General features: G+C 63.1%; 50 protein-coding genes (1 of these 50 running past the window's edge). 18 read left to right on the top strand and 32 right to left on the bottom strand.

Features of this window, described 5'->3' with window-relative positions; all coding sequences use genetic code 11:
• The 3 genes in view from H281_RS0123930 to H281_RS0123920 are tightly spaced (at most 26 nt apart) and all read right to left on the bottom strand, a layout consistent with a single transcriptional unit that may run on beyond the window.
• Nucleotides 1–1334, bottom strand: partial view of an NAD(P)(+) transhydrogenase (Re/Si-specific) subunit beta gene (locus H281_RS0123930; RefSeq protein ID WP_020069665.1) — the 5' portion only. The gene continues 121 nt to the left of window position 1, outside the view; the window shows 1334 of its 1455 coding nt (coding positions 1–1334); it begins with the start codon at nt 1332–1334; the stop codon falls past the left edge of the window.
• Complete coding sequence (locus H281_RS0123925) at nt 1334–1663, bottom strand: NAD(P) transhydrogenase subunit alpha (RefSeq protein ID WP_006047931.1); 330 nt, start codon at nt 1661–1663, stop codon at nt 1334–1336. The genes H281_RS0123930 and H281_RS0123925 overlap by 1 nt, the downstream gene beginning before the upstream one ends.
• Nucleotides 1664–1689: 26 nt before the next feature.
• Nucleotides 1690–2832 (bottom strand): Re/Si-specific NAD(P)(+) transhydrogenase subunit alpha, encoded by a 1143-nt coding sequence (locus H281_RS0123920; RefSeq protein ID WP_020069664.1) that lies wholly within the window; start codon nt 2830–2832, stop codon nt 1690–1692.
• Between the two features lie 292 nt (nt 2833–3124).
• On the opposite strand from H281_RS0123920, the gene H281_RS0123915 reads away from it, so the two are divergent.
• From H281_RS0123915 to H281_RS0123880, 8 genes are all read left to right on the top strand, one after another.
• Complete coding sequence (locus tag H281_RS0123915) at nt 3125–3604, top strand: NUDIX hydrolase (RefSeq protein ID WP_020069663.1); 480 nt, start codon at nt 3125–3127, stop codon at nt 3602–3604.
• A 70-nt stretch (nt 3605–3674) separates the two neighbouring features.
• Nucleotides 3675–4820, top strand: a complete 1146-nt coding sequence (gene mnmA / locus H281_RS0123910; RefSeq protein ID WP_020069662.1) for a tRNA 2-thiouridine(34) synthase MnmA — start codon at nt 3675–3677, stop codon at nt 4818–4820.
• 146 nt (nt 4821–4966) lie between these two features.
• Nucleotides 4967–6577: an FMN-binding glutamate synthase family protein gene (locus tag H281_RS0123905; protein WP_020069661.1), complete on the top strand. Its 1611-nt coding sequence runs from the start codon at nt 4967–4969 to the stop codon at nt 6575–6577.
• A gap of 146 nt (nt 6578–6723) precedes the next feature.
• Nucleotides 6724–7731, top strand: coding sequence for a glycine--tRNA ligase subunit alpha (gene glyQ, locus H281_RS34815; RefSeq protein ID WP_084690169.1), 1008 nt, complete (start codon nt 6724–6726; stop codon nt 7729–7731).
• Between the two features lie 15 nt (nt 7732–7746).
• Nucleotides 7747–9849 (top strand): glycine--tRNA ligase subunit beta, encoded by a 2103-nt coding sequence (gene glyS / locus H281_RS0123895; protein WP_020069659.1) that lies wholly within the window; start codon nt 7747–7749, stop codon nt 9847–9849.
• Between the two features lie 10 nt (nt 9850–9859).
• Entirely contained in the window at nt 9860–10414 is a 555-nt protein-coding gene (gmhB, locus tag H281_RS0123890; protein WP_020069658.1) for a D-glycero-beta-D-manno-heptose 1,7-bisphosphate 7-phosphatase, read from the top strand.
• Nucleotides 10415–10454: 40 nt separating this feature from the next.
• Complete coding sequence (locus H281_RS0123885; RefSeq protein WP_020069657.1) at nt 10455–11213, top strand: lysophospholipid acyltransferase family protein; 759 nt, start codon at nt 10455–10457, stop codon at nt 11211–11213.
• Between the two features lie 44 nt (nt 11214–11257).
• Entirely contained in the window at nt 11258–12145 is an 888-nt protein-coding gene (locus H281_RS0123880) for a M48 family metallopeptidase (protein ID WP_020069656.1), read from the top strand.
• A gap of 76 nt (nt 12146–12221) precedes the next feature.
• On the opposite strand, the gene H281_RS0123875 is transcribed toward H281_RS0123880, so the two are convergent.
• From H281_RS0123875 to H281_RS0123865, 3 genes are all read right to left on the bottom strand, one after another.
• Complete coding sequence (locus H281_RS0123875) at nt 12222–12620, bottom strand: DUF4440 domain-containing protein (RefSeq protein ID WP_020069655.1); 399 nt, start codon at nt 12618–12620, stop codon at nt 12222–12224.
• 40 nt (nt 12621–12660) lie between these two features.
• A complete protein-coding gene (gene gloA / locus H281_RS0123870; protein ID WP_020069654.1) occupies nt 12661–13047 on the bottom strand; it encodes a lactoylglutathione lyase in 387 nt (128 codons plus the stop codon).
• Nucleotides 13048–13170: 123 nt separating this feature from the next.
• Nucleotides 13171–14283: a porin gene (locus H281_RS0123865; RefSeq protein ID WP_020069653.1), complete on the bottom strand. Its 1113-nt coding sequence runs from the start codon at nt 14281–14283 to the stop codon at nt 13171–13173.
• A gap of 370 nt (nt 14284–14653) precedes the next feature.
• Here H281_RS0123865 and H281_RS0123860 point away from each other — a divergent pair, with 370 nt between their 5' ends.
• Nucleotides 14654–15580, top strand: coding sequence for a DMT family transporter (locus H281_RS0123860; protein WP_020069652.1), 927 nt, complete (start codon nt 14654–14656; stop codon nt 15578–15580).
• A 122-nt stretch (nt 15581–15702) separates the two neighbouring features.
• Here the strand turns inward: H281_RS0123860 and rsmA are convergent, their stop codons facing one another.
• The 4 genes from rsmA to H281_RS0123840 form a co-directional block, all read right to left on the bottom strand.
• A complete protein-coding gene (gene rsmA, locus H281_RS0123855) occupies nt 15703–16533 on the bottom strand; it encodes a 16S rRNA (adenine(1518)-N(6)/adenine(1519)-N(6))-dimethyltransferase RsmA (protein WP_020069651.1) in 831 nt (276 codons plus the stop codon).
• A gap of 68 nt (nt 16534–16601) precedes the next feature.
• Nucleotides 16602–17612 carry a 4-hydroxythreonine-4-phosphate dehydrogenase PdxA gene (pdxA, locus tag H281_RS0123850; RefSeq protein WP_020069650.1) on the bottom strand — a complete coding sequence of 337 codons (1011 nt, stop codon included), beginning with the start codon at nt 17610–17612 and terminating at the stop codon, nt 16602–16604.
• Between the two features lie 5 nt (nt 17613–17617).
• Nucleotides 17618–18982: a peptidylprolyl isomerase gene (locus H281_RS0123845; protein ID WP_020069649.1), complete on the bottom strand. Its 1365-nt coding sequence runs from the start codon at nt 18980–18982 to the stop codon at nt 17618–17620.
• A gap of 67 nt (nt 18983–19049) precedes the next feature.
• Nucleotides 19050–21416 carry an LPS-assembly protein LptD gene (locus tag H281_RS0123840; RefSeq protein WP_027804892.1) on the bottom strand — a complete coding sequence of 789 codons (2367 nt, stop codon included), beginning with the start codon at nt 21414–21416 and terminating at the stop codon, nt 19050–19052.
• Between the two features lie 221 nt (nt 21417–21637).
• Here H281_RS0123840 and H281_RS0123835 point away from each other — a divergent pair, with 221 nt between their 5' ends.
• Nucleotides 21638–22750 carry an aminoglycoside phosphotransferase family protein gene (locus H281_RS0123835; RefSeq protein WP_020069647.1) on the top strand — a complete coding sequence of 371 codons (1113 nt, stop codon included), beginning with the start codon at nt 21638–21640 and terminating at the stop codon, nt 22748–22750.
• 9 nt (nt 22751–22759) lie between these two features.
• Nucleotides 22760–23467: an N-acetylmuramate alpha-1-phosphate uridylyltransferase MurU gene (gene murU, locus H281_RS0123830; RefSeq protein WP_020069646.1), complete on the top strand. Its 708-nt coding sequence runs from the start codon at nt 22760–22762 to the stop codon at nt 23465–23467.
• A 60-nt stretch (nt 23468–23527) separates the two neighbouring features.
• Here the strand turns inward: murU and H281_RS0123825 are convergent, their stop codons facing one another.
• Complete coding sequence (locus tag H281_RS0123825) at nt 23528–25417, bottom strand: ABCB family ABC transporter ATP-binding protein/permease (protein ID WP_020069645.1); 1890 nt, start codon at nt 25415–25417, stop codon at nt 23528–23530.
• A gap of 309 nt (nt 25418–25726) precedes the next feature.
• On the opposite strand from H281_RS0123825, the gene H281_RS0123820 reads away from it, so the two are divergent.
• On the top strand, nt 25727–26122 hold the full coding sequence (locus H281_RS0123820) for an acyl-CoA thioesterase (protein WP_020069644.1): 396 nt from the start codon (nt 25727–25729) through the stop codon (nt 26120–26122).
• Nucleotides 26123–26224: 102 nt separating this feature from the next.
• Here H281_RS0123820 and H281_RS0123815 read toward each other — a convergent pair whose 3' ends face one another.
• Complete coding sequence (locus H281_RS0123815; protein WP_020069643.1) at nt 26225–27145, bottom strand: LysR substrate-binding domain-containing protein; 921 nt, start codon at nt 27143–27145, stop codon at nt 26225–26227.
• Between the two features lie 158 nt (nt 27146–27303).
• Between H281_RS0123815 and H281_RS0123810 the strand changes: the two genes are divergently transcribed.
• A complete protein-coding gene (locus H281_RS0123810; RefSeq protein ID WP_020069642.1) occupies nt 27304–27918 on the top strand; it encodes a glutathione S-transferase in 615 nt (204 codons plus the stop codon).
• A 76-nt stretch (nt 27919–27994) separates the two neighbouring features.
• Here the strand turns inward: H281_RS0123810 and H281_RS0123805 are convergent, their stop codons facing one another.
• Both H281_RS0123805 and H281_RS0123800 read right to left on the bottom strand, forming a co-directional pair.
• A complete protein-coding gene (locus tag H281_RS0123805) occupies nt 27995–31105 on the bottom strand; it encodes a sensor domain-containing protein (protein ID WP_027804891.1) in 3111 nt (1036 codons plus the stop codon).
• 197 nt (nt 31106–31302) lie between these two features.
• A complete protein-coding gene (locus tag H281_RS0123800; RefSeq protein ID WP_020069640.1) occupies nt 31303–31779 on the bottom strand; it encodes a nitrate reductase associated protein in 477 nt (158 codons plus the stop codon).
• A gap of 124 nt (nt 31780–31903) precedes the next feature.
• Here H281_RS0123800 and fdhD point away from each other — a divergent pair, with 124 nt between their 5' ends.
• A complete protein-coding gene (gene fdhD, locus H281_RS0123795) occupies nt 31904–32743 on the top strand; it encodes a formate dehydrogenase accessory sulfurtransferase FdhD (RefSeq protein ID WP_020069639.1) in 840 nt (279 codons plus the stop codon).
• An 8-nt stretch (nt 32744–32751) separates the two neighbouring features.
• On the opposite strand, the gene H281_RS0123790 is transcribed toward fdhD, so the two are convergent.
• From H281_RS0123790 to H281_RS0123705, 18 genes are all read right to left on the bottom strand, one after another.
• Nucleotides 32752–33522 carry an enoyl-CoA hydratase gene (locus tag H281_RS0123790; RefSeq protein ID WP_020069638.1) on the bottom strand — a complete coding sequence of 257 codons (771 nt, stop codon included), beginning with the start codon at nt 33520–33522 and terminating at the stop codon, nt 32752–32754.
• A gap of 132 nt (nt 33523–33654) precedes the next feature.
• Nucleotides 33655–34854 (bottom strand): acetyl-CoA C-acyltransferase, encoded by a 1200-nt coding sequence (locus tag H281_RS0123785; protein ID WP_020069637.1) that lies wholly within the window; start codon nt 34852–34854, stop codon nt 33655–33657.
• Between the two features lie 76 nt (nt 34855–34930).
• Nucleotides 34931–37366 (bottom strand): 3-hydroxyacyl-CoA dehydrogenase/enoyl-CoA hydratase family protein, encoded by a 2436-nt coding sequence (locus H281_RS0123780; RefSeq protein ID WP_020069636.1) that lies wholly within the window; start codon nt 37364–37366, stop codon nt 34931–34933.
• A gap of 115 nt (nt 37367–37481) precedes the next feature.
• Nucleotides 37482–39269 (bottom strand): acyl-CoA dehydrogenase C-terminal domain-containing protein, encoded by a 1788-nt coding sequence (locus H281_RS0123775; protein WP_020069635.1) that lies wholly within the window; start codon nt 39267–39269, stop codon nt 37482–37484.
• A gap of 117 nt (nt 39270–39386) precedes the next feature.
• Nucleotides 39387–39986 (bottom strand): TetR/AcrR family transcriptional regulator, encoded by a 600-nt coding sequence (locus H281_RS0123770; protein ID WP_020069634.1) that lies wholly within the window; start codon nt 39984–39986, stop codon nt 39387–39389.
• A 356-nt stretch (nt 39987–40342) separates the two neighbouring features.
• Nucleotides 40343–41602 (bottom strand): cardiolipin synthase ClsB, encoded by a 1260-nt coding sequence (gene clsB, locus H281_RS0123765; RefSeq protein WP_020069633.1) that lies wholly within the window; start codon nt 41600–41602, stop codon nt 40343–40345.
• Entirely contained in the window at nt 41599–42084 is a 486-nt protein-coding gene (nudB, locus tag H281_RS0123760; RefSeq protein WP_027804890.1) for a dihydroneopterin triphosphate diphosphatase, read from the bottom strand. The genes clsB and nudB overlap by 4 nt, the downstream gene beginning before the upstream one ends.
• A 221-nt stretch (nt 42085–42305) precedes the next feature.
• On the bottom strand, nt 42306–44105 hold the full coding sequence (gene aspS, locus H281_RS0123755) for an aspartate--tRNA ligase (RefSeq protein WP_020069631.1): 1800 nt from the start codon (nt 44103–44105) through the stop codon (nt 42306–42308).
• Between the two features lie 76 nt (nt 44106–44181).
• Nucleotides 44182–44835: a DUF502 domain-containing protein gene (locus H281_RS0123750; RefSeq protein WP_020069630.1), complete on the bottom strand. Its 654-nt coding sequence runs from the start codon at nt 44833–44835 to the stop codon at nt 44182–44184.
• 72 nt (nt 44836–44907) lie between these two features.
• Nucleotides 44908–45288, bottom strand: coding sequence for an FmdB family zinc ribbon protein (locus tag H281_RS0123745; protein ID WP_020069629.1), 381 nt, complete (start codon nt 45286–45288; stop codon nt 44908–44910).
• A gap of 236 nt (nt 45289–45524) precedes the next feature.
• Complete coding sequence (locus H281_RS0123740; protein ID WP_020069628.1) at nt 45525–46148, bottom strand: methyltransferase domain-containing protein; 624 nt, start codon at nt 46146–46148, stop codon at nt 45525–45527.
• Nucleotides 46149–46167: 19 nt separating this feature from the next.
• Nucleotides 46168–47745, bottom strand: coding sequence for a ubiquinone biosynthesis regulatory protein kinase UbiB (gene ubiB / locus H281_RS0123735; protein WP_020069627.1), 1578 nt, complete (start codon nt 47743–47745; stop codon nt 46168–46170).
• A 15-nt stretch (nt 47746–47760) separates the two neighbouring features.
• Nucleotides 47761–48405 (bottom strand): ubiquinone biosynthesis accessory factor UbiJ, encoded by a 645-nt coding sequence (locus tag H281_RS0123730; protein ID WP_020069626.1) that lies wholly within the window; start codon nt 48403–48405, stop codon nt 47761–47763.
• 165 nt (nt 48406–48570) lie between these two features.
• Nucleotides 48571–49560: a Tim44 domain-containing protein gene (locus H281_RS0123725; RefSeq protein WP_020069625.1), complete on the bottom strand. Its 990-nt coding sequence runs from the start codon at nt 49558–49560 to the stop codon at nt 48571–48573.
• Nucleotides 49561–49597: 37 nt separating this feature from the next.
• The gene (ubiE, locus tag H281_RS0123720; RefSeq protein ID WP_020069624.1) at nt 49598–50329 is read right to left on the bottom strand and encodes a bifunctional demethylmenaquinone methyltransferase/2-methoxy-6-polyprenyl-1,4-benzoquinol methylase UbiE; all 732 of its coding nucleotides are present in this window, start codon (nt 50327–50329) and stop codon (nt 49598–49600) included.
• Between the two features lie 67 nt (nt 50330–50396).
• The gene (locus H281_RS0123715; protein ID WP_027804889.1) at nt 50397–50810 is read right to left on the bottom strand and encodes a gamma-butyrobetaine hydroxylase-like domain-containing protein; all 414 of its coding nucleotides are present in this window, start codon (nt 50808–50810) and stop codon (nt 50397–50399) included.
• Between the two features lie 78 nt (nt 50811–50888).
• Complete coding sequence (locus H281_RS0123710; protein WP_020069622.1) at nt 50889–51317, bottom strand: HIT family protein; 429 nt, start codon at nt 51315–51317, stop codon at nt 50889–50891.
• A 34-nt stretch (nt 51318–51351) separates the two neighbouring features.
• Nucleotides 51352–55446 (bottom strand): DUF3683 domain-containing protein, encoded by a 4095-nt coding sequence (locus H281_RS0123705; RefSeq protein ID WP_020069621.1) that lies wholly within the window; start codon nt 55444–55446, stop codon nt 51352–51354.
• Nucleotides 55447–55940: 494 nt separating this feature from the next.
• Here H281_RS0123705 and H281_RS0123700 point away from each other — a divergent pair, with 494 nt between their 5' ends.
• From H281_RS0123700 to ilvA, 4 genes are all read left to right on the top strand, one after another.
• Nucleotides 55941–56159 carry a hypothetical protein gene (locus H281_RS0123700; protein WP_027804888.1) on the top strand — a complete coding sequence of 73 codons (219 nt, stop codon included), beginning with the start codon at nt 55941–55943 and terminating at the stop codon, nt 56157–56159.
• A gap of 38 nt (nt 56160–56197) precedes the next feature.
• The gene (locus H281_RS36955) at nt 56198–56374 is read left to right on the top strand and encodes a hypothetical protein (protein WP_020069619.1); all 177 of its coding nucleotides are present in this window, start codon (nt 56198–56200) and stop codon (nt 56372–56374) included.
• Nucleotides 56375–56411: 37 nt separating this feature from the next.
• On the top strand, nt 56412–56783 hold the full coding sequence (locus tag H281_RS0123690) for a hypothetical protein (RefSeq protein WP_020069618.1): 372 nt from the start codon (nt 56412–56414) through the stop codon (nt 56781–56783).
• Nucleotides 56784–56889: 106 nt separating this feature from the next.
• On the top strand, nt 56890–57671 hold a 782-nt coding region (ilvA, locus tag H281_RS34810), incomplete at its 3' end, for a threonine ammonia-lyase, biosynthetic (protein ID WP_020069617.1).

Below are 57671 nucleotides of genomic sequence, written 5' to 3'. Positions count from 1 at the left end.
TTGTTCACAATGACAGTGCGTGCCTTGTAAGCCTCGATGATCGGCATGCCCGCAATCGGCGACTTGGGATCGTTCTTCGCGGCCGGGTTCACCACGTCGTTCGCGCCGAGCACGAGCACCACGTCGACCTGGCCGAACTCGCCGTTGATGTCGTCCATTTCGAACACCATGTCGTACGGCACTTCGGCTTCGGCGAGCAGCACGTTCATATGGCCAGGCATCCGTCCCGCCACCGGGTGAATCGCGTACTTCACTTCAATGCCCTTCTCGACGAGCTTGTCGGTCAGCTCCTTCAACGCATGCTGCGCGCGCGCCACCGCAAGGCCATAACCCGGCACGATCACGACCGTTTCGGCGTTGCCGAGCATGAACGACGCATCGTCGGCGGAACCGGATTTCACCGGACGCTGCTCGGCCGAGCCGCCCGCTGCCGCCGCGCCCGCCTCATTGCCGAAGCCGCCCAGAATCACGTTGAAGAACGAGCGGTTCATCGCGCGGCACATGATGTACGACAGAATCGCACCCGAGGACCCAACCAGCGAGCCCGCGATGATCAGCATCGGATTGTTGAGCGAGAAGCCGATCCCTGCCGCCGCCCAGCCCGAGTACGAGTTGAGCATGGACACGACGACCGGCATATCCGCGCCGCCGATCGGAATGATGATCAGCACGCCGAGCACGAACGCGATCACCGTCATGACGATGAACGGCAGCCACGACTGCGTAAAAAAGAAGATGATGCCGAAGCCGAGCATCGCGATGGCGAGCATCAGGTTGATCAGGTGCTGGCCTGCGTACACGACCGGTGCGCCCTGAAAGAGGCGAAACTTGTATTTGCCCGAGAGCTTGCCAAACGCGATCACCGAACCGCTAAAAGTAATTGCGCCGACGAACGTACCGATAAACAGCTCGACGCGATTGCCGTAAGGCAGAAAGCCCGGCACCGGATACTCGGGATCGACGAGACCGAATGCGGCCGGCTCCGACACCACCGCATACGCAATGCAGACCGCCGCGAGACCGATCAGCGAGTGCATGGCCGCGACGAGCTCCGGCATCTTGGTCATCTCGACGCGCGCGGCGACGAACGCGCCGATAGCGCCGCCAATGATCAAAGCGACCAGCAGCAGTCCAAGACCCAGGCCAAGATTCGATCCGAGCGCGGTGGCCTGCTTGGCGATCAAGGCAATGGTCGTGAGAATCGCAATCGCCATCCCGACCATGCCGAACGTATTGCCGATGCGCGCGGTCTTCGGATTCGACAGCCCCTTGAGCGCCTGAATGAAGCAGACGGACGCGACCAGATAAAGCAGCGTGACGACGTTCAGGCTCATTACGCGTTCTCCTTGCTCTTGTCGGCGATCAGCTTCTTCGGCTCTTTCTTGCGGAACATCTCCAGCATTCGCCGCGTGACGAGGAAGCCGCCGAACACATTGACCGCCGCGAGCGCGACGGCGAGCGTGCCAAAGAACTTGCCCGGCGTGCCGAGCGTGAGGCCGGTTGCCAGCATCGCGCCGACAATCACGATCGCCGAAATGGCATTCGTCACGGCCATGAGCGGCGTGTGCAGAGCCGGCGTGACGTTCCAGACCACGTGGTAGCCGACGTAAATCGCCAGCACGAAAATGATCAGGTTGATGACGGTGTGGTTGAGCACTTCCATCGCCGTTTCTCCTCGGTGGATTCGTTTTATGCCTTGCGCGCGACTTCGCCGTCGCGGGCAAGCAGCGTAGCGGCGACGATGTCGTCGGCGAGGTCGATATTCAGCGCGCCTTCCTTCGTCACGATCAGCTTGAGGAAGTCGAGCAGATTGCGCGCATAGAGCGACGAAGCGTCGGCGGGCACCATCGATGCCAGATTCGTGTAGCCGACAATCGTCACGCCATGCTTGACGACCACCTTGTCAGCTTCGGTCAGCGGACAGTTGCCGCCGCGCTGCCCTTCATAGTCCGCGCCGCGGCCCGCGGCAAGGTCGACCAGCACGGAGCCGGGTTTCATCGCCTGCACGGTTTCGACTGAGATCAGCGTCGGCGCCGCGCGGCCTGGAATCAATGCTGTGGAGATCACCACGTCGGCCTGCTTCGCGCGCTCGTGGACGAGCGCCGACTGTCGCTGCAGCCACGAGGGCGGCATGGGACGCGCATAGCCGCCGACGCCTTGGGCTGCTTCGCGCTCTTCATCGGTTTCATAAGGCACGTCGAGAAACTTCGCGCCAAGCGATTCGATCTGCTCTTTCACAGCCGGACGGACGTCGGACGCTTCGATCACGGCACCGAGGCGCTTGGCCGTCGCGATTGCCTGCAGGCCCGCCACGCCCGCGCCGAGAATCAGCACGCGCGCGGCTTTCACGGTGCCGGCCGCGGTCATCAGCATCGGCATGAAGCGCGGATACAGCGTCGCCGCGAGCAGCACGGCCTTGTATCCGGCGATGTTCGCCTGCGACGACAGCACGTCGAGGCTTTGCGCGCGAGTCGTTCTGGGCGCGGCTTCGAGCGCGAACGCGGTAACGCCGGCCGCAGCGAGTTTTAGCGCATTCTCTGCGTTGAACGGATCGAGCATGCCGACCAGCACTGCGCCGCGCTTGAGAAGCGGCAGTTCGGCTTCGGTTGGAGACTGCACTTTGAGGACGAGCTCGGCGCCAAACGCGCTGGCGGCGTCGACGATTTCCGCTCCGGCGGCTGTGAAGGCGTCGTCGGGAAAGCTGGCGCCAGCACCGGCGCCGCTCTGGATGGTGACCCGATGGCCCTGGCTCACGTACTTCTTGACCGTTTCGGGCGTCGCGGCGACGCGGGTTTCGTGCGCGCGCGTCTCGGCTGGCACTCCGATGTGCATCGTGCTTCCTCCTCGACTTACTGTTTGACGACAGATCGGCCGACGAGGCACGCCGGCTTGCAAGTGCAACGGCTAACGCCTCACTTTACCCGAAACATGGGGGGCGGCAGAAATCGGGGACAATCCGGGGGTGCCGGTGGGCTGGCGCGCCCGGGACCGTGCGTGTCGGGGTTCGGCGGCCGTTCTGGGTCGCGTCCGAGCCGCGCGCCCCGCAGCCTGCGATCCAACCGCCCGGCGTGCCGGCCGCCCGCTTCCCGGCAGCGAGTGCCTATAAACGGTAAAATGCGCACCCATGAAACCGGAAACCTGGCTACCGCACGTGACCGTCGCGGCCATCGTCGAGCGTGACGGGCGCTTTCTCGTGGTCGAGGAACACACGGCGGCCGGTCTGCGCCTGAATCAGCCGGCCGGTCATCTGGAAGCCGGCGAAACGCTGCTGGAAGCCGTGGTCCGCGAAACGCTCGAAGAAACCGCGCACCCGTTCACGCCCGAGGCGCTGGTCGGCATGTACATGACGCATTTCGAGCGGCCGGACAGCGAAGGCGTCACGTATTTGCGCTTCACTTATTGCGGCACCGGCGGCGAACGCGAGGCAACCCGCGCGCTCGATCCCGACATTGTGCGAACGTTGTGGATGAGCGCCGACGAACTGCGCGCCTGCCCCGAACGGCACCGCACGCCGCTCGTCATGCAATGCATCGACGATTACCTGGCAGGCCGGCGTTTCCCGCTCGACTTCGTGCATACGCATTCGGTCGGGCCGAAAAGGTAACCGCGGATAAAACCGCGCGTCAGCATCGACCCACGATCCATGAAGTTTCGCAGTACCCAGTGAGCATCTTATGAGCAAGCAGAAAGTCGTAGTAGGCATGTCGGGCGGCGTCGATTCGTCGGTTACCGCGTGGCTGCTCAAGGAACAGGGCTACGACGTGGTCGGCCTGTTCATGAAGAACTGGGAAGACGACGACGACAGCGAATACTGCTCGACGCGCCAGGACTGGATCGACGTGGTGTCGGTCGCGGACCTGATCGGCATCGACGTGGAAGCGGTCAACTTCGCGTCCGAATACAAAGACCGCGTGTTCGCCGAGTTCCTGCGCGAATATTCCGCGGGTCGCACGCCGAACCCGGACGTGCTGTGCAACGCCGAGATCAAATTCAAGGCCTTTCTCGACCACGCAATGTCGCTCGGCGCGGAAACCATCGCGACCGGCCACTACGCGCGCGTGCGTGAGAACAATGGCCGCTTCGAACTGCTGAAGGCGTTCGACCATACGAAAGATCAGTCGTACTTTCTTCATAGGTTGAACCAGGCGCAGTTGTCGAAGACGCTGTTTCCGCTCGGCGAAATTCCCAAAACGAAGGTGCGCGAAATCGCCGAACAGATCGCGCTGCCCAATGCGAAGAAGAAAGATTCCACCGGCATCTGCTTTATCGGCGAACGGCCGTTCCGCGACTTCCTGAACCGCTATCTGCCGACCAGGCCGGGCCCGATGAAAACTACCGACGGCAAAACGGTCGGCGAGCATATCGGACTTGCGTTTTACACGTTCGGACAGCGCAAGGGCATCGGTCTCGGCGGCAGCAAGGAAGGCAGCGGCGAGCCGTGGTTCGTGGCGGGCAAGGACATCGCGTCGAACACGCTGTATGTCGCGCAAGGTCACGATCATCCGTGGCTCCTGAGTCATACGCTCAGCGCGGGCAACACGAGCTGGGTCGCGGGCGAACCGCCGGCGGAAGGCTTCGCCTGCGGCGCGAAGACCCGCTACCGGCAGGCTGATGCACGCTGCACGTTCACGACGGCGAACTACGGCGAAAGCCTCTTCGAACTCAATTTCGACGATGCGCAATGGGCTGTCACACCGGGGCAATCGGCGGTGCTCTACGATGGCGACGTGTGCCTCGGCGGCGGCATCATCGAACATGCTGCGACTGCGCAGCCAACCGCGAGCGAGCCGCAACAAGCGGCGTTGCTGAGCGCGCGTTAAAGCCGCTCGCAGCTACCGGCAGTCCGCTTTTCCCGGCAGTCCGCTTTTCCCGACGGGCAGTCGCTCGTTCTCTTTCGCGGTAGATCCGTCCGCGCCGCCGGCGCCGGCAATCCCTCCGCGACGATCTTCACTGCACCGGAGTCCCCATGTTTGCTCGACGTTATCTGGCCATGTGGAGCGCAGTCGCGCTCCTCGCCGTTTGCGCGGCGCTCGCCGCGACGCATCATATGTCGTGGCTGTGGATCGCCGTGCCGCTCGCACTCGTCGCGCTCGGCCTCTTCGATCTGGGTCAGCAGCGGCACGCAATTCTTCGCAACTATCCACTGTGGGGCCATTTCCGTTTTCTGTTCGAGTTCATTCGCCCGGAAATCCGCCAATATTTCGTCGAAGGCGATACCGACGAAAAGCCGTTTTCGCGCGCTCAACGCAGCATCGTCTATCAGCGTGCAAAAAACGACGTCGATAGCCGCCCATATGGCACCGAGGTCGACGTCAAAGCCGTCGCGCACGAATGGATCAGCCACTCGCTTGCGCCCACCACGCTCGATAGTCACGACTTCCGCATCGTCGTCGGCGCCGAACGCGCGCAGCCCTACTCGATGTCGATCTTCAACGTCTCGGCAATGAGCTTCGGCTCGCTGTCCGCAAACGCAATCATGGCGCTGAACCTCGGCGCGAAGAAAGGCAACTTCGCGCACGACACCGGCGAAGGCTCGATGTCGAAGTATCACCGCGAGCACGGCGGCGACATCATCTGGGAAATCGCATCGGGCTATTTCGGCTGCCGTAACGACGACGGCACCTTCAGCGCGGAAAAATTCGCGAAGCAGGCGGCCGAACCGCAAGTGAAAATGATCGAGGTCAAGCTGTCGCAAGGCGCGAAGCCGGGTCATGGCGGCGTGTTGCCGGCCGCCAAAATCACACCTGAAATTGCGGAGACGCGCGGCGTGCCGATGGGCCGCGACTGCATTTCGCCGGCCACGCATTCGGAGTTTTCGACGCCGCGCGGGCTGCTCGAATTCGTCGACCGCTTGCGCACGTTATCGGGCGGCAAGCCGACCGGGTTCAAGCTATGTATCGGGCACCCGTGGGAATTTTTCGGCATTGCCAAGGCGATGCTGGAGACGGGCATTCTGCCGGACTTCATCGTAGTAGACGGCGCGGAAGGCGGCACGGGCGCAGCGCCGCTCGAGTTCACCGATCACGTCGGCGTGCCGTTGCAGGAAGGCCTGCTGCTCGTGCACAACACGCTGGTTGGCATCGGCTTGCGGCAACGGATTCGCATCGGCGCGAGCGGCAAGATGATCACCGCGTTCGACATCACGAAGACACTCGCGATTGGCGCGGACTGGGTCAACGCGGCCCGCGGCTTCATGTTCGCGGTGGGCTGCATTCAGGCGCAAACCTGCCACACGGGACGCTGCCCGACCGGCGTCGCGACGCAAGACCCGGTGCGCCAGCGTGCGCTCGTCGTACCGGACAAGGCCGACCGCGTGTTCAGCTTCCACCACAACACGCTGCATGCGCTGAAGGAAATCATTCAGGCCGCCGGGTTGAAACACCCCGCCGAGTTGCGCGCGCATCACATCGTGCGGCGAGTGTCGTCGCATGAGGTGCAGTTGATGTCCGAGTTGCTCAAGTATCTCGAACCGGACGATCTGCTCAACGGGAAATACCGCTACTCGTTGTATGAGAAGTGGTGGCCGGTCGCACAAAGCGATTCCTTTTCGCCGAAGGTGGAGTTGGCGGTGGCGTGAGGGAGCGCCGCTCGTCCTGCCAGTCCCTCCCCAAAACCGGACGCCCCCCCGCCTTTCCGTTAAAATCGCAGGTTTAGCACTTCGCTCCACGGCCGCCTCGCGCGCTCACGCGCTCGCGGCGCGGCCTCATGCCCGAAAGGCACTTCATGCTCACGTTTCAGCAAATCATTCTGACACTGCAATCCTATTGGGATAAGCAGGGTTGCGCGTTGCTCCAACCGATCGACATGGAAGTCGGCGCGGGCACCTCGCACGTCCACACTTTCCTGCGCGCGGTCGGCCCGGAACCGTGGCGCGCCGCCTACGTGCAGCCGTCGCGCCGCCCGAAAGACGGCCGCTATGGCGAGAACCCGAACCGCCTGCAGCATTACTACCAGTATCAGGTGGTGCTGAAGCCGGCGCCGGAGAACATCCTCGATCTGTATCTCGGCTCGCTGGAAGCACTCGGCTTCGACCTGAAGCAGAACGACGTGCGCTTCGTCGAAGACGACTGGGAAAATCCCACGCTCGGCGCGTGGGGGCTCGGCTGGGAAGTGTGGCTGAACGGCATGGAAGTGACCCAGTTCACTTATTTTCAGCAGGTCGGCGGCCTTGACTGCAAGCCGGTGCTCGGCGAAATCACGTACGGTCTCGAGCGCCTCGCGATGTATCTGCAAAAGGTCGAGAACGTCTACGACCTCGTCTGGACCGAGTGGGAGGAGCAAGGCCCGAACGGCCCGGAAACGCGCCGCCTCACTTATGGCGACGTGTACCACCAGAACGAAGTGGAACAGTCCACGTATAACTTCGAGCACGCGAACGTCGATCTTCTGTTCACGTTCTTCAACAGCTACGAAGCCGAAGCGAAGCGCATGATCGAAGCGCAGATCGCGCTGCCCGCCTATGAGCTCGTGCTGAAGGCCGGCCACACATTCAATCTGCTCGACGCGCGCGGCGCGATCTCGGTCACCGAGCGCGCGGCCTACATCGGCCGGATTCGCGCGCTGTCGCGCCTGGTCGCGCAGGCCTACTACGATTCACGCGAGAAGCTCGGCTTTCCGATGCTCGGCAATCCGGTGCACGCCGTGCCCGGCCTCACCACCGACGAGCAGGACGCCGCCATGCCCGCGTGGGCGCCGCCGCTGAAAGTCGAACGCAAGATCGACCCGGACTGACGAGAACATCAAGAAATGACTCAATCCCATCAAGCTACCCTGCTGGTCGAACTGCTGACCGAGGAACTGCCGCCGAAAGCGCTTGCCCGTCTCGGCGACGCCTTCGCGGAAGGTATTGCGGAGCGCCTCGCGGCGCGCGATCTGATCGAAGGCGAGCTGTCATTCGAGCGTTATGCGACGCCGCGCCGCCTCGCAGTCACAATCAAAAACGTGCGTACGGTTGCGCCGGAAAAGCATGTGCGCGAAAAGGTTCTACCGGTTTCCGTCGCGCTCGATAAAGACGGTCAGCCCACCGCGCCGCTCGCGAAAAAGCTCGCCGCGCTCGGCTTCCCCGACTTTTCAGTGAACGACCTGGAGCGCGCGCAGGACGGTAAGGCCGAAGCCTTCTTCCTGCGCTACGCCGCGCCGGGCGCCACGCTGGCAGAAGGCCTGCAGGCTGCTCTCGACGAAACGCTCGCCAAGCTGCCTATTCCCAAGGTGATGACCTACCAGCGCCCCGACGGCACGAACGTGCAGTTCGTGCGGCCGGCGCATCGCCTGACCGCGCTGCATGGCGAGCAGATCGTTCCGGTCAGTGCGCTCGGCATCGACGCAGACGACACCACGCTGGGTCATCGCTTCTTGTCCGAAGGCTTCGTGCAGATCCAGCACGCGGATTCGTATGCCGACACGCTGATGCACAAAGGCCGTGTGGTGCCGAACTTCGCCGACCGCAAGGAAACCATCCGCACGCATCTGCTTGCGCACGCTGACGGCGATCAGGTCGTGATGCCTGAATCGCTGCTGGACGAAGTGACGTCGCTGGTCGAATGGCCGGTCGTCTACGCATGCCGTTTCGAGGACGAATTCCTGCAAGTGCCGCAGGAATGTCTGATCCTCACCATGCAGACGAACCAGAAATACTTCGCGTTGACGGACGAGAACGGCAAGCTGCGCTCGCGCTTCCTGATCGTGTCGAACATCGAAACGTCCACGCCTGGCGATATCGTCGAAGGCAATGAGCGTGTGGTGCGCCCGCGTTTGGCCGATGCGAAATTCTTCTTCGAGCAGGACAAGAAGAAGCCGCTCGCCGACCGCGTGCCGTTGCTTGCGAACGTCGTGTATCACAACAAGCTCGGCTCGGCGCTGCAACGCGTGGAGCGCGTCGAAGCGCTGGCCGGCGCGATCGCCGGACTGATCGGCGCGGACGTGGCGCTCGCGAAGCGCGCCGCGCGTCTGGCCAAGGCCGATCTGATCACCGACATGGTCGGCGAGTTCCCCGAGCTGCAAGGCACGATGGGCACCTACTACGCGCGCCACGACGGCGAGCCGGAAGAAGTCGCGCTCGCATGCTCGGAACATTATCAGCCGCGTTTTTCCGGCGACGCGTTGCCGGGCACGGCAACCGGCACGGTCGTCGCGCTGGCCGACAAGCTCGAAACGCTGGTCGGCATCTGGGGCATCGGTCTGCAACCCACCGGCGAGAAAGACCCGTTCGCGTTGCGCCGTCACGCGCTCGGCGTGCTGCGCATTCTGGTCGAGAAGCAACTGGCCGTGGACTTCGTCGAACTGCTGCGCACCGCTTACGCGCAATTTGCCGCAGTGCCGAACGTCGTCGATTCGACGCAAGCCATCTACGACTTCAGCATGGATCGTCTGCGTGGTTTGTTGCGCGAACGCGGTCACGCGCCGGGCGAAATCGACGCGGTGCTCGCGCTCAACCCGACGCGTCTCGACGATATCGTCGCGCGCCTCGATGCAGTACGCGAGTTCGCGGCGTTGCCGGAAGCGGCATCGCTCGCGGCAGCCAACAAGCGCATCTCGAACATCCTGAAGAAGTCAGAAGGCGCGACCGCCACCGGCGGCGTGCAGGTCACGCTGCTCTTCGAACCGGCGGAAAAGGCCTTGCATGCGCAGCTGGAGCAGGTCGCGCCGCGTGTGCAGTCGCAACTCGCCGCACGCGATTACACGGGCGCGCTTACCGCGCTTGCCGCGTTGCGCGAACCGGTCGACACGTTCTTCAACGACGTGATGGTCAACGCTGAAGATCCGGCGCTGCGCGCGAATCGTCTGGCGCTGCTCGGCGCGCTGCATCAGCAGATGAATTGCGTCGCCGACATTTCCCGACTCGCCGCCTGAGCCGCACGCCATGCCGACCAAAAAAGTGGTGATCCTCGACCGCGACGGCGTGATCAACGCCGATTCCGACGCGTTCATCAAGTCGCCGGACGAGTGGGTCGCGTTGCCGGGTTCGCTCGAAGCGATTGCGCGTCTCAGCCAGGCGGGCTATCGCGTGGCGATCGCAACGAACCAGTCGGGCATCGGCCGGGGCCTGTTCGACATGAACGCACTCAATGCAATGCACCTCAAGATGCATCGCATGGCGGCGTCCGTAGGCGGGCGCATCGACGCGGTGTTCTTCTGCCCGCACACGGCGGAAGACCACTGCGAATGTCGCAAGCCGAAGCCCGGCATGCTGAAGATGATCAACGAGCGTTTCGAGGTCGACCCTGAGAACACGCCGGTGGTCGGCGACGCGATGCGCGACCTGCAAGCGGGCGCGGCGCTCGGCCACCCGGTTCATCTGGTGCTCACGGGCAAGGGCCGCAAGACGCTCACGGCCGGCGGCCTGCCGGATGGCACCGTCGTCCACGACGACCTGAGAGCGTTCGTGCTCGACTTCCTCGCCGACGCTCAAGAGTGATGCGTACCACGCGCGTCCCCACCCCTTACTGACCACGCCGATGCGCTTCATTCGTTCTATGCTGCTGCTGATTTACTTCATCGTGTTCACGGTGCCGTACGCGACCGCATGCTTCATTGCGTTCCCGTTCATGCGCGCCGATAGCCGCTACTGGATGGCGGCCGGCTGGTGCCGCGCAACGCTCAACGCGGTGCGCTGGCTCAACGGTATCCGCTACAAGATCGAGGGCATGGAGAACCTGCCCAACGGTCCGGCGGTGTTGTTGTCGAAGCATCAATCGGCATGGGAAACGCTGGCGTTTCCTGCCTTGATGCCTCGGCCGCTGTGCTACGTGTTCAAGCGCGAGTTGCTGTATGTGCCGTTTTTCGGCTGGGCGCTCGGCCTCCTGAAGATGGTTCATATCGACCGTAAAGAAGGCAAGTACGCGTTCGAATCGGTGATCAGGCAGGGCAAGGCACGCATGGCGGAAGGCGCGTGGGTGATCATGTTTCCGGAAGGCACACGCACGCCGACTGGCAAGCAGGGCAAGTACAAAACCGGCGGTGCGCGTTTTGCGATTGCAACCGGCGCGCCGGTCGTGCCGATCGCGCACAACGCCGGACGCGTGTGGCCTCGCAACTCGTTTATCAAATATGCGGGTATAGTCACAGTGTCGATCGGCAAGCCGATCGAGACCACGGGGCTCACGCCCGACGAAGTGAACACGCGCGTCGAACAGTGGATCGAAGCTGAAATGCGTCGCATCGATCCTACTGCGTATCGCGCGGCGGGAAGCAGTTCCGCCGCCGCACCTATCTGACGCGCCCACGCCCTCGAAGGCGTACTTGCGCGAAGCCGAATCCGATGCAGAAGTCTCCTACGCCGCAGCCCGCTGCGGCGCTCGATAACCGGCAACTCGATCTCCCGCTCTTCGCAGAGCCGGGGTCGACTTCGTCGTCCCCTTCACCGTCCGCGCCTTCGGCAACGCCTCAGGGTCAGCAGTCCGCGGTGCCGCTTGCACCAGACGGCAGCAAGCTGCGCAGTCTCGTCATCGGGTCGCGCACGCTGCATTACGCGCTCAAGCGTTCGGCGCGCCGCTCGATCGGCTTCGCAATCGACAGCACCGGTCTCACGATCACGGCGCCGCGCTGGGTCACGCTCGCCGATATCGAAACCGCGATCACCGAAAAACAGCGCTGGATTTTCACGAAGCTGATCGAATGGCAAACGCGCGTCGAACAGCGCGCGTTGCCGAAGGTCGACTGGAAAGACGGCGCCGAGGTGCCCTATCTCGGGCAGCCGGTGCGCGTAACGCTCGGCTCGCCGCAAGGCACGCTCGCATTTAGCGCGACCGACTCCGCCCTGCAAGTGCCGCTGCCTCTGCAAGCGGACCCGCAGCAGATCAAGGACCACGTGCAAGGCTGGTTGCAGAACGAAGCGAAGCGTGTGTTCGGCGAGCGCCTCGCTATTTATGCGGAGAAGCTGGGCGTCAACTATCGCGCGTATGCGCTTTCTTCAGCGGCCACGCGCTGGGGTAGTTGTTCGAGTGACGGCAAGATTCGCCTGAATTGGCGGCTGATTCACTTTCCGCTTTCCATCATCGATTACGTCGTCGCGCATGAGTTGGCGCATCTGCGGGAAATGAATCACAGCCCGCGCTTCTGGCAAACGGTCGAATCGATTTTTCCGGAATTCCGCGAAGCGCGGCAGACGCTGAAGTCGCATCCGCCGGAACTGCTGCCGACGCTCTAGAGCCGGCGTTTTGTCCCGCTTGCCGCAGTGCCGTGAGAGGCCGACGCGGCGTGGACAGTGATCAACGCCGCGCGACCTACTCCGCGCAAAACGTCTCATGCAAATGACGCCACGTCACCTTGCCTTGCGCGTCGACGTCCATCACTGCGGTTGAGCGCCGCACGTTCGCATTGCCCGCATTGTCCCGCTGATACTCGCGATATTTCACCACCGCGCCAGACGGATATTCGACGACGATCTCCCTGTCGCGAATGTCGATCTGCGAGCCTGGCCGCGCGCCGCGCAGCCTCGCGAACGTCTCGCGTAGCGCGGCGCGATCGAGCGCGGCGCCGGACGGCATGATCAACGTGAACTGCGGCGCGAAGCGCGCCATGATCCGTTCGAGCGCGAGGTCGTCCGCGGAACCGTCGAACAAGGCCTCGATTTCGACGTGGATAGCATCGAGTTCGTTGAAGTAGGGATTGTTGTTGTTCATGACGTGAGCGAATGAGACCCCGGCTCGCCGGCGCTGGCGTTTATTTTTTCTTCTGGATGAACTCGATCTTGTAGCCGTCCGGATCGGTGACGAACGCAATCACGGTGGTGCCGTGTTTCATCGGCCCCGCTTCGCGCACAACCGTGCCGCCTTGCGCCTTGATTTTGTCGCATGCTGCATAGGCGTCTTCCACCTCGACGGCGAGATGCCCGAAGCCGTTGCCGAGATCATAGGCCGGCGTGTCCCAGTTGTGCGTCAGTTCGATGACAGTGCCGTCGCGCTCGTCCGTGTAGCCGACGAACGCCAGTGTGAATTTGCCGTCCGGATAATCTTCGCGGCGCAGTAACTTCATGCCGAGCAGTTCGGTGTAGAACGCGATCGAACGGTCCAGGTCGCCGACCCTGAGCATGGTGTGAAGCAGGCGCATCGTGTACTCCCTGTTGCTTGATGTCGAGACCGTAAATGTACCCGGAATCGACCGTCGTTGCAGGGACGCCGGCGCTCAGCGGGCGACGTGGAGCGCGCGCCGCGCGGCCTTGTACCCGATATGTCAGAACTGATGCCGCAGCCCCGCCATCAAGCCGATTTGCGAGCCTTTCTGCGCGAGCCCGACGCCATTCACGCCTTGCAGTTGCGCGCCGATCAGATCGCCGCGATACAGCGAATAATCGCCTTCCACATAGACGTCCGTACGCTTTGACAGGTTGTAGTCCGCGACGAGCTGGTATTGCCATGCCGAACCGTCTTTGGCCGCGGTCTTGCCGTCCTGCAGCGTGCGCCAGACGTTTGCCGCGAGGTGCCAGGCGTCGCCCACCTGCTGCGTGATGCCGCCCATGAACATGCGTCGCCGCGAAAAGTCCGTGTATTTCAGCGCGGTCAGCGCGGCAGCCGTAAACGGTCCGTTCGCGAAAGTGGAGAAACCGGCGTCGGCCCGATTGACGATGTAACCCAGCGCAAAGCGCGTTTTGTTCCACGTGTACGAGCCGCCGAATGTCCACGCTTTGGCCGACGCTCCGTTGACCGAGTCTTTCGACTCCTCGTATGCGCCGCCGACGGTGAATGGTCCTCCCGGGGGCGCATAAGCGGCCGCCGCGCCGATCTGGCTGCCGTACGAATTGCCGGCGTTGCCGCCGAACGCGTAGCCCGCCGCGAAGCTCAAGCCGTTGTACTTTGCCTGGTACTGCACCTGATTACTGGTCCAGATGCCGCCCGTCATCGTCACCTCGGGCTGGAAGCTGAAGTCGTAAGGAATCCACGGATTGCTGCCGTAACCGCCTACCGTGATGCCCTCGATCATCACGTTGTACTGACGGCCCAAAATGACCTGCCCGTAGGAAGTGGAGCGCACACCGACCTGCGCTTCGTTGAAGAACGGCAAGGTCGGATCGCTCTGTCCACTGTTGATGTACAGGCGATTTTCGAGTTTGAAAAAGGTGGACCACCCGCCGCCAAGGTCCTCGACGCCTTTCAGCCCCCAGCGGCTTTGCGTCATGCCGCCCGTGCCCAGCCCGAGAGAAGAGTCGCCCGCTTTGTTGGCAAGCGTCAGGTAGCGCACGCTCTCGTCGACCACGCCGTAAAGCGTCACGCTCGATTGAGCCTGCGCAACTGGACAACCGAACGATACCAACGCCACGACCGCCGCGCCTCTGCTGAGGGTCTTCATGCCGTTTCCTCGTACAGGCTCCGCTTTGCGCGGATGGAGTTTGTCTGCTCACGCGACGCATCGCCCGGTGGCCCGCCTCTTACTGAAGCGACTGAAGCTACTGAAGCCCGATTCCGCGACGCAGCGCGTACGAAAGTACCGACAGAAATCATGTCGTCGAACCTTAGCGCGAAATCAGGATGGTAAGAAATAGATGTTGCGCGAGGTGTTGCGCGGGAGTTGCGCAGGCCTCCCGGAATTCGCAAATGACTTGCGACTTGTCGGAAGCACGCGTAGGCGGTGGGGTCATCGAATGGACGCGTGGGCGGGTTTGGTATCGTACGCGCTGCGCCGGACAACCCCGTCCTGCCCTTTTCGTCACCACAACGCCATGAGCACCACTGCCCTTCCCACGCGCCGCGCCCCCGATGGCTTCGCCATCCTGCTGATGGTCGGCTTGTGCGCGATCTGGGGATTCCAGCAAGTGGCGATCAAAAGCGCCAACGCCGCGTTGCCACCGTTTTTCCAGGCGGGCTTGCGTTCGGCGATCGCCACGCTGCTGGTGTGGGGCTGGGCGCGCTCGCGCGGCACGCCGCTTTTCCGCGACGACGGCACGCTGAGCGCCGGTCTGCTGGCGGGCGTCCTGTTCGCTGCCGAGTTCGTGTGCATCTTCCTCGGACTCACACTCACGAGTGCGTCGCGCATGGCGGTTTTTCTCTACACCGCGCCCTGCTTTACGGCGTTGGGCTTGCACTGGTTCGTCGATGGCGAGCGGATGCGGCGCATTCAATGGCTCGGCATTCTCGTGGCTTTTGCCGGCATCACGCTGGCTTTCGCGGATGGCTTCCTGCATGGCGCAACGGCGCGCAGCGCGTCGCTGGCCGCTGTAGCCGGCGACGCACTCGGCGTGCTCGCAGGCATTGCCTGGGCGGCGACGACCGTCGTGGTGCGCGCGACGCGGCTTGCGCACTCCAGCGCAAGCAAGACGCTCTTCTATCAACTGGCGGTATCCGCCGTGGTGCTGCTTGCGCTGGCGCTTGCGTTCGGCGAGGCGCACGTGGACACGGTCACGCCGTTGGCGATCGCGAGCCTCGCGTATCAGGCGGTGGTGGTCGCGTTCGTCAGCTATCTGGTGTGGTTCTGGCTGCTCACGCGCTATGTCGCCTCGCGCCTGTCGGTGTTCTCGTTTCTCACACCGATGTTCGGGGTCACCTTCGGCGTGCTGCTGCTCGGCGAGTCATTCAGCTTGCGGTTTCTGATGGCCGCAGCACTCGTGCTGACCGGCATCGCGCTGGTCAATGCGCCGGGAAAGCGGTGAGCGGCTCGAGCTTTCGTCCGGAACCATTGCGCCTGGACTCCCGGCTTAACGGCTCGGAACTCCTACCGACGCTTCAGCCCACGAACCTCAGCGCCCCGCCCCCCGCGCCCACCGCTTAACGCTTAACGCTTACCCGCCACGATCTGCGCGACGCGCACGTATTCGGCCACCGGCACGTCTTCGGCGCGGCGCTGGAGGTCGAAGCCAATGGCGTCGAAATCGACGGTATCGCGCAACGCAGCCAACGTATTGCGCAACATCTTGCGACGCTGGGAGAAAGCCGCCGTCACCACTTCGCCGAGTACGCGCTGGTCCACGGGCGTGAGTTCGTGCGGCGCATACGGGATCATTCGCACAATTGCCGAATCGACTTTGGGCGGCGGCTGGAATGCCTCGGGCGGCACGTCCAGCTGCTTGTCGATGACGTAGCGGTATTGCAGCATCACCGAGAGACGGCTGAAGGCCTTGGTGCCTGGCTCGGCCACCATCCGCTCGACCACTTCGTTCTGCAGCATGAAGTGCTGGTCGATCACACGGTGCGCGAACGCAGTGAGATGAAACAGCAGCGGGCTCGAAATGTTGTACGGCAAGTTGCCGACAATGCGTAGCGACGGCTCGTCGCCCGGCGCGGCGAGCGAGCCGAAGTCGAACGCGAGTGCGTCGCCGGCGTGCAGCTGGAGCAGCTCGCCGAACTTGTTCTTCAGACGCCCGATCAGATCGCGGTCCAGTTCGACCGCGTGCAAGGGCGCCTCGGGCGTCGCGAGACGCTCGATCAACGGTTCGGTCAATGCGCCGAGCCCCGGCCCGATTTCGACCATGCGCTGGCCGCGCTGCGGCCCGATCACATCGACGATCGAATCGATCACGCCCATGTCGACCAGGAAGTTCTGCCCGAAACGCTTGCGCGCGATATGGCCTTGGTGCCGGCCCTGCTGCTGTCTGCTGGTGGACATCGAAGAAACGCTAAAGAAAGAAAACTGCCTGGAAATGATTACGCGCGAGGCGCCGATGCGACGTTGAATCAGCCCGCGCGGCGATGTTGCGCCATGAGAACGGCCGTGTCGATGGCGGCGATCAGGCTGCCCGCGTCGGCGCGGCCCGTGCCCGCGAGATCGAGCGCAGTACCGTGATCGACCGACGTGCGGATGATCGGCAAGCCCAGCGTGACGTTAATGCCTTCGCCGAACGTCGCGTATTTGAGCACCGGTAAGCCCTGATCGTGGAACATCGCGAGCACGCAGTCGGCCTCGTCCAGATAACGCGGCTGAAACAGCGTGTCCGCCGGATACGGACCGCGCGCGTCGATGCCTTCACCGTTCGCGAGCTTGAGCGCCGGTGAGATCACGTCGATTTCCTCGCGACCAAGATAACCGTTCTCGCCAGCATGCGGGTTCAAACCTGTGACGAGAATGCGCGGCGCGGGCAACCCGAAATGATGCCGCAAATCGTGATCGATAATACGCAGCGTTTCGACGATGCCCTCCACCGAAAGCGCGGAAGAAACGTCCTTCAGCGGCAGATGCGTGGTGGCGAGCGCAACCCGCAACGGACGCTCGCCGGTGCCCGCCAGCATCATCACCACGCGCGGCGTGCGCGTGCGCTCGGCGAGATACTCGGTGTGGCCGGTGAACGGCACGCCTGCGTCGTTGATCGTGCTTTTTTGCAGCGGCGCGGTAACGATGGCGTCGAATGTGCCGGCCATCGCGCCGTCGATCGCGCTGTCCAGCAGATCCAGCACGTAGCGTCCATTGGCCGCGTTGAGCTTGCCCGCCACAGCCGGCGCACCGAGCGGCCGGTGCTGCACCTGAATGTGCGACGCGTCGGCCACGAGCGCCGGCCAGTCTACGCCGACTGAGCGCGCCCGTTCGGCGACAAGAGCCGCATCGCCCAGCACGGTGAACCGCGCGCCGGGCCAGTGTGCCGCCGCGCCCGCAAGCGCCTGCACGGTCAGCTCGGGACCGACGCCGGCGGGTTCGCCCGTCGTGATCGCGATCTGCAACGGCAAGCTGGCTGACGGGGCGGCGGAATTCATGAGGCTTATTGAACGCGAGACAGATCGGGCTTGACTTCGACGTAGGCGGTGTCGCGCAGTTCGCGCAGCCAGTCGGCGTAAGCCTGCTCCGCCTTGCGCTGACCGATGGCCTGGCGCGCAAGATCCATTTGCTGCGCGATGGAGCCTTCAGACTCGCGGCGTTCCAGCACCTGAATCAGGTGATAGCCGTATTCGCTGCGCACCGGGTCGCTGATCTGTCCGTCCTGCAACGTGTTCATCGCGCGTTCGAATTCGGGCACAGTCTCGCCGGGGCTGATCCAGCCCAGGTCGCCGCCTTGCGACGAAGAACCGTCTTGCGAATACGTGTGGGCAAACTTCGCGAAGTCGCCGCCCGCAGCGATTTCCTTCTTGATTTCGAGCAGCTTCTGGCGCGCTTGCGGCTCGGACATGCCGTCGCCCACGCGCAGCAGGATGTGCCGCACGTGCGTTTGCACGAGCTTCGGCGCGTCCGAACTCGTGCCCTGACCGCTGCGACGGTCGACGAGGCGCACGACTTCAAAGCCGTCGTTGGTGCGGATCACTTCCGGATTGACCTGCCCCGGACGCAACGCCGAGGCGGCCTTGACGAATTCCGGCGGCAGCTTCGACGGCGCAGCAAAACCCATGTCGCCGCCCTTCGACGCGTCCGGCGCCTGCGAATTCGATTTCGCGAGCTTCTCGAAGTTGGCGCCGCCCTTGGCTTCGGCGAGCAATGCCTCGGCCTTCTTCTGGGCCGCTTCGATATCCGTTTGCGGCGCGTTCAGCGGCGCCTTCAGCAGGATATGCTGCATGTGCAGGTCGCTCGTCGCGCCGGCATTCGGGCCGCGCTGACTGGCGATGTAGTTCGCGACTTCAGCGTCCGACACCGTGACCTTGCTGTCCACTTCCTTTTCACGCAGACGCGAAAGCGTGAGCTCGGTGCGCGCGTCGCTCGTGAACGTGGCCCAAGGCACGCCTTGCGCCTCGATCCGCGAGCGGTACACGTCGAGCGACAGGTTGTTCGCCTGCGCGAGCCGCTCAAGCGTTTTCTGCACCGCTGCGTCGTCGATATTGATGCCGTCTTCTTTCGCCTTCTGCAACTGGATGCGCTCCAGCACCATCTGGTTGAGCACCTGCTGACGCAACTGATCGGCCGGCGGAATCGGGGCGTTCTGCTGGCTCAGACGCCGGGTAATCAGGCCCACGCGCTCTTCGAGCTCGCGCCGTGTGATGACACCGTTGTTGACCACTGCGGCGATCGTGTCGACGGTCTGGCCGCCGCGGTTGCCGCCCAGCGCCTGCGCCTGTACCGGCGCAACCGACAGGAAAGACGCCGCGGCGGCAAGACCTGCCGCGAGCGTTGCCAAGCGAAGCTTTTTCATGATTGCCACAGATACTCCAATGATGTCGGGCACGCCTGGCCCGTCTTTTCGCATTCGATGAACGACCGGGCGAGCGTCATTCGTAATTGATGAACCGCGACTCGGGCGGCGGCGGAGGCGGCAGCGGCGTGTAGCCCGCCACGCTGCCGCGGAACGCGGAAATCAGCCCGTTGTCGACGCTCGACAAGCCCTTGAACGTCAACTGCGCGAGAAAACGCGTGCTCGACTGATGCTGCCCCGACGTATTCAGGCCGTTTGCGTAGCGCTGGATACCGGCGCCGAGCGTCCAGCAGTCCGCGTCGTATTGCAAGCCCACGAGCCCGTCGACGATCCGATGCCCGCCCAGATCGTAATTGAACCGCCCGACCCCGAATACCCGATGCGTGAGCGGCCATTGCCCCGACACCAGCACCTGATTGATAGGCTGGTTTTCCAGCGTGGTGTTCGCACGCGTGTAGCGATACCCGACGTTCAGCACCTTGCCGGTCGCCGGACTGAACCCGAAACCGACGCTCGTCTTGACCAGCTGATTGTTGTCGGCATTATATTGGAACGCGGTTTCCGACGCGAAACCAGCCCCGAGCTTGAGCGACGCGCCCACGATCAGGTCGGAATGCGTGGCTTGGGTGCTCGTCTGATTCGGGAGCAGCGTGACACGCTGATCCTGGAAGTAGTACTGCTGCGCGATCACGAAACGCGCGCGTTCGTCGCCCGTTGCCGGGTTGATGAAGCGCGTGGTGATGGCCGCGGTCAGACGGTTCGCGTCCGCAATGCGGTCGTTGCCGACGAACGTGTTCGGCGTGAAGATTTCCGCGAGCCCGAAGTCCGATTCGGCGGTGTCGAAGAGCGGCGCCGACTCCTGATTGCGATACGGCGTGTACACGTAGTACAGACGCGGCTCGAGCGTCTGGATGTAATCCTCGCCGAAGAGCCGGACCGAACGGTCGAAAATGAGCCCCGTGTCGAAGCTCAGCGTCGGGATTGATTCGGTGAAATTCTTCGGCGTCCCGACCGGCACGTCGCCGCTGATGTTGCGCAGGTTATACGACGCGAAATGCCATTGCACCTTCGGCGTGACGAAGTAGCCGGGCCCGACGACCGAGTACGAAATGTACGGGTTGAACAGCACCCGCTGACCTTCGGTCATGTCCGCGGTCGTAATGTGGAAGTTCGTGTAGTCCGCTTCGGCGCCGAAGTCGAAGCCACCCACGTTGTACTTCGAGTACTTCACGTTCAACTGCGGCTCGCGGCCATACGGCGCGACCGACGGCGTCAGCGTCTGCCAGTGCTGCTCGCGCGCGAGCACCGACCACGGGCCGTTGTTATACGTCAACCCGGCTTCCTGTTGATACAGGAGCTGGGTGCCGTTCATGAACTGATTGACCGACGACGACAGGTCTTCCGGATACGTGTTGTCCGAAACCTTGTTGTAGTAGATGTAGCCGCCGAACCCGTTGCCGAAGTTCTGGTTGTGCTGGATGTACAGCGCGTACCGGTTCGTCTTGGTCAGCCGGTCGTCCGGCAGGAACTCGCCGGAGATCGACCCGGAATACGTAGGCGAAAGATAGCGGAACGTGCTCTGCAACTGCACACCGCGCTTCGAAATGATGCGCGGCGTGACCGTCAGATCGCGATTTGGCGCGATGTTGAAGTAATACGGCACCGACAGTTCGAAGCCGTTCGTCGAACTGAGCGAAAACGTGGGCGGCAGAATACCGCTGCGCCGCTCGCCGGACAGCGGAAACGACAGCCACGGCGACGCGAAAACCGGCACGCCCTGGAAGAACAGCACGCCGTTGTGGGCCACACCCTCGTCGGCGCCGGTGTCGAAGTCGAATTCGCTGCCCTTGATGTACCACGCCGGATCGTCCGCGCACGCGCAGGCGGTGTAAGTACCCTTGGTGAACACCGAGCGCTCGTTATCGAGCAGGTCGACGCGCTCCGCACTGCCCGAGCCGCCCGTTACGTTGAAGTGGTACTTCGGCGCGGTCATGAAGCCTTCGCTCGAATCCACGCGCATGTGCGCTTCCGGTCCGGCGAACGTGGTGCCGTTGTTGTTCATGCGGACCTGGCCGTATGCGTCGGCCATGTCCGTGTCCTGATCGTAATGCAGCGCGTCGGCCTTGATCACGACAGTATTGCGGCGCACTTCAGCCGAGCCCTTGACGGCCATGTCCTGATCGGTCGTGCCGTTGGTCGAATCGCCGAGGACGAACGTGGCCGGCTTCTGCCCCGGCTGCAGCACATGGTCTTCGAGTTGCGGGGCGAGCTGCATGCCCCAGGGCGGGTCGATGGGCTGCGGCTGCGCGGCCTCGCCCGCCAGTTGGGCGTGAGCGAGCGCGGGCATGAGACCCGGAACGGCGATCAACGCCGCGACGAGCCGCCTTTTGCGCGGCACCGCGGCACAAGAGGGAATCGTTTGGGAAAGCTGTCTAGGCGGCATGTATCGTTTGGCGAATCGGCCCGTCCGTCAGCTTCTGCAGTCACGATCCACCGCCTGCACACCACGACCGTGACAGTCGGCTGCACATCAATATTTACAATCTTCGAACGGTGAGGCGGGCGGTAAAGCGGAATACGCGAAAGCTGGCGTGAGTCGCGTCAAAAAAGTCGTGGGGTATTATATGGCAAGACGTTGCCCCCCTGAATTTGCCGCCGGTTTTCATGACGCTGCCCCCTTCCCAAGACTTCACACACCACTCCGCCGACCGCCGCCTCGAACTGCTCGAGGCCTGGCTGCAAAGCCACGCGGCGCGCTATTCGCTCGATCTCGGCACGCTCGCACCGGCTTCGTCCGACGCCAGTTTTCGCCGCTATTTCCGGCTCGCCGGTAAGGCGGCGCAAGGCGAAAGCGCCGGCACGCTGATCGCGGTCGACGCCCCTCCGCCCGAAAAGTGCCGCGAATTCGTGCAGGTCGCGCATCTGCTCGGCGACGCCGGCGTGCACGTGCCGCGCGTGCTGGAGGCCGACTTCGACGCCGGGTTCATGCTCGTCACCGACCTGGGCACCGAGTCGTACCTCGGCGCGCTCACCGCCGCGCAAAACGACAACGACCCGCGCCGCGCCCGCACGTTGATGCGTGACGCACTCGACGCGCTGATCCGCTGGCAGCTCACGTCGCGCGAAGACGTGCTGCCGCCGTTCGACGAAGCCTTCCTGCGCCGCGAGATGGAGTTGATGCCCGAGTGGTTCATCGGCCGGCACCTTGGCCGCGAAGTGGACGACAACACCCGCGGCCTGCTCGACCGCACGTTCGCGTTGCTGATAGCGAGCGCGCGGGCGCAGCCGCAAGCGTTCATGCTGCGCGATTTCATGCCGCGCAATCTGATGGTCTGCGCCGCGCCGAACGCGGCGAGCGAAGCGAGCCCCAAGGCCAATCCCGGCGTACTCGACTTCCAGGACGCGGTGTACGGCCCCATTACCTACGACGTCGCATCGTTGCTGCGCGACGCGTTCCTCAGTTGGGACGAGGAGTTCGAGCTCGATTGCTTCGTGTATTACTGGGAGCGCGCAAAGAAAGCCGGCTTGCCCGTCGATCCCGATTTCGGAGAGTTCTACCGCCAGATCGAGTGGATGGGACTGCAACGGCATATCAAGGTGCTGGGTCTGTTCTGCCGCATCAATTACCGCGACAGCAAACCGCACTACATGAAAGATCTGCCGCGCTTCATCGGCTATGCGCGCAAGGTGGCCGAGCGTTATGCGCCGCTGCGTCCGTTCGCGAAGCTGCTCGACGATCTCGAAGGCCGCTCGAACGAAGTCGGCTACACATTCTGACCCAACACAATGTCTCTGAAGAAAGCGATGATTTTCGCCGCGGGCCGCGGCGAGCGCATGCGTCCGTTGACCGACGCGTGCCCCAAGCCTTTGCTCGAAGTAGGCGGCAAACCGCTGATCGTGTGGCAGATCGAGCGGCTCGCCCGCTCGGGCCTCGAGACGATTGTCATCAATCACGCGTGGCTCGGCGAGCAGATCGAAGCCGCGCTCGGCGACGGTTCGCGCTGGCATGTGCAGTTGCGTTTTTCGCCCGAGCAGGAAGCGCTCGAGACGGCGGGCGGCATTGTCAACGCGCTGCCGCTTATCGAGGATAACGGCGTGAGCGAGGTGTTCCTCGCAGTAAGCGGCGACGTGTACGCGGATTTCGACTATCGCGCATTGAATGCGCATGCGCAGGCAATGAAGTCGCTGGCGGAGCCGGGCATGCATCTGGTGATGGTGCCCAATCCGGCGTTCCATCCGAACGGCGACTTTGCGCTCACGGACGGCGTGTTGTCGCTCGACGCCGAGCCGCGCTTCACGTTCGGCAATATCGGGCTCTACGACACGCGCATGTTCCGCGATCTCCCGCGCGGTACGCGGCGCGCGCTCAAGCCGTACTACCGCGAGACGATCGCGCGCGGTCTCGCGACTGGCGAGCTATACGAAGGCCTGTGGGAAAACGTCGGAACGCCGGCGCAGCTTCAGGCGCTGAATCAGCGGTTGGTCGAGCGCTGAGCGACGCCGCGCGAGGGCACGCTCCGGGTGCGCGGCGCCATACGCGCGCCGCCCGCCGGTTCACGCCTCGCCATTGCCCGCCCCCACAATTTCCGCCGACTCCGGGGCTTCGGCCGCGCGTTGCTGCTGCAACGCCCACATCTGAGCGAAGAGGCCATTCGCGCGCAACAGTTCGGCGTGCGTGCCGCGCTCGACAATGCGCCCCTTGTCCATCACGATGATCTGCTGTGCGTGTACCACCGTCGAAAGCCGGTGCGCGATGATGAGCGTCGTGCGTTCGCGTGCGATCTGATCGAGCTCGTGCTGGATGGCGCGCTCTGAACCCGAGTCGAGCGCCGACGTGGCTTCGTCGAACAACAGGATCGGCGGGTTCTTCAGGATGGTCCGCGCGATCGCGACACGCTGCTTCTCGCCGCCCGAGAGCTTCAGCCCACGTTCGCCCACGGGCGTGTCATATCCTTTCGGCAGTCCTTCGATGAACTCATGAATGTGCGCGGCGCGCGCCGCCGCGATTACTTCGTCGCGCGTCGCGGACGGCCGTCCATAGGCGATGTTGTAGTAGATCGAATCGTTGAACAGCACCGTGTCCTGCGGCACGATGCCGATCGAAGCGCGCAGCGAAGCTTGCGCCACGTCACGAATGTCCTGACCGTCGATAGTAATTGCGCCGCCCGTCGCGCGGTCCAGGTCGTAGAAGCGGAACATGAGCCGCGCGAGCGTCGACTTGCCCGAGCCGCTATGGCCTACCACCGCCGTGGTGGTGCCGGCTGGAATCGTAAAGCTCACGTCGTGCAGAATCTGCCGCGCCGGTTCGTATGAGAAGTTCACCCGGTCAAAGCGCACTTGCGCGCCGCTCACCTGCAACGCGGGCGCGTCGGGAAGGTCCGGCACTTCCTGCGCGGCCCCGAGGAGCGTGAACATGCGGTCCATGTCGGTGAGGCTTTGCTTCAGTTCCCGATAGACCACGCCAAGAAAATTCAACGGAATATAAAGCTGCAGCATGAACGTGTTGATCAGCACGAGATCGCCGAGCGTGAGGCGCCCCGCCATCACGCCTTCGGTCGCGCGCCACAGAATGAACACGAGCCCCGTGCCGATAATCGCCTGCTGTCCAAAATTCAGCGCCGACAGCGAACGCTGTGACTTGATGGCCGCCGTGCGATAGCGCTTCAGATTTTCGTCGTAGCGGCTCGCTTCCCACTCTTCATTGCCGAAATATTTGACGGTCTCATAGTTGAGCAGCGAGTCGATTGCGCGCGAGTTCGCTTTCGAATCGAGTTCGTTCATCGTGCGGCGAAAATGCGTGCGCCACTCGGTCACCTTCACCGTGAACACGATGTACACCGCAAGAGCCACGAACGTGACCACCGCGTAATACGCCTCGTATTTGACGACGAAAAACCCCAGCACGAGCCCGACTTCGACCAGCGTCGGCAGAATGCTGTACAGCGAATAGGAAATGAGCTGCGTAATGCCGCGCGTGCCGCGTTCGATGTCGCGCGACATGCCGCCCGTCTGCCGGTCCAGATGAAAGCGCAACGACAAGCCATGCAGATGCCGGAACACCTTGAGCGCAAGCTGGCGCACCGCGCTTTCTGTCACTTTCGAAAACAGGATTTCCCGCAATTCGGTGAAGAGCGAAGTAGAAAGCCGGACCACCGCATACGCGACCACCAGCAGGCCGACGCCGCCGAGCAGCACGATGCCCGGCGAATCGTGCGCGCGGCCGAGTGCGGTCAGATGCTGCACCGACGCGAGGCTGTCGACAATACGCTTCATCACGATCGGCACGCCAAGATTGGCGATCTTCGCGCCGATCAGGCAACTGAGCGCGAAGATCACACGCCACTTGTAGGTCGCAAGGTAAGGCAGCAGCGACAGGATGGTCTGCCAGTCGTTGCGCGGTTGGGTGGAGATGGGCGAGGGTTCTGACGGAAGCGAGCGGCGCATGGATTCGGCTGGGGAGGAGGTGGAAATGCCGGAGTTCACAGCGGTACGCCGGCCATTGTGTGCACGTGGCACGTTGCCTGGTGGCGCAACCTCGCTGGGCGCTTTCCCGTACAATTCCTGATCTTCCTATTGTCGCAGAAGCCGGCCGGCGCCGCTTTTCGTGGGCTATCCGGGCATCCGGTCGAAGGTTGACCGAGCGGGCTCGCCGTCTGGCGATGTCCGCAGTTTGCGTGGAGCGGTTGCCGCGTAGTCCACCTGCTGGGCCGGCTGACAGAGCCAAACAGATCAACACGCGTTTCCAGGGTACCAATGACCGATATTCTCCAACTCCCGCAAAAGCCTTGCGCACTGCGCGTCATGCCGCAACCGTCGGACGCGAACGTTCACGGCGACGTGTTCGGCGGCTGGATCATGGCGCAAGTGGATATTGCCGGTTCGATTCCGGCGAGCCGCCGCGCGAATGGACGGGTCGCGACCATCGCGGTCAACTCGTTCGTGTTCAAGCAACCAGTGTTCGTCGGCGATCTGTTGAGCTTTTACGCGGACATCGTCAAAACGGGCAATACGTCGATCACCGTTTCCGTCGAGGTCTACGCGCAACGTATGAGCCTCACAGAAGATCTCGTGAAGGTAACCGAGGCGATCCTCACCTACGTCGCTACCGACAGCGACCGCCGTCCGCGCGCGCTGCCCGCACTCGATTGAACTCGACCGGGTTCATTGAGGCATTGCATTCCGGCGCTCAATAGCGCATGTATCGCGCACGTATGGCGCATGTATTGCGCAATCACGAACCGGCACCCGCCGCTATTGAGACGCTAGCGCACCATCGGCGCGCAGATATGCGTCGACTTGTCCTTCTATCCACTGCGCAAAATGCGCCTGCTGGGCAGTGAGCGTTTCGCGTTGCTGCCACACGAGCCAGTACGGGTAGCGATAAGGCACGCGAATCGACGTGATCTGCACCAGTTCGCCCCGGCTCAGCGCATGCGAGACGAGACTGCGCCGCTCCAGCGCGACACCTTGGCCCAGCAACACCGCGCTGATCACCACGTTCGAGTCGTTCGCGGACAACACCATGCGCGCGGCAACCGGCTGCGCGACCTTCGCCGCTTCGCACCAGTCGCCCCACGGTGCGTCGGGGCTCGAAATCAGCGGGCACGCGACCACGTCTTCGGCGGTGACGGGAAAGCGGCCGTTCGGCCCGAGCGCGAAATGCGGTGCCGCGACGACGACCATTTCATCGTCGAACAATTTCTGCTGCGCGACGTCGGGCCAATGGCCCTGCCCCATACGAATGGCGATATCGCTCACGCCGTGGCGCAAGTCTTCGAGTTGCAAGCCGGTGGCAAGACGCACGCGATAGTACGGATGCGCTTCACGAAAGCTCTGCAGACGCGGCACGAGCCAATGCTGCGCGAACGACGGCAACGTCGCGATCACCAGTTCGCTGTCATGCGGACGAGCCTGCGCGCGTCGCGTGGCCTGTGTGATGTCACGCAACGCCGCGCGTATATCGAGTGCGTAGAGGCGGCCTTCTTCGGTTGGGCGCAACCCGCGCGCCTCGCGTACGAAAAGCGCGACGCCCATTACATCTTCGAGCACCTTGATCTGCTGGCTCACCGCCGAATGCGTGACATGCAACTCGCGCGCGGCCTGGGTGACGCCGCCCAGCCGGGCGACGGCCTCGAAGCAGCGCAGAGCGGTCAAAGGCGGGATCGGTTTCATGTAAGAGATTCTGACGTAAACCGTCGATTAATTTCGCTTTTTCTGCCGCGCGGAGATGCTTAATCTATTGCCCTGACGCGCGCCATGCTGCACCGGCGGCCAGATGCACGCCACCGCGAGCACCTGCGCATCGCGATAGAACTTCTAACGGGAGCAACATGAAACTGATCGGAATGCTGGACTCGCCTTACGTACGCCGGGTAGCTATCTGCATGAAGATGCTGAAGCTGGATTTCGAACATGCGCCCATTTCCGTGTTCAGTACCTACGACCAGTTCGCGGCCATCAACCCGGTGGTCAAGGCGCCGACGCTCGTCGCCGACAACGGCAAGACGGTGATGGATTCGACGGTGATCCTTCAATATCTCGCGTCGCTCGCCGGTTCCGGGCAGCGGCTATTTCCGTCCAGTCCCGAAGACTGCCTGCGCGCCGCGCGCCTGACGGGACTCTCGCTCGCCGCGTGCGACAAGACGGTGCAGATCGTCTACGAACGCAATCTGCGGCCGGTGGACAAGCAGCACGAGCCGTGGATGGAACGGGTGCGCGGGCAGATGCTCGCCGCGTATGCCGAACTCGAACAGGAAGCCGCGGCCGCGCCGTTGCCAACCGAGGCAGAACGCTTCGGCGCGGCAGAGGTGACGCTCGCGGTCGCGTGGAACTTCACCCGGGCAATGCTGCCGCAGATCGTGAGCGCCAGCGCGCATCCGCATTTGCAGGCATTTTCGGCTGCGGCGGAGCAGTTGCCGGTTTTCGCGAGCACGCCGGCAGTGTGAGGTCGGCGGCGTTAACCTAAGCGTAGGTGCATCGCGACCGACCCAGCAGCAGCGACCGCCCGCGCCGCCGCCGCATTCAAACCAGCGCGAGTTCGCGCGCCGCGCCGCCTTGCATCAAGTCGTAAATTGCCTCGGTGGACAAAGGTTTCGCGAAGTAGAAGCCTTGCATCTCGTCGCAAGCACGCTCCTTCAGGAAGTCGAGTTGTGCCGACGTTTCGACGCCTTCGGCTATCACCTGCAGCTTCAGCGAATGAGCGAGCGCGATGATGGCCGAGGTAATCGTCTCGTCGTCGCCGGATATGCCGATGTCGGACACGAACGAGCGGTCGATCTTCAGCCGGTCCACTGGGAAACGCTTCAGGTAGCTGAGGCTCGAATAGCCCGTGCCGAAGTCGTCGATGGCAAGGCCAATACCGAGCGCGTGCAACTCGTTGAGCATGGACACCGCTTCTTCGGCGTTGCGCATGATCGCGCTCTCGGTCAGTTCCAGTTCGAGGTATTGCGGCTCGAGGCCGGTCTCGTCGAGCACCTGCATGACGAGTTTTGCAATATCGCGCTGCTGGAACACACGCGCCGACAGGTTGACCGACACACGCGCCGGCGGCAAGCCGAGGTCTTGCCAGGCTTTATTTTGACGGCACGCCTCGCGCAGCACCCACTCGGACAGCGGCCCGATGAGACCGCTTTCCTCGGCAACCGGAATGAACGACGACGGCGGCACGAGCCCCACTTCAGGATCGCTCCAACGCACCAGCGCCTCGGTACCGACGATCTGCCCGCTGTCGATATCGACCTGCGGCTGATAGTGCAGCAGGAATTCGTTGTCGCGCAGCGCACGGCGCAAGCGCCTTTCGAGATTCAAACGCGCGCCCGCGCTCGCGTTCATCTCCGGCTGATAGAACTGGAACGTGTTGCGGCCCATATCCTTCGCGCGATACATCGCGAGGTCCGCCTTTTTCATCAGCGTTTCGGCGTCGTCGCCGTCTTGCGGGAACAGACTCGCCCCCATGCTGCACCCGACGTACAGCTCCGTGCCGTCGAGCCAGACCGGCTCCGAAATCGAAGCGCGCACGCGCTCCATCCACGCAATCAGTGATTGTTCGTCGACAGTGTCCGTCATCACGATCACGAACTCGTCGCCGCCGTGTCGCGCGACGGTATCGCTCGTGCGAGTGCAGCGCGCGAGCCGTTCCGCCACGACGCCGAGCAGCCGATCGCCGACGCTGTGGCCGAGGCTGTCGTTGACGTTCTTGAAACCGTCGAGGTCCATGAACACCACGGCCACGCCCTTGTGCTGACGCTGCGCGACGATCAGCGCGTGCTGCAGACGGTCGCGAAGCAGATTGCGGTTGGGCAGGCGCGTGAGGCTGTCGTAGTTGGCCTGATATTCGAGCTGTTCCTGATAGCGCATCAGGTCGGTGACGTCGTTGATCACGCCGATGTGATGCGTAATCACACCTTCCGCGTTCGGCACGGGCGCAATGAACAACTGATTCCAGAACAGCGCGCCGTCCTTGCGATAGTTGCGCACCACCGCGCTCACTTCGCGATTCGCGGCGAGCGCCTTGCGGATCGACGCAACGCCTTCCTGCTCGCGGTCGTCGCGTTGCAAGACCCGGCAATCGTGGCCTATCACCTCGGCGGGATCGTAGCCTGTGATCCGCATGAACGCCGGATTCACGTATTCGATCAGATTGCCCGACGGCGAGGGAGCCGTAATCAGAATTGCGTTGACGCTCGCGTCGAGCGCGCGGCTTTGCAGACGCAGCGCGAGATCGGCGCGCTTGCGCTCCGTGATGTCGGTGTATGAGCCGAGCACGCCGATCACGCGGCCTTCGCCGTCGGTGAACGGCAGCTTGCTCGTCACCGTCGTGCGATGCACGCCGTCGATCACCATGTCGACCTCGAAGTTCATCTTCGGCACGCCAGTGTCGATCACTTCCTTGTCGTGCGCGCTCAGCAGTTCGGCGAAGGCGCGCCACGGCATGTCGGCGTCGCTCTTGCCGACCACCTGCTCTGGATACGAGAGCCCGCCGTCGCGCGCGAACGCCATGTTGCAGCCCAGATAGCGCGACTCCAGATCTTTCCAGAAAATGCGCTGCGGAATGTTGTCGATCACCGCTTCGAGCATCTGATTGGAACGCTGCGCCTCGGCTTCGGCGTTGATCTGTTCGGTGACGTCGTCGGCGAGAACGAAAAACGCGGCGCGTCCCATGAAATTCAGCGCGTGATACGAGATGTCCGCGCTGATAGTCGAGCCGTCCTTGCGCCGGTGATGCCAGATGCCCGCCATCGTGCGGCCGTGCTGCACGCTGTCGGCGCGCTGCAGGTGCGACTCGAGGCGCGCGATCTCCACATTCGGCCGGATCGCGCGAATCGTCATGTCGAGAAACTCGGCCTCCGAATAGCCGTACTGCTGAATCGCCGCAGAATTGACGGCGAGAAAGCGCAGCGTCTCGCGGTCGAAGATATACATGGGCACCGGATGATCGTCGAAGAGGCTGCGAAAACGCTCGTCGTTGCGGCCAAGCGCCCGCGCGCTGTGCAGTTTCTTGCGCGCACTGCTTTCGCGCATACCGAAAGTAAAAATGAGGAGCGCACTGCCCGCGATCATGGTCACGACCAACATGAACATGGCGTGCTTCGCCCGCTTCGTCGAAGCCGCGAGGGACTCTTTGAACGCACGGTTTTCGGCGTCGCGCAGCGCGGCGAGGCCCGCTTCGACACGTTGCAGCCCGAGCCCGACATGCATATACGACGCGGCCGCCCATGCGCGTGACGCAGCCGGCTCGGCAGCATCGCGGCCCAGCAGCGCATCGTCGATGTCGCGTTGCAGCGCGCGGCTGTCGGCGTCGACCTGCGCCAGCGTGGCGAGCATGGCCGGCTCATCGGCAAGCTCGTCGCGCAATTCGCGCTGGAGACTGGCGAGCGTAGCGCTCATCGTCGCGGCGGCGTTTCCCGGCGACGGTTCAGCGGACGCTTCGAACCGGGCGAGCGCGGCGAGGCCGGCGTCGAGCGCCGTCTGGTAGGCGTCGAGACTCTGGCGAACATGCGTCGAATGCAGCATGCGGGCGTCGGCATCGCGCTGCCCGCCGATCTGCAAATACGCGACGAACACGTTTGCGCCGAGCGCGGCGGCTACGACCGCGATATTGATCAGCAGCCGCTTCGAGATGAAATGGGTCATGGGTTCCGAACGTCGATCGTTCTTCAGGCGGGAGCGCGAGGCCGCTTCCGATGCGTCCGGCCGCATCGATGCGAGTCTTTTACGCGCCAACCCATGGATAACGGCAGCGTTCGGAATAGGTTGAGGGTTGGGAGTGAAAAAAATTTCGGTGGCGCCTAGCCGGCCGCTCCTAGCCGGCAGCGCCTAGCCGGCCGCACCTAGCCGGCCGCTCCAAATTCCTTCATCGCCGGGATGAAGTCGTGGTTGATCTCCTGCTTGCGCGAAAGCTTGGCCAGCACGTAGCGCTTGAACGGATCGAGCTGCGCCCACAGCGCGGCGCTCGGCGCCGCCAGGCCGGCCTGTTTCGCCTGACGCAGTACGCTCTCGGGCACGCCGTCCGTGTTGCGCCAGGCTGGCGCCTCGTCGGGCGTGAACCACTCCGGTTCGACGTTCGCGTGAGTGCGCAGCATTTCGAACAGCGCGTGATCGAAGTTCGGCTCGATCTCCGCGTCCTCCTCGACGGGGAAACGCGCGAGCAGCTTGCGGTCTTCGAGCGGCAGCATTTGCCACTGCGCGAGCGAAATGCGCAGGCCGAAACGATCGAGATTGAAGCGAACCGACATCGGGATGTAAGTGAAATTCTCCGACGACTTCACCTCGAAGTTGAACAGCAGCGGTGCCTCGTTGAGTCCCATGACAGTGTTCCTCATTGTTGACGGGCAACGCACAAGCCCGGCTTGAGGTATTTTAGAACCTTATTTGCACACCGGCGGCGCAGTCCGGTACGGTGCGCACGCAGCATAAATGGAGTGAATCAGCTTGAACGAACTGGAAACAGCCGGCCAGCCAGGCGCGGTGGAGCGTCAGGTGCACCGTCATCGCGGTGCGGCGGTCGAAACGGTCACCGACCACGTCGGTCAGGAGTGGCCGGTCGCGCTCGTCTTCAACGGCATTTCGCATGCGGTGATGATGTGCACCCCGCGCGACCTCGAAGCGTTCGCGGTGGGCTTCGCGATCTCGGAAGGAATCGTCGGGCGTGGCAGCGACATTCAGGACATCGAGGTCGAATTGCATGACGACGGCGAATTGCCGCACGCCGAAGTGCAGTTGCAGGTCGTGCAGCAGGCGTTCGTCGCGCTGAAAGAAAAGCGCCGTGCGCTCGCCGGCCGCACCGGCTGCGGCGTGTGCGGCATCGAAAGCATCGACTTGCTCGATCTGAAACCCGAACGCGTGCCCGACACTGGCTTTCTGCAGCGTCTCGCGCCGGACGCGATTGCGCGCGCCGCTCGCGAGTTGCCGCAGCATCAGGCGCTCACGCGCCTCACGGGCGGCTTGCACGCCGCCGCATGGTGCGACGCGGCGGGCGCAATACGCTACGCGTTCGAAGACGTGGGCCGCCACAATGCGCTCGACAAACTGATCGGCCAACTCGTGCTCGATCGCGTGGATACGAAAGAGGGCTTCGTGTTCCTGTCGAGCCGCGCGAGTTACGAGCTCGTGCGCAAAGCTGCTCGCGTCGACGTGCCGATGGTCGCGACGATCTCGGCGCCCTCGTCGCTCGCAATTGCGATTGCCCGCAAGGCGGGCGTGCGGCTCGTCAGCTTCTGCCGTGAAACCAGCTACGTCGATTACGACACGGCGCAGCCGTCACAAAGCTGAGCAGCCGCTCAGTCGAATTGCCGAAAGTCAGGCTTGCGCTTTTCGAAGAACGCCTTGAACGCCTCGCGCGCTTCGGGCGCGATCAGCATCTTGCCGAAATGCACGGCTTCTTCCGACATCTGCGTTTGCAGTTCCTGGTGGCTCGCGCGCTTCATCAGGCTTTTCGTCACCCGCAATGACGACGCCGGCAGCGCGGCCAGCTTCGCTGCCTGCGATGCCGCGAACGCATCGACTTCCGCAGCCGGGAGTACGCGGTTCACGAAGCCCATGCGCTGTGCCTCAGCGACGTCGAACGCCTCGCCAAGAAGCAGTTTTTCCGCTGCCGCCTGGTAGCCGGCGACGCGCGGCAGCAGCAGGCTCGACGCCGCTTCCGGGCACAGCCCGAGTTGCGCGAACGGCAGCGAGAAGCTCGCGGAGTCGGCGGCATAGACAAGATCGCAATGCAGCAGCAGCGTTGTGCCGATGCCCACCGCCGGCCCCGCCACTGATGCGACCACCGGCTTCTCTGCCGAACTGATCGCACGCAGGAACTGGAACACCGGCGCGTTTTCGCCCATTGGCGGCGACTTCATGAAGTCTTCGAGGTCGTTGCCGGCGCTGAAGATGTTTGCGCTGCCGCGAATCAGGATCGCGCGCACCGACGCGTCGCCTTGCGCCTGCACCAGCGTGTCGGCCATCGTTTGGTACATCGCGGCCGTGATTGCGTTCTTCTTGTCCGGCCGGTTGAAGGCAATTGTCAGCACGCCATTTGCGCGCTCGACCAGAATATCCGTCGTCATTTTGTCTCCTCGACTGCTGCGGAAACTGCTGGAAAACTGCTGCTGCGAATGCGAAAACGGTTCGCAAGCGGCAAGCCTGCGAACCGTTCTGCGCGCCTTAACGTCTTGCCGCTAACACCGGCGGGGACTGTGTCACAGCCGCTCGATAATGCCGGCTGCGCCCATGCCCGTGCCCACGCACATCGTCACCATGCCGTACTTGTAGTTGCGGCGGCGTAGACCGTGCACGACCGTGGACGCACGAATCGCGCCCGTCGCGCCAAGCGGATGACCCAGCGCGATCGCGCCGCCGAGCGGGTTGATCTTCGACGGATCGAGACCGAGGTCCTGAATCACCGCGAGCGACTGCGCGGCGAACGCTTCATTCAGCTCGATCCAGTCGATGTCGTCCTGCTTGAGACCGGCAGCCTTCAGCGCGGCCGGAATCGCTTCCTTCGGCCCAATGCCCATGATTTCCGGCGGCACGCCTCGCACCGCAAAGCTCACGAAGCGTGCGAGCGGTGTCAGATTGAATTGCTTCAAGATCTTTTCCGACACGACAATCAGCGCGCCCGCGCCGTCCGACGTCTGCGAGCTGTTGCCCGCCGTCACTGAGCCCTTGTTCGCGAACACCGTGCGCAGCTTCGCGAGACCTTCGAGCGAGGTATCCGCCCGCGGGCCCTCGTCGAGCGCGACTTCACGCGTTTTGACGCGCACTTCGCCGGTGGCCAGATCGGGGAAGCGTTCGGTGATCGTGTAAGCGGCGATTTCGTCGTTGAACTCGCCGGCTTGCTGCGCGGCGATTGCACGGCGATGCGATTCGACCGAGAACGCATCTTGCGCTTCGCGGCTGATCTTCCAGCGCTCGGCGACTTTTTCCGCGGTCAGGCCCATGCCGTACGCGATGCCGACGTCTTCGTTGCGATCGAAGATATGCGGCGACAGCGACGGCTTGTTGCCCATCATCGGCACCATGCTCATGGATTCGCAGCCGCCCGCGATCATCGCGTCCGATTCACCCACGCGGATGCGGTCCGCGGCCATAGCCAACGCGGTGAGGCCCGATGCGCAGAAGCGGTTCACCGTGACGCCGCCGACCGAATTGGGCAAACCGGCCAGCAATGCGCCCATCCGCGCGACGTTCAAGCCCTGTTCCGCTTCGGGAATCGCGCAGCCGACGATGGCGTCTTCGATCACCTTGGTGTCGAGACCAGGCACCTGCGCAACGGCCGATCTGATCGCGTGAACCAGCAGTTCGTCGGGGCGCGTATTCCTGAACATGCCGCGCGGCGCCTTGCCGATCGGCGTACGGCTCGCGGCGACGATGTATGCGTCTTGCAATTGCTTTGTCATTTGAAGCTCCGATGTAGGCGGCGGTGACGCTTTCGCGCTTACTCCCGCCCCATGCAAATGTATTTGCGCTAGTCGCTCAATTCCGCACCGGCTTGCCGGTCTGCAGCATGCCCATGATCCGTTCCTGGGTCTTTTGCGTGCCCAGCAGATCCACGAACGCGCGACGCTCCAGTTGCAGCAGCCATTCTTCGTCGACGAAGCTGCCTGCTTCCACGTCGCCGCCGCACACGGCTTCCGCGATACGGCTTGCGATCACGAAGTCGTGCTCGCTGATGAAGCGCCCGTCGCGCATGTTCACGAGCGAAGCCTTGATCGTCGAGATCGCCGAACGTCCGGCGACCGGCACTTGCGTGACGCGCAGCGGCGGGCGATAACCCGCGCCGGCCAGCGCGCGCGCTTCTTTCTTCGCGACGTCGAGCAACTCGAACACGTTGAAGACGATCGTGTCGGACGGCTTCAGATAACCCATTGCGCGAGCATCGAGCGCGGAGGCGGAGACTTTCGCCATCGCCGCGTTTTCGAACGACTTCTGCACGAACTTCAACAGGTCGTTGGTCGCGCCGACTTGCGTCGCGGCTTCCGCTGCGCGCAGCGCCGCTTCCTTCAGGCCGCCGCCCGCGGGCACCAGACCCACGCCGACTTCCACCAGACCGATATAGCTTTCGATGTGCGCGACCCGCTTCGCGCTATGTAGCAGCAACTCGCAGCCGCCGCCAAGCGCAATGCCCGACACCGCGGAAACGACCGGCACGCTCGCATACTTCACGCGCAGCATGCCTTGCTGGAATTTCTTCACGAACGGCTCGATGCCCTTGGCGCCGCCCATCATGAACGCGGGCATCGCTTCTTCAAGGTTGGCGCCCGCAGAGAACGGGCCGCCCGGCGTGCCGAGCTTCAGCGATGTCGGCTGCCATACGACGAGACCTTTGTACTCTTTCTCAGCGAGTTCGATTGCCTGCGTGAGACCGTCTATCACCGACGGTCCGATCGTGTTCATCTTGCTCTTGAACGACACGATCAGCACGTCGTTTTCGCCGGCGCGGTCGTCCACCCAGGCGCGCACGGCGTCGGTTTCGAACAGCGTCTTGCCATAGGTCTTCGGGTCAGCAACCGTTTCGCCGACGAGCGGTGCGCGAAACACCTGCCGGTCGTACACACCGAGCGACGAACGCGGCACGAAAGTCTTCGAAGCGGGCGACCATGAACCTTCGTTCGTATGCACGCCGCCCTTCTCGGCGACCGGGCCGTCGAGCACCCACGACGGCAGCGGCACGTTCGAAAGCGCCTTGCCCGCTGCGATATCTTCCTGCACCCATTCGGCGACCTGCTTCCAGCCCGCCGTCTGCCAGCCTTCGAACGGGCCTTCGTTCCAGCCAAAGCCCCAGCGGATTGCCAGGTCGACGTCGCGCGCGTTATCGGCGATCGATTCCAGATGCACGCCGATGTAGTGGAACACGTCGCGGAAAATCGACCACAGGAATTGGGCCTGCGGATGCTGCGATTCGCGCAGCAGTTTGAGGCGCTCGGCCGGCGGGCGCTTCAGGATGCGGCCGACCAGTTCGTCCGCCTTCGCACCACCATCCACGTAGTCGCCCGTTTTCGGGTCGAGCACCTTGATCGCCTTGCCTTCTTTGCGATAGAAGCCGCCGCCGGTTTTCTGACCGAGTGCGCCCTTCTTCACGAGTTCGGCGAGCACGGCCGGCGTTTCGTAGACGGGGAAGAACGGATCGTCCTTCAGGTTGTCCTGCATCGTCTTGATGACGTGCGCCATTGTGTCCAGACCGACCACGTCGGCGGTCCGGAACGTGGCCGACTTCGCACGGCCGAGACGCGATCCGGTCAGATCGTCCACCTCGTCGAAACGCAGTCCGAATTTCGCGGCTTCGGTAATGACGGCGAGAATCGAGAAAATGCCGACGCGATTCGCGATGAAGTTCGGCGTGTCCTTCGCGCGCACGACGCCCTTGCCGACCACGCTCGTCAGGAACGTTTCCAGCTGATCGAGAATTTCCGGGCGCGTCGTCGCGGTCGGAATCAGTTCGACGAGATGCATGTAGCGCGGCGGATTGAAAAAGTGCACGCCGCAAAAGCGCGCCTTCAGCTCGTCCGCGAAACCTTGCGAGAGTTCGGTGATCGACAGGCCCGACGTGTTGGTCGCGAAAATCGCGTTCGGCGCGATATGCGGCGACACCTTCTTGTACAAGTCGTGCTTCCAGTCCATGCGCTCGGCGATCGCTTCAATCACGAGGTCGCATTCGGCGAGCTTCTCGATGTCGTCGTCGTAATTCGCCGGCTGAATGTATTGCGCGTCGTCTTTCACGCCGAACGGCGCCGGCGACAGCTTCTTCAGATTCTCGATCGCCTTCAGCGCGATTGCGTTCTTCGGGCCTTCCTTGGCGGGCAGGTCGAACAGCAGCACGGGCACCTTGGCGTTGATCAGGTGCGCGGCGATCTGCGCGCCCATCACGCCGGCGCCGAGCACGGCTACCTTGCGAATGATCAGATTGCTCACGTCGTTCCTCCGGGGAGTTATGCGGTGTCGCGAATGTGTCGGCTGGTTCGCGACATGTGTGGCTGGCGAACGCGTCGCGCTGTTCGAATGAGCGCGACGCGTTCCGTGAGATGGCTTAGAACAGCGCTTCTTCGACTTCCATGAGCGGCTTCGAACCTGCGCGCGCCTGACGGATCGTCATGGCGGTTTCAGGCAGCAGCTTCGCGAAATAGAAGCGCGCGGTGGCGAGCTTCGCCTTGTAGAACGGATCGCCCGACGCTTCCTTGTCCAGCGCGATGCGCGCCATGCGCGCCCAGAAGTACGAGAACACGAGATGGCCGACAGTGCGCAAGTACGGCACGGCAGCGGCGCCGACTTCGTCCGGGTTCTGCATGGCCTTCATGCCGATTTCCATTGTCAGCTTCTGCACCTTTTCGCCGATGTCGGCGAGCGGGTTGATGAATTCCTGCATTTCCGGCTTCACGCCTTCCGCTTCGACGAACTCCGTGACGAGCTTGCCGAACTTCTTCATCTTCGCGCCCATGTCGCCGAGAATCTTGCGGCCGAGCAGGTCGAGCGCCTGAATCGCGTTAGTGCCTTCGTAGATCATGTTGATACGCGCGTCGCGCACGTACTGCTCCATGCCCCACTCGGCGATGAAGCCGTGGCCGCCGTAAATCTGCATCGCGTGATTGGTGCCTTCGAACGCGTTGTCCGACAGGAACGCTTTCAGGATCGGCGTGAGCAGCGCGACGAGATCGGCGGCTTCCTTACGCACCGCTTCGTCGGCGTGCGACAGTTCCTTGTCGATGTGCAGCGCGGACCAGTATGAGAACGCGCGCGCGCCTTCCGCATAGGCCTTCTGCGTGAGCAGCATGCGGCGCACGTCGGGATGCACGATGATCGGATCAGCGGCCTTCTCGGGCGCCTTCGGGCCGGTCAGCGAACGCATCTGCAGGCGTTCTTTCGCGTACGTGAGCGAGTTCTGATACGCAACTTCGGTGAGGCCGAGACTCTGCATGCCGACGCCAAGGCGAGCCGCGTTCATCATCACGAACATCGCGTTCAGGCCTTTGTTCGGCTCACCGACGAGCCAGCCCTTCGCGTTGTCTAGATTGATCACGCAGGTCGCGTTGCCGTGAATGCCCATCTTGTGTTCGATGGAGCCGCACTTCACGCCATTGCGTTCGCCCAGCTCACCGGCTTCGTTCGGAACGAACTTCGGCACGATGAAAAGCGAAATGCCTTTGGTGCCCTTGGGTGCATCCGGCAAACGCGCGAGCACGAGGTGGACGATGTTCTCTGCGAGATCGTGCTCACCGCTGGAGATGAAAATCTTCGTACCGCTGATCGAGTACGAACCGTCGCTGTTCGGCTCGGCCTTGGTGCGCAGAATGCCGAGATCGGTGCCGCAATGCGGTTCGGTCAGGCACATCGTGCCGGTCCATACGCCGGAAACGAGCTTCGGCAGATAGCGCTGCTGCAGCTCGGCCGTGCCGTGTGCGTGCAGACATTCGTAGGCGCCGTGCGAGAGACCCGGATACATGGTCCACGCCTGATTCGCCGAGTTCAGCATTTCGTACAACGCGTTGTTGACGAACGCGGGCAGCCCTTGGCCGCCGTATTCCGGATCGCAGCCAAGCGCCGGCCAGCCAGCTTCCACATACTGCTGATAGGCTTCCTTGAAGCCCTTCGGCGTGGTGACGACGCCGTCGCCGACGTAGGTGCAGCCTTCCTGGTCGCCGCTGTGATTGAGCGGGAACAACACTTCGGAGCAGAACTTGCCGGCCTCTTCGAGCACGGCGTTGATCGTCTCCGCGTCGAGATCCGCGTGCTTCGGCATCTCCTTGATCTCGGCTTCGACGTTAAGCAGTTCGTGCAACACGAATTGCATGTCGCGCAGCGGCGCGGCGTACTGTCCCATGACTCTCTCCAAAGTTTGACAAGAAGCCAGGCCGTTAGCGCAAGTGCGTCACGCGGATGTTGTTCGCGTTCTCGCCGACGAACCTTGTTCAGGTTTCGCGGTTTGCCGCGGTTTGCACTAACGGCTTTCGCTCTGATACGAAACAATCAATTTTTCCAGCGCGGCCCACGTGAGACGCACCGCATCCGGCAGATGCAGGAAGCGCGCGTCGTGATGCAGGCCGAGCGTGAAGCTGTAAAGTTCGAAGAGCATCAACTGCGGGTCCGTATCGGCCCGCAAATGCCCTTCCTCTACCGCCTGCGAAATCGCGCGAGTCAGCGCCGCGCGCCAGATCGTCACGCTCGACACGAGTTGCTCGCGCACCTGGCTATCCGCGCGGTCGTCGTACTCGACGGCGCCGCTGATGTAGATGCACCCGGTCGTGACTTCCTGGATGCGCTTCTCGATCCAGCGGGAAATCATCGCTCGCAAGCGCGGCAGTCCGCGAGGTTCGCGCAGGCTCGGGAAGAACACCTCGTCTTCGAAACGACGGTGATATTCGCGCACCACTTCGACCTGCAAGTCTTCGCGCGATCCGAAATGCGCGAACACACCGCTTTTGCTCATCTGCATGCGCTCGGCCAGGAGGCCAATCGTCAGACCTTCAAGTCCGTCGCGGCTTGCGAGATCAAGTGCTGCATCGAGAATCGCGACTCGCGTCTGTTCGCCTTTTCGCATAGCTTTTTACCGTTCTAATGTGACCGAAATGAAAATCGAACGGCCGTACTATTATTGAGTGGCGCCGTCCGCGAAACAAGGACTTTATTAGAAACCGGTTTCTAACCAGGTTTCAATTCTGCGGCATCTGGCAATCGGAGGAAGCTGATTTTTTAGAGGGGTTCGCCTTGAGGCAATTGTTGCTCAGGGTGACGGCCGTTTGATTGCTGCTTCCGTTGCCGTTTTCGCCGTAAGGCCGGCATGATGCCGTACAAAGGCCGCCATCAGGAAGGGGCGGGGCGCCATGTTGGCATTGCGTCTGTGTTGCGTCGGCGAGGAGCGCGCACGCCACGACTGGGGCCATCGACTCCGCCCCTTCAATCGTAGCCGCCCACCGTGAGCACCTTCATCACCGCCCGGTAGGTCGTGTAGGCGAGCCAGTTGAGCAGGCGCTCGCCGGCCGGACGCGCATCGTAGTGCGCTTCGTCGATACGCCGTGAGTCCTTGAAAGCGACCAGAATCGCTTCGCGAAGCGCGTCGATCGACGGATCGTTCACCAGCACGACATTAGCCTCGTTATTGAGCATCAGGCTCAGCGCGTCGAGATTGGACGAACCCACGGTCGCCCAGTTCGAGTCGACCACCGCCACCTTGCCGTGCAGCAGGGTTTTCTCGTACTCGGCGATCTGCACGCCTGCTCGAAGCAACGCGCGATAGAGAAACGGCACGGCGTAATCGAGCGCCTTGAATTCCTTGCGCCCGATGATCAGCTTCACCACCACGCCCCGCCGCGCCGCATACACCAGCGCGCGCCGCAGCTTGCGGCCCGGCATGAAGTACGGGTTCGCCAGCAGCACCTCGTGGCGAGCCTGGCCGATCGCTGTCAGATACGCCTTTTCGATCGCCCGGCGATTGATCAGGTTGTCGCGTGCGACGAAGGCGACGCAGGGTTCGCCGCCCGCCCACAACTCCTCGTTGCGGCGCCGGCGGCGACGTCTCAGGTTGCCGAGGGACGATGCCGTCTTCGGAGTCAGATCCGGCTCCAACGAATCGAGCGGACGATGCCCGACGCGAATCCGGCGCCACTGCACTTCAAAGGCCTCGCGGATGTCGTTAACCACCGGCCCGTGCAATTCCACCGCGAAATCCCAGCGTCGATAGGGCAGCCTTTCGCCGTCGTTCTCGTAATCGTCGACGATGTTGATGCCGCCGCAGTACCCGAACTGATCGTCGATCACGGCGAGCTTGCGGTGCGTGCGCGAAAAACCGAAGCGCCCGAAGATATGCGGGTTGTAGATCCGATGCTCGATGCCCGCGCTGGCCCACTCGTCGAACATCGACAGGCGCGCAGTGCCGATGCCGTCGGTAATCACTCGCACGCGCACGCCGCGCGCCGCCGCTCGCAGCAACGCTGCGCCGACCGACTGGCCGGCCTCGTCGTTGCAGAAGATGTAGGTTTCGAGAACGACGTCGCGCTCCGCGGCATCGACGCGCTCGATGAGCGCGCTGAAGTACTCGCCGCCCGAGCGCAGCAGCTTGACGTCGTTGCCGCTCGTGAAGCGATAGCGCTGCCAATAGCGGCGGCCGAGCAGCGATTGCCGCAGGCGGGCGAAACGGCGTGCGCCGCCGACGCTCATGCGCGAGACTCCGAACGCTCGCGCAGCCTCTTGGGCAATTGCAGAATCGCATCCGCATTCGACGAAGAGAAACAACGCGACGCCGCCTCTTCATATGGCAGCCAGAGAAATGCGGTGTGTTCGCGCGGCGCCAATGTCACTTCGAGCTGTTCGGGCACTTGTACGCTGAACCAATGCTCGGTGTTATGGATCACGCCTTCGCCGTAACGATGCAAGAACTGCGGATAGATCTCGTACTCGATCGAGTATTGCCAGTCGAACAAGGCGCTCTCCGGCACCAGTGCGCTGCCGATCACGATGCCCGTTTCTTCGGCCACTTCACGGATCGCCGTCTCGGCGAGCGGCTCATCGAGCCGGTCTTTGGAACCCGTCACCGATTGCCAGAAGCCCGGAATATCGGCGCGCTCGATCAACAGCACGTCGAGCGAGGGCGTATGAATGACGACAAGTACGGACTGCGGGATCTTTGGCGGTTTCGGCATGGCGTGAAAACTGGGCGCAACGCTTGCGCGGTACATGTCGGCGAGTGGTCCAATGAGCGAGCAGAAGCTGTTGCATGGACTGTAACGCAAAAAGCAAAAAAGGCGCATGACGCGCCTTTCTCGTTTTGCTATTTCATCAAGCGTATCTTGCTCGACGTTGCTGATGCCAGCTTGCGTGCTAGCCCGCGTTGCCGTTCACAGGCAGCCGCGGGTCGCCTCGATTACGCCTTCGGTTCCGGCGTACGCAAGCGGATGTGCAACTCGCGCAACTGGCGCTCGTCCACTTCGCTCGGCGCTTGTGTGAGCAAGTCTTGCGCGCGCTGCGTCTTGGGGAACGCGATCACGTCGCGGATCGAGTCGGCGCCGGCCATCATCGTGACGATGCGGTCCAGACCGAACGCGATGCCGCCGTGCGGAGGCGCGCCGTATTGCAGCGCGTCGAGCAGGAAGCCGAACTTGGCTTGCGCTTCTTCCGCGTTGATCTTCAGCGCACGGAACACCTTGCTCTGCACTTCTTCACGATGAATACGCACCGAGCCGCCGCCGATTTCCCAGCCGTTCAGCACCATGTCGTAAGCCTTGGCGAGACAGCGCGCCGGGTCCGTTTCCAGATACTCGAGGTGCTCGTCTTTCGGGCTCGTGAACGGGTGATGCGCGGCGACGTAGCGGTTGTCTTCCTCGTCGTATTCGAACATCGGGAAGTCGACCACCCACAGCGGCTTCCAGCCCGATTCGACGAGGCCGTTTGCCTTGCCGAATTCCGAGTGGCCGATCTTCAGGCGCAGCGCGCCGAGGCTGTCGTTCACCACCTTCGCGCGGTCCGCCGCGAAGAAAATGATGTCGCCGTCTTGCGCGCCGGTGCGCTCGATGATCGCCTTGACCGCTTCGTCGTGCAGGTTCTTGACGATCGGGCTTTGCAGGCCGTCACGGCCCTTCGCCACTTCGTTGACCTTGATCCACGCGAGACCCTTGGCACCGTAAATGCGCACGAATTCCGTGTAGCTGTCGATGTCGCCACGTGAAAGCTCGCCGCCCTTCGGCACGCGGATCGCCGCGACGCGGCCGTCTTTGGTGTTGGCCGGCGTGCTGAACACCTTGAAGTCGACGTCTTTGACCGCGTCGGTCAGGTCGGTGAACTCGAGCTTTACGCGCAGGTCCGGCTTGTCCGAACCAAAGCGGCGCATGGCTTCCGAATACTGCATAACCGGGAATTTCTCGTCCAGCTCGACCCCGATCGTTTCCTTGAACACGTGACGGATCATCGCTTCGAACAGATCGCGGATTTCCTGTTCCGACAGGAACGAGGTTTCGCAGTCGATCTGGGTGAATTCCGGCTGACGGTCGGCGCGCAGGTCTTCGTCGCGGAAGCACTTGACGATCTGGTAGTAGCGATCGAAGTTCGCCACCATCAGCAGCTGCTTGAAGAGTTGCGGCGATTGCGGCAGCGCGAAGAACTGGCCCGGGTTGGTGCGCGACGGCACCAGGTAGTCGCGTGCGCCTTCCGGCGTGCTCTTGGTGAGCATCGGCGTTTCAATGTCGACGAAGCCCTGCGCGTCCAGATACTTGCGCACTTCGATCGCGACACGGTAGCGCAGACGCAGGTTGTGCTGCATCTGCGGACGGCGCAGGTCCAGCACGCGATGCGTGAGACGCGTGGTTTCCGACAGGTTGTCGTCGTCGAGCTGGAACGGCGGCGTGATCGACGCGTTCAGCACGATCAGCTCGTGGCACAGCACTTCGATCTTGCCGCTTTTCAGCGCGGCGTTCGTCGTGCCTTCCGGACGGTTCCGCACCACGCCCTTGATTTGCAGACAGAATTCGTTGCGCACGCCTTCGGCGGCCTTGAACATCTCCGCGCGGTCCGGGTCGCAGACGACCTGAACGAGGCCTTCGCGGTCGCGCAGGTCGATGAAGATAACGCCGCCATGGTCGCGGCGGCGGCTTACCCAGCCGCACAGCGAGACGGTTTGGCCCAGCAGTTCTTCGGTCACCAGACCGCAGTATTCAGATCTCATCGACATGATGTTTGACTTTCGTTTTGCATTAGTTGAACGGCGCGCCGCAGCTGAACACTGCGTGAAACGTTGCGCGCCGGCATTACAGCGGAGGCTCGACTGTCGTGCGGCGCACCGGCGCCGGCGGCGCGGACGGCGCCACCACGCCCATCGAGACGATGTACTTGAGCGCGGCGTCGACGGTCATGTCGAGTTCGATCACTTCGCTCTTCGGCACCATCAGAAAGAAGCCGGACGTTGGGTTCGGTGTAGTCGGCACGTAGACGCTGACGTGATCTTCCTTCAGGTGATTGATCACGTCGCCGCCCGGAATGCCGGTGAGAAACGCGATCGTATAGGAGCCACGGCGCGGATATTCGATTAGAAGCGCCTTACGAAAGGCGTTGCCGCTGCTCGACAGCAGCGTGTCGGACACCTGCTTGACGCTCGTGTAGATCGGTCCGACCACGGGAATGTGCGCGACGACGACTTCCCACCACTTCACGAGCTTCTGCCCGACGAAGTTCTGCGTCAGCAGCCCGACGACAAAGATGAACGCCAGTGTCAGCACCGCGCCGAGACCCGGCAGACGGAAGCCGAACACACGCTCCGGTTGCCATGCGCGCGGCAGCAGCAACAGCGTCTGGTCCATCGTGCCGATGATCAGACCGAGCACCCACAGTGTGATGGCCAAAGGCACCAGCACCAGCAGGCCAGTCAGAAACACCGATTTGAGTGTCGTTTTTTTCGTCGTCATGTGTACCGCCAGAAAGCCGCGCCGCGAAAGCGCTGCGCGGCGTGTGCGCCGCCCGCGAGGGCGGCAGTCCCACTAGGCGCTGCCCGAACTGCTAGCGCCTGTGCTAGCCGCCGGCGCCGCAGCGGGCGCGGCCGGCGTGGCGGCTGCGCTGCTGGCCGTGGCCGTGTCGGATTTCGCGGCGCCATTGCCGGCAGGTGCGGCAGTCCCGGCCGGGCTGCCGTTGGACGCACCGTCTGCGTCCGCCTTCGCCGGCGCGCTCGTGCCGGTATTGCCGCCGCGGAAGTCGGTCACGTACCAGCCGGAGCCCTTCAACTGGAAGCCTGCGGCCGTGACCTGTTTCCGAAAAGTGTCTTTCCCGCATTCGGGACATTGCGTCAACTGGGCGTCGCTCATCTTCTGAAGCACGTCTTTCCCGAAGCCGCATGACTCGCAACGATAAGCGTAGATCGGCATGACCTGTTCCCTACTGAAATCTTGTAAACGCTTGCAAAGCCTTGAATTATAGCCGCAAACGATAACGCTCCCCGCATTTTGGGGATAAGCGTCCGACGCGACCGCCGATGCGCCAGATGAGGGCGGCTACCGGGAAAATCAAGGGCCGCGCTGACGCCGGAAGCGCGTTACACGTCTCGCACGTAGCCGCTTCCAGTTGCCGCTATAGTCGCCCGCCAATTCCCGTCGCGCCACGCTCACGCGCGGCGGCGCCAGGTCAGCCAGCGCTCGCGCCCGGCGAATACGGCGATCGAATCGGTCACGGGCTCGTCTTCGAGCACTTCGAAAAACGGCGTCAGCAGCGCTTCCAGTTCGCCACGCTCGATACCGAACGGCGGCCCCTTCGGCGTCGTGCCGAAAAAGAAGAATCCGGCGAGCAGCGCGCCCGCCGGCAACAGATCCGCCATTCGACGCGCATAGTCGACGCGCCGCGCCAACGGCAACGCGCAGAGAAACGCCCGCTCGTAGATCCACGCCGGCCTGAACGGCGGCTCGTAGGTGAAGAAATCGGCTTCTTCCACGAGTTCGGCATGTTGCTCGCCCAATTGCGCGCGCGCCGCCGCAACCGCTGCCTGCGAGAAATCAATCGCCCGCACCGGGCTGCCGTGCTCTGCCAGCCAGACGGCTTCATATGCGCTGCCGCAACCAGGAATCAGCACCGCCTCTCCGGTGTGCCGGCTCGCAAACGACTGAAACGCCGACGGCACACCCGCCTGATCCCACGGCATGAAATGCTGCTCGAACCGCTCGTTCCAGAACGCCGGCGAATTCGGATCACGGTTTTCAAAATCGGGGACCGGGGATTGGGTCGTGTCGCTCATCACGTGCCTCGCAAACTCATTAGCTGCCGTAGGCCAGCGCGAGGACCACTCGCGCAAGCGCCGCGCCGACGCCGACCGCTACGCCAAACAGCAGCAAGCCCTGCAGCAGCCGGTTAGTACGCTTCTGTTCGAGCAGGATCTGCCGGATCATGTCGTCGTTGCCGACCCGCCCGTGATCGTGGCGCTCGGCCAGCACATGATGGATCAGGCGCGGCAACTGTGGCAGCGTCTTGCTCCACTGCGGCGCCTCGATCTTGAGCCGCTCGTACCAGCCGCGCAGGCCGATTTGCTCATTCATCCAGCGCTCGAGATAGGGCTTTGCCGTCTTCCACAAATCCAGTTCGGGGTCGAGCGATCGGCCGAGACCTTCCACGTTGAGCATGGTCTTTTGCAACAGCACCAGTTGCGGCTGAATTTCGACGTTGAAGCGGCGCGACGTAGAAAACAGACGCATTAGCACCTGCCCCAGCGAGATGTCCTTCAGCGCGCGGTCGAAATACGGCTCGCACACAGCGCGGATGGCGCTTTCGAGTTCTTCCACGCGTGTAGTTGGCGGCACCCAGCCCGATTCCAGATGCAGCGTTGCGACGCGGTGGTAGTCGCGCTTGAAAAACGCGAGGAAATTCTGCGCGAGGTAGTTCTTGTCGAAGTCCGACAGCGCCCCGATGATCCCGAAATCCAGCGCGATATAACGGCCGAAATGCGCCGGATCGAGGCTCACCTGAATGTTGCCGGGGTGCATGTCCGCGTGGAAAAAGCCGTCGCGGAACACCTGCGTGAAGAAAATTTCGACGCCTTCGCGCGCCAGCTTCGGGATATCCACGCCCGCCGCCCGCAGTGTATCCACCTGGCTGATCGGCACGCCGACCATGCGCTCCATGACGAGCACGGTCGGCGTGCAGAACTCCCAGTACATTTCCGGCACGAGCAGCAGATCGAGCCCGGCGAAATTACGGCGCAACTGGCTGCCGTTGGCCGCCTCGCGCATGAGATCGAGTTCGTCGTGCAGGTACTTGTCGAACTCAGCGACCACCTCGCGCGGCTTCAGGCGCTTGCCGTCCGCCCACAAACGCTCGGCCCACACGGCGATGTCGCGCAGCAACGCGAGGTCCGAATCGATAACGGGCAGCATGTTCGGACGCAGAACCTTCACAGCGACGGCCTTGCCCGCATGCTGTCCGGCCTTCACCGTCGCGAAGTGCACCTGCGCGATGGACGCGCTCGCCACAGGCACCCGCTCAAAATCGTCGAACAGCACGTCGACCGGCGCGCCCAACGACTTTTCGACCAGTCCTATCGCCACCGCCGAATCGAACGGCGGCACCTGGTCCTGAAGCTTCGCGAGTTCGTTGGCAATATCGACCGGCAACAGGTCGCGCCGCGTCGACAATACCTGCCCGAACTTGACGAAGATCGGCCCGAGGCTTTCAAGTGCGAGCCGCAAACGCACGCCGGGCGGCGCGTCGAACTTGCGGCCGATCGTGGTGATACGCAGCAGCATGCGCACGCGCCGGTCGTTGACGCGGCCGAGCATCATCTCGTCGAGACCGAAGCGGATAACCGTGAAAAATATCTTGAGGAAACGCAGAAAACGCATGGTTGTGCCCGGTGACTAGCGCGTGCCGCGCAACGTGGCGGCGCCGCCCGGCACAACTGCGCCGTGGGCTTCGACCTTCTGTTCAAGACGCTGGATACGTTTTTCCACTCGCGCCAACGCGTCGCGGGCCTGCGCCAGCTCGGCGTTGAAATCTTGCAGCGCGGCGCGGCGCACGAGCTGAGGATTCTCGTCGAGCAGATATTCGGTGGCCGTATCGAGCAGATTGCGGCCGGTGCGCTGGACATGTTCGCCGACCGTCCGCACGATCGACGCAACCCGCCACGCGGGGCCGTCGCCGATCAGCTTTGCGAGATCCTCCTCCGGCTCCCAGCGCAAATGCTCGGCGAGGTGGGCAATGACCGTGGCGAACTCCGCGTCGCCTTCGATCTTCACGTGTTTCATGACGGCCGCCTGGCCGCCCTGCACGAACGCGGGCAACGCGTCGGACGGGACCGAGATGGTCACGTCGAACTGTTGGGCGTCGCTTGCGCCGAGCGTAGTCAGATAGCCGTCCGGCTGCACCAGCAGCATCAGCACGACAGGTGGCGACGACAGTCTGGCGGTCCTGCCCGCGTAAGGGGCGAGGCGCTCACGGGCCCACGATTCGCGGGCGAGCAGATGATTGACAGCAGCAGCGAAAGGCTTGGCGGCGAGGGTCATTGAAAGTGGCAAGAAAAAACCCGCGCAAGCGAGTGCTCGCGCGGGTTCCTATTGTAACGTCCGTTCGCTTCGCGGCTTGCTCGGCTGAACGGCTAACTGCGGGCCGGCCGCAGGCCAACGTTGCACGCGCACGCGGGGCAAGCAGCGCCGCGAGCCCGCGCCATCTCAATGCTGCGCGAGCTGCTGAATGCCCGCCAGCAGCCAGCCTTCGCCCGGACGGTTCGCTTTCGACAGGTTCCACACTTCGACGAACGGCTGCGCCGCCGCACCCGGCGTTTCGCGAATCAGGCCGGAGAAGCGCACGCTCGCGAAGTATTCGTTTGCACGTTCTTCCACGCCCAACAGATCGGCGTTGAGCTGAACGACGTCTGTCTGATTCGTTTCGGCGCCGCGTGAAGCGAGGTCGACGCGGATCTCCGCGAACATTTCCGGCGTGGTGAATTCGCGGATATCGTCGATATTGCCGACGTCCCACGCGGCCTGCAGACGCACGAAGTACACCTTCGCGTTACGCAGGAACGCTTCGGAATCGAAGCCCGCCGGCACGCTCGGCGTTGTATTGATGGACGGCGTGGTCAGCGGATTGCCCTGCGGTTCGAGATACGAGCCAGTAGGCGGCGCGCTGTAGCGCGGCTCCTGCGTGTAGCCCGTGGCACCCGAATTCAGCGACGGCGACTGACCCGCGTAAGCCGGCTGCGACGTATCGCGCTTGCGGCCCATGAAGCGGCGGATCAGCCAGATGCCAACCATGACGAGCAACGCAATGACGATGATATTGGCCATTGCGCCAGCAAACGCACCACCCAGACCGAAGTGCGACAGCAGTGCCGCGATACCGAGACCGGCTGCCAGACCCGCGATCGGACCGAGCCAGCGCGAGCGGTTAGGTTGCGGGGCAGGAGCCGGCGCAGGCGCGGGCGCCGGTTGCGCGCGCTGCATGCCCTGATTGGACGGGGAAGGCTGCGACGGCGCAGCCTGTTGCTGAACGGTGTTCGACTGACGGCCAAAACTACGGCCACCGCCCATGCGACGAGCTTCCGCATCGAGCGAGGCGACGGAGCCGGCCACGATCAGGCCGACCATCGCGATCAGTCCGATTCGTCTCGCCAGCGACCGCTTCACCTTACGGGGAGATAACACGGCTGAATCGGACATTTTGGCACTTTCCTTTAAAAACGATGGGTTAGGAACCCTAGTATTTGGTCCCCACATGTAAAGCTACCACGCCAGCTGACAAATTGTAATATTTGACGCCATCAAGGCCGGCTTGTTCCATCATTGTTTTTAAGGTTTCCTGATCCGGATGCATCCGGATCGATTCCGCGAGGTAACGGTAGCTTTCCGCGTCTTTCGCAAAGCGCTCGCCGAGCCACGGCAAGACCTTGAACGAATAGACATCGTAGGCTTTTTTCAACGGATCCCATACCTTCGAGAATTCGAGAACGAGCAGACGGCCCGCCGGCTTCAGGACGCGGCGCATTTCCGCCAGCGCAACGTCCTTATGCGTCATATTGCGCAAGCCGAATGCCACGGTCACGACGTCGAAGTAATTGTCCGGGAAAGGGATCTTCTCGGCGTCGCAGAGCAGCGCCGGTGTGATCACGCCTTTGTCGAGCAAACGGTCGCGGCCGACGCGCAGCATGGATTCGTTGATGTCCGTGTGCCAGACCTCGCCGGTTTCGCCGGCCTGCTTTGCAAACGCTTTTGACAGATCGCCCGTGCCGCCCGCGATGTCGAGCACCTTGTAGCCCGGCCGCACGTTGGCCTGGGCGATCGTGAACATCTTCCACGCCCGGTGCAATCCGCCCGACATCAGGTCGTTCATCAAGTCGTAGTTGGCGGCAACCGAGTGGAACACGCCCGCCACCTTCTGCGCCTTTTCCTGTTCGTCGACCGATTGAAAGCCGAAGTGGGTTTTGCTCATCGCGCTTGTCCTTTCGCGTATTCTGAAATGTTGCGCCGCATCAGTGCAGCGGGTCAGGCGAATCGTATCAGTGACGGTGGCCGTGCGCAGCGCCAGGTGAAGGCATTGGCGCGTCGCGGTCGACGCCCGCCGCCGCCAGTCTGTCGAGATACGCGCGCCAGAGTTCGTCCTGGCGCCGCGCCATGTCGTAGAGCAGGTCCCACGAATAGATGCCGGTGGAGTGCCCGTCGGAGAATGTCGGCTGGATCGCGTAGTTGCCCACGCCCTCGATCATCGTGATCGTGACGTCGCGCTTTCCGGTTTGCAGCGTTTCCTGGCCGGGGCCGTGGCCCTGCACTTCCGCGGAGGGCGAATACACACGCAGCAGTTCGAACGGCAGCCGATACGATTCGCCGCTTGCGTACTGCAGTTCCAGCACGCGCGACTTGGAATGCACGACGACGCCGGTCGGCACCGGGGTATCGGGAGTCAATCCGCTCATCATGGCCTCTTTAGAAAGCGCCGCCGCACCACAAGTCGCCTTTGAAACGGCGCGGCGCGAAGGAATGGTTAGTGGCGCTCAGCCAAGAGCCTGTTCGATTTCCTGTCGCACCGCTTCGCGCAACAGGGTGGCTTGTGCGCGGCGTGACGACAGCATTGCCTCGGACACCGTGCGCTGACGCGGCGCCCAGATGGGCAGCGGGAAATGCGCGTCGTTCGAGAAACGCGGAATGACGTGCCAGTGCACATGCGGCACCTGGTTGCCGAGGCTCGCGAGATTCACCTTGGCCGGCTGCAGGATACGCCGCATTGCGCGTTCCACGGCGTATACCGCCTTCATTACGCGATCGCGGCCGGCGGCGTCGAGGTCCGAGAACTCCGCCACATGCTCATTCCAGATCACACGGCAAAAACCCGGGTAATCGTGTTCGTCGGCAAGGACGACGCGCAAGGTGTCGTCCTGCCACAGCACATCGCCGCCATCTTCACGGCAAAAAACGCAGTCCATCGTCGTCCTCAGGCAAAAATCGTCAGTCGTGCCATTAAACCAGCACGCGCTCGATTCCGCCATTGTTCGCCCGCTGCACGTAGTCGACCATCCAGTCTTCTCCGAGCACGTGACGTGCCATTTCGACGACGATGTAGTCCGCCTCGATGCCCGCGTCTTCGTTGTAACGCGACAAGCCTTGCAGGCAGGACGGGCAGCTCGTCAGGATCTTCACGTCGGTGGCGCCCTTGGGCTGCGGACCGTCGCCGGCCTTCAGCACCGAGCCGTTCGCCGCGCCCGCCGTGCCGGCCGATGCATTGGCCGGGTTGATCGCGTTCGCGCCGGCTTCAGCGAGCAGAGGAATGCCGCGCAACTTCGCAGCGCCCTTGCGGATTTCCTCTTCCTTGCGGAAACGCACCTGCGTCGAAATGTCAGGACGCGTAACCGCGAGCGTGCCCGACTCACCACAGCAGCGATCGTTCTTCTCGATCTTGTAGCCGTCTTTCTCCGAACCCATCAGTGAGTTGACGAGTTTGACCGGATCCATCGTTTTGATCGGCGTGTGGCAAGGGTCGTGATACATGTAACGCACGCCGTTCACGCCGTCGAGCTTCATGCCCTTTTCCAGCAGGAACTCATGAATGTCGATGATCCGGCAGCCCGGGAAAATCTTGTCGAATTCATAACCGGCGAGCTGGTCGTAACACGTGCCGCACGACACCACCACCGTCTTGATGTCGAGGTAGTTCAGCGTATTGGCTACACGGTGAAACAGCACGCGATTGTCGGTGACGATCTGTTCGGCCTTGTCGTACTGCCCGGAGCCGCGCTGCGGATAGCCGCAGCACAGGTAGCCCGGCGGCAACACCGTTTGCACGCCCGCTTCCCACAACATGGCCTGCGTCGCGAGGCCGACTTGCGAGAAGAGCCGCTCGGAACCGCAACCGGGGAAGTAGAACACCGCTTCTGTGTCGGCCGTGGTCGTCTTCGGATTGCGGATGATCGGGACGATCTTGTTGTCCTCGATATCGAGCAATGCGCGCGCGGTTTTCTTCGGCAGATTGCCCGGCATCTTCTTGTTCATGAAGTGGATCACCTGCTGCGTGACCGGCGGCTTGCCGACGGTTGCGGGCGGGTGCGCCGTCTGCTTCTTCGCAAACTTTTTCAGCACGTCGTTACCGAGGCGCTGCGCCTTGTAGCCGATACCCATCATCGCCGTACGTGCGAGGTTGATGGTCTGCGGATTCGTTGCGTTGAGGAAGAACATGCCGGCCGCGTTGCCCGGATTGAACTTCTTCTTGCCCATCTTGCGCAGCAGGTTGCGCATGTTCATGGTCACGTCGCCGAAGTCGATCTTCACCGGACACGGCGTCACGCATTTGTGACACACGGTGCAGTGATCGGCGACGTCGTTGAACTCGTCCCAGTGCTTGATCGACACGCCGCGGCGCGTCTGCTCCTCGTACAGGAACGCCTCGACCAGCAGCGAAGTCGCGAGAATCTTGTTGCGCGGGCTGTACAGCAGGTTCGCGCGCGGCACGTGCGTCGCGCACACCGGCTTGCACTTGCCGCAGCGCAGGCAGTCCTTGATGGACTCGGAAATCGCCCCGATGTCGGACTGCTGCATGATCAGCGATTCGTAGCCCATCAGGCCGAAGCTCGGCGTGTAGGCATTGCGCAGATCGGCGCCTTCGAGCAGCTTGCCCGCGTTGAAGCGGCCATGCGGATCGACGCGCTGTTTATACGCGCGGAATTCGCCGATCTCGTCGTCGGTCAGGAATTCGAGCTTGGTAATGCCGATGCCGTGCTCGCCGGAAATCACGCCGTCGAGCGAGCGGGCGAGCTTCATGATGCGCGCGACCGCAGTGTGGGCGTCCTGCAGCATCTCGTAGTTATCCGAGTTCACCGGCAGGTTCGTGTGCACATTGCCGTCGCCCGCGTGCATGTGCAGCGCGACGAACACGCGGCCGCGCAGCACCTGCTTGTGGATCGCCTGCGCTTCGTCGAGGATCGGCTTGAACTCGCCGCCGTTGAAGATTTGCCGCAACTCGGCGCGAATCTCCTGCTTCCAGGACACGCGGATGGTGCGGTCCTGCGTGACGTCGAACACCGTGGCGCCGGTTTGCGCGTCGACACGGTCGGCGAATTTCTCCGCGAGCGCTTCGTAGCCCAGACCGACCAGATAGTGCTGCGCTTCACGCAACGACAGATCGAGCTTGTCGCGCAGGAATTCCCAACGCGTGCGCACGCGCTTCAGCAGATCCAGCGCCTGCTGAACGCGGTCTTCCAGCAGTTCGGCGCTTGGAATTTCATTGGCGTCGTCGCTCTTGCCGAGCGGCAGCTTGCCAGCCTGGAAGAACGCTTCCAGCGCGTCGACCAGTTGGAGCTTGTTCTTGATCGACAACTCGATGTTGATACGCTCGATGCCGTCCGTGTACTCGCCCATGCGGTCGAGCGGGATCACCACGTCTTCGTTGATCTTGAACGCGTTCGTGTGCTTTGCGATTGCGGCGGTACGGCTACGGTCGAGCCAGAAGCGCTTGCGCGCCTCGGCGCTCACCGCGACAAAGCCTTCGCCGCTCTTGCCGTTGGCCATGCGCACCACTTCGGACGTGGCTTGCGCGACCGCGTCCGCGTCGTTGCCGACGATGTCGCCTATCAGCACCATCTTCGGAAATGCGTTGCGCTTGCTCTTGGTCGCATAGCCGACCGCGCGCAGATAGCGCTCGTCGAGGTGTTCGAGACCGGCGAGAATCGCGCCGCCCTGCTTCGACGTTTCGAACAGGTAGTCCTTGATTTCGACGATGCTCGGAATTGCCTCGCGCGCCTGGCCGAAGAATTCAAGGCAGACGGTGCGCGTATGCGCGGGCATCTTGTGCAGCACCCAGCGTGCGGACGTGATGAGACCGTCGCAGCCTTCCTTCTGCACGCCGGGCAAGCCGGCCAGGAACTTGTCGGTGACGTCCTTGCCGAGCCCTTCCTTACGGAACACCCGGCCTTTGATGTCGAGCGACTCGGTACGCAGCAGCTTTTCGCCCGGCGCATGGTTGCCGTCGAACCATTTGAGTTCGAAGCGCGCGACCTCGATATCGTGAATCTTGCCCAGGTTGTGATCCAGACGCGTGACTTCGAGCCAGTTGCCTTCCGGGTCGACCATGCGCCACCAGGCGAGGTTGTCGAGCGCCGTGCCCCACAACACCGCTTTCTTGCCGCCCGCGTTCATCGCGACGTTGCCGCCGACGCAGGACGCGTCGAGCGAGGTCGGATCGACGGCGAACACGAACCCGGCCTGCTCGGCCGCCTCGGTCACGCGCCGCGTGACCACGCCTGCGCCAGAGAAAATGGTCGGCACTTTGCGGTCGACGCCCGGCAGTTCGGTCATTTCCACCGCGCCGAGCTGTTCGAGCTTTTCGGTGTTGATGACGGCCGAGAACGGCGTGAGCGGAACTGCGCCGCCCGTGTAACCCGTGCCGCCTCCCCGCGGAATCACCGTCAGCCCGAGCTCGAAACACGCCTTGATCATGCCGGCAATTTCGGCTTCGGTATCCGGCGTGAGAACGACGAACGGATACTCGACGCGCCAGTCTGTCGCGTCGGTCACGTGCGAAACGCGGGACAAACCGTCGAACTTGATGTTGTCCTTTTCGGTGACGCGGCCCAGCACCTTCGTTGCGCGGCGGCGCAGATCGTAAGTCTTCTGGAATTCGCTTTCGAATTCGTCGACGGCGCGGCGCGCGGCCTGCACCAACGTTTCGACACGCGCGGCACGGTCGACGCCCGCTTCATCGCCATGTTCGGTCAGATCGGCGCGGCGGCGCTTCTCGATCTCCGACAGACGGTGATGCAACGCCTCGATCAGCATTGCGCGCCGTTTCGGGTTGTCGAGCAGATCGTCCTGCAAATACGGATTGCGGCGCACCACCCAGATGTCGCCGAGCACTTCGTACAGCATGCGCGCCGAGCGGCCGGTGCGGCGTTCCGCACGCAGTTCGGCAAGCGCCGCCCATGCGTCGTCGCCTAGCAGGCGGATGACGATTTCGCGGTCGGAGAACGACGTGTAGTTGTAGGGAATTTCGCGCAGGCGCGCTTCGGGATCGGCGACCACCGCAGCGGCGGCTCCGTGCGGATCGAAAACTTGAGGTGCGTTCATGTTTGGACGACTCGGTGGGTCAGTCCTGCGCGCTCATGGCGAGGCGCCGGCTGACGGTGCGCGTGGGGCGCAATGCTTGGAAATCTTCTTGGGGAGCGAAGCGCCACCGACGGCTTGCCCACGTCGGTCGCTTCGCGGCGCTCAGATACTGCTACACGATCGTGCGTGGCGGACATGACGCTCCGCCGCGGGACAAGACTCACGCGGGGCGGGCATCAAGTGGGCGATCCGAGGCTGCCAGTGCATCTTCCGATCCTTATTCCAAAATGGAATTCTACCGCATCGGCCCGCCACGCGTTGCAGGTGGAAATGCGAGCGCGGCGGGTTCGACGGCGCCCAAGCCGCGCTGCGGCGCGGGCCGCGCGGCATCGATGGTTTTCTATCGATCAGCCGACTTTTGTCACCATCAGCCAGAAGATGCGGACGAACGCAAAGACCGCGGCATGCCGGATGCTGATCGGCTACAGGAAACCAGCGATCCACGGAGGCCCATGATGTCCGACCCCGACACGAAGAACGCCGAGCATATCGAGCAGCAACCGGTGCCCGGCCATACCGAGAACATTCCCAGCGACGGCTCGGACGACCGGCGCGACGGGGAATCCGGGACCCAACGCCTGGAAGACGTCGCACCGGACGCGGGCCCCGACACGAAACCCGGCACGCCGCCCGGCACGCAAAGCGACGCCGACCGCACGCGCTCGCAGGACTGAGCACGACTTTCACCGATCGACACGACCAGGAGCCCATGATGACCAGCGAATCCGCCCGCCCGACGCCGCCGCGCCAAACGCCGAACGACCCGACTGCCGGCGACCGGCGTCTGTCCGACGAACAGAAGCAATCGGCCAGGAACGAACCCGCGCCGCCTAAGCCCGGTGGCGGCGCGAACCTGCCCGACCCGAAGGAAGTCGGGGAAGCCGGCTGAATCACATCTGCGACACGAAATCACAAGGAGAATCGCGATGGCAACCAAGCAACCCGCCGCGTCCGCGGCGCTTCGGGCCACGTTCAGGCTGTTTGCCAACGGCGAGCGCGTCATTGCGCAAAACCCGGACGGTAAGCTGATCGACGTCGGCGCCATGGAAACGAAAGGCGACCGCTACACCGTGCGGCTCGACGTCGATCCGCTCGATCTGCAACCGTCGCATTCGGTCGACGCGGCGTTGCGCGCCGTCTCATCGCAGCTGAACTTCGATTATCTCGATGGGCTTTTCACGAGCGAGGGCCCGGTCGAATTTCACGGCGACCTGTTCGCGCTGCCGCACGTCGAATGGCAACTCGACGAACCGCTGCCGCGCGAACTCACCGACGGCAGGCCGCCGCATATTTTCTAGACCGCGCGCGGCGGGGCGCTGCCCGGCGACCCGTGAGGGCAGTGCATGCGGCGTTGGCGCTATCATTGATGCTTTTCCGCCTTCCAAAGCGCATCGCGCCACCCGCATGGCCTCCCACGACTATCTGAAGAAAACCCTCACCGCACGCGTCTACGACGTGGCGCGCGAGACCGAACTCGAACGCGCGCCGCAACTGTCGGCGCGCCTGCGCAATCCGGTCTATCTGAAGCGCGAGGACAACCAGCCGGTGTTCTCGTTCAAGGTGCGCGGCGCGTACAACAAGATGGCGCACATTCCCGCCGAGGCGCTCACGCGCGGCGTGATCACCGCGTCGGCAGGCAATCATGCGCAGGGCGTCGCGCTGTCTGCGGCGCGCATGGGCGTGAAGGCGATCATCGTGGTCCCGGTCACCACGCCGCAGGTGAAGGTCGACGCGGTGCGCGCGCATGGCGGCCCGACCGTCGAGGTCGTGCAGTTCGGCGAATCGTATAGCGACGCCTACGGCCACGCGGTGCAATTGCAGGAAGAGCGCGGGCTGACCTTCGTGCATCCGTTCGACGATCCGTATGTGATCGCCGGGCAAGGCACGGTTGCGATGGAAATCCTGAGCCAGCATCAGGGCCCGATTCACGCGATCTTCGTGCCGATCGGCGGCGGCGGACTCGCGGCGGGTGTCGCGGCGTATGTGAAATCGGTGCGTCCCGAGATCAAGGTGATCGGCGTGCAGACCGACGACTCGTGCGCGATGGCCGCATCGCTGAAAGCCGGCGAGCGCGTCACGCTAAACGAGGTCGGCCTGTTCTCCGACGGCACCGCGGTGAAGCTCGTCGGCGAAGAAACCTTCCGCCTGTGCAGCGAATATCTGGACGACGTGCTGCTCGTGAACAC

It is taken from the genome of Paraburkholderia caledonica (genome assembly GCF_000383275.1).
GTDB lineage: Bacteria > Pseudomonadota > Gammaproteobacteria > Burkholderiales > Burkholderiaceae > Paraburkholderia > Paraburkholderia caledonica.
Note: the sequence above shows the minus strand (reverse complement) of the source record. Positions and strands in the feature narration are given on the sequence as shown.

What these genes read in the sequence shown, in the direction of transcription:
- H281_RS0123925 (WP_006047931.1), bottom strand. Translation starts at nt 1,663, where the DNA reads ATGGAAGTGCTCAACCACACCGTCATCAACCTGATCATTTTCGTGCTG.
- H281_RS0123920 (WP_020069664.1), bottom strand. Translation starts at nt 2,832, where the DNA reads ATGCACATCGGAGTGCCAGCCGAGACGCGCGCGCACGAAACCCGCGTC.
- H281_RS0123915 (WP_020069663.1), top strand. Translation starts at nt 3,125, where the DNA reads ATGAAACCGGAAACCTGGCTACCGCACGTGACCGTCGCGGCCATCGTC.
- mnmA (WP_020069662.1), top strand. Translation starts at nt 3,675, where the DNA reads ATGAGCAAGCAGAAAGTCGTAGTAGGCATGTCGGGCGGCGTCGATTCG.
- H281_RS0123905 (WP_020069661.1), top strand. Translation starts at nt 4,967, where the DNA reads ATGTTTGCTCGACGTTATCTGGCCATGTGGAGCGCAGTCGCGCTCCTC.
- glyQ (WP_084690169.1), top strand. Translation starts at nt 6,724, where the DNA reads ATGCTCACGTTTCAGCAAATCATTCTGACACTGCAATCCTATTGGGAT.
- glyS (WP_020069659.1), top strand. Translation starts at nt 7,747, where the DNA reads ATGACTCAATCCCATCAAGCTACCCTGCTGGTCGAACTGCTGACCGAG.
- gmhB (WP_020069658.1), top strand. Translation starts at nt 9,860, where the DNA reads ATGCCGACCAAAAAAGTGGTGATCCTCGACCGCGACGGCGTGATCAAC.
- H281_RS0123885 (WP_020069657.1), top strand. Translation starts at nt 10,455, where the DNA reads ATGCGCTTCATTCGTTCTATGCTGCTGCTGATTTACTTCATCGTGTTC.
- H281_RS0123880 (WP_020069656.1), top strand. Translation starts at nt 11,258, where the DNA reads ATGCAGAAGTCTCCTACGCCGCAGCCCGCTGCGGCGCTCGATAACCGG.
- H281_RS0123875 (WP_020069655.1), bottom strand. Translation starts at nt 12,620, where the DNA reads ATGAACAACAACAATCCCTACTTCAACGAACTCGATGCTATCCACGTC.
- gloA (WP_020069654.1), bottom strand. Translation starts at nt 13,047, where the DNA reads ATGCGCCTGCTTCACACCATGCTCAGGGTCGGCGACCTGGACCGTTCG.
- H281_RS0123865 (WP_020069653.1), bottom strand. Translation starts at nt 14,283, where the DNA reads ATGAAGACCCTCAGCAGAGGCGCGGCGGTCGTGGCGTTGGTATCGTTC.
- H281_RS0123860 (WP_020069652.1), top strand. Translation starts at nt 14,654, where the DNA reads ATGAGCACCACTGCCCTTCCCACGCGCCGCGCCCCCGATGGCTTCGCC.
- rsmA (WP_020069651.1), bottom strand. Translation starts at nt 16,533, where the DNA reads ATGTCCACCAGCAGACAGCAGCAGGGCCGGCACCAAGGCCATATCGCG.
- pdxA (WP_020069650.1), bottom strand. Translation starts at nt 17,612, where the DNA reads ATGAATTCCGCCGCCCCGTCAGCCAGCTTGCCGTTGCAGATCGCGATC.
- H281_RS0123840 (WP_027804892.1), bottom strand. Translation starts at nt 21,416, where the DNA reads ATGCCGCCTAGACAGCTTTCCCAAACGATTCCCTCTTGTGCCGCGGTG.
- H281_RS0123835 (WP_020069647.1), top strand. Translation starts at nt 21,638, where the DNA reads ATGACGCTGCCCCCTTCCCAAGACTTCACACACCACTCCGCCGACCGC.
- murU (WP_020069646.1), top strand. Translation starts at nt 22,760, where the DNA reads ATGTCTCTGAAGAAAGCGATGATTTTCGCCGCGGGCCGCGGCGAGCGC.
- H281_RS0123825 (WP_020069645.1), bottom strand. Translation starts at nt 25,417, where the DNA reads ATGCGCCGCTCGCTTCCGTCAGAACCCTCGCCCATCTCCACCCAACCG.
- H281_RS0123820 (WP_020069644.1), top strand. Translation starts at nt 25,727, where the DNA reads ATGACCGATATTCTCCAACTCCCGCAAAAGCCTTGCGCACTGCGCGTC.
- H281_RS0123815 (WP_020069643.1), bottom strand. Translation starts at nt 27,145, where the DNA reads ATGAAACCGATCCCGCCTTTGACCGCTCTGCGCTGCTTCGAGGCCGTC.
- H281_RS0123810 (WP_020069642.1), top strand. Translation starts at nt 27,304, where the DNA reads ATGAAACTGATCGGAATGCTGGACTCGCCTTACGTACGCCGGGTAGCT.
- H281_RS0123805 (WP_027804891.1), bottom strand. Translation starts at nt 31,105, where the DNA reads ATGACCCATTTCATCTCGAAGCGGCTGCTGATCAATATCGCGGTCGTA.
- H281_RS0123800 (WP_020069640.1), bottom strand. Translation starts at nt 31,779, where the DNA reads ATGGGACTCAACGAGGCACCGCTGCTGTTCAACTTCGAGGTGAAGTCG.
- H281_RS0123790 (WP_020069638.1), bottom strand. Translation starts at nt 33,522, where the DNA reads ATGACGACGGATATTCTGGTCGAGCGCGCAAATGGCGTGCTGACAATT.
- H281_RS0123785 (WP_020069637.1), bottom strand. Translation starts at nt 34,854, where the DNA reads ATGACAAAGCAATTGCAAGACGCATACATCGTCGCCGCGAGCCGTACG.
- H281_RS0123775 (WP_020069635.1), bottom strand. Translation starts at nt 39,269, where the DNA reads ATGGGACAGTACGCCGCGCCGCTGCGCGACATGCAATTCGTGTTGCAC.
- H281_RS0123770 (WP_020069634.1), bottom strand. Translation starts at nt 39,986, where the DNA reads ATGCGAAAAGGCGAACAGACGCGAGTCGCGATTCTCGATGCAGCACTT.
- clsB (WP_020069633.1), bottom strand. Translation starts at nt 41,602, where the DNA reads ATGAGCGTCGGCGGCGCACGCCGTTTCGCCCGCCTGCGGCAATCGCTG.
- nudB (WP_027804890.1), bottom strand. Translation starts at nt 42,084, where the DNA reads ATGCCGAAACCGCCAAAGATCCCGCAGTCCGTACTTGTCGTCATTCAT.
- aspS (WP_020069631.1), bottom strand. Translation starts at nt 44,105, where the DNA reads ATGTCGATGAGATCTGAATACTGCGGTCTGGTGACCGAAGAACTGCTG.
- H281_RS0123750 (WP_020069630.1), bottom strand. Translation starts at nt 44,835, where the DNA reads ATGACGACGAAAAAAACGACACTCAAATCGGTGTTTCTGACTGGCCTG.
- H281_RS0123745 (WP_020069629.1), bottom strand. Translation starts at nt 45,288, where the DNA reads ATGCCGATCTACGCTTATCGTTGCGAGTCATGCGGCTTCGGGAAAGAC.
- H281_RS0123740 (WP_020069628.1), bottom strand. Translation starts at nt 46,148, where the DNA reads ATGAGCGACACGACCCAATCCCCGGTCCCCGATTTTGAAAACCGTGAT.
- ubiB (WP_020069627.1), bottom strand. Translation starts at nt 47,745, where the DNA reads ATGCGTTTTCTGCGTTTCCTCAAGATATTTTTCACGGTTATCCGCTTC.
- H281_RS0123730 (WP_020069626.1), bottom strand. Translation starts at nt 48,405, where the DNA reads ATGACCCTCGCCGCCAAGCCTTTCGCTGCTGCTGTCAATCATCTGCTC.
- H281_RS0123725 (WP_020069625.1), bottom strand. Translation starts at nt 49,560, where the DNA reads ATGTCCGATTCAGCCGTGTTATCTCCCCGTAAGGTGAAGCGGTCGCTG.
- ubiE (WP_020069624.1), bottom strand. Translation starts at nt 50,329, where the DNA reads ATGAGCAAAACCCACTTCGGCTTTCAATCGGTCGACGAACAGGAAAAG.
- H281_RS0123715 (WP_027804889.1), bottom strand. Translation starts at nt 50,810, where the DNA reads ATGAGCGGATTGACTCCCGATACCCCGGTGCCGACCGGCGTCGTCGTG.
- H281_RS0123710 (WP_020069622.1), bottom strand. Translation starts at nt 51,317, where the DNA reads ATGGACTGCGTTTTTTGCCGTGAAGATGGCGGCGATGTGCTGTGGCAG.
- H281_RS0123705 (WP_020069621.1), bottom strand. Translation starts at nt 55,446, where the DNA reads ATGAACGCACCTCAAGTTTTCGATCCGCACGGAGCCGCCGCTGCGGTG.
- H281_RS0123700 (WP_027804888.1), top strand. Translation starts at nt 55,941, where the DNA reads ATGTCCGACCCCGACACGAAGAACGCCGAGCATATCGAGCAGCAACCG.
- H281_RS36955 (WP_020069619.1), top strand. Translation starts at nt 56,198, where the DNA reads ATGACCAGCGAATCCGCCCGCCCGACGCCGCCGCGCCAAACGCCGAAC.
- H281_RS0123690 (WP_020069618.1), top strand. Translation starts at nt 56,412, where the DNA reads ATGGCAACCAAGCAACCCGCCGCGTCCGCGGCGCTTCGGGCCACGTTC.